This window comes from Rhodococcus sp. GXMU-t2271, from assembly GCF_041414735.1.
Lineage (GTDB): Bacteria > Actinomycetota > Actinomycetes > Mycobacteriales > Mycobacteriaceae > Rhodococcus > Rhodococcus indonesiensis.
Genome location: NZ_JAUIZP010000009.1, coordinates 1 through 57,671 on the forward strand (window position 1 = coordinate 1; position 57,671 = coordinate 57,671).

Sequence of the window (57,671 nt, forward strand, 5' to 3'; positions counted from 1 at the left end):
GTGCGGCCCCGGCGCGATCTCGCGTCGGGGCCGCACTGCTGTCCGGTGGGTGCGGGTAGCGTGAGATCGATCCCAGTCCTCCGCTGAAAGGCCCAGCCACGTGACCATCGCCGTGACCGGTTCCATCGCCACCGACCACCTCATGCGTTTCCCCGGACGCTTCGCCGAGCAGCTCGTCGCAGACCAGCTCAGCCACATCTCGCTCAGCTTCCTGGTCGACGACCTGGTGGTCCGCCGTGGCGGTGTGGGCGGCAACATCGCCTACGCGATGGGCGTGCTCGGCGGGGCGCCGGTGCTCGTCGGAGCGGTGGGCGCCGACTTCGCCGAGTACCGCGCGTGGCTCGAGGGCAACGGCGTCGACTGCAGCCCCGTGCACGTGTCGCAGACCGCGCACACCGCGCGCTTCGTGTGCACGACCGACGAGGCGATGGCCCAGATCGCGTCGTTTTACCCCGGCGCGATGTCCGAGGCCCGGGACATCTCCCTCGCCGAGGTGACCGGGACACACGGTGTCGACCTGGTCCTGATCGGCGCCAACGATCCGGAGGCGATGGCCCGGCACACCGACGAGTGCCGGCAGCTCGGTGTGCCGTTCGCGGCCGACCCGTCTCAGCAGCTCGCCCGTCTCAGCGGTGAGGAGTCTGCCCGGCTGATCGACGGCGCCGCCTACCTGTTCACCAACGAATACGAGTGGGGACTCCTGCAGCAGAAGACCGGCCTGACCGAGGCGCAGATCCGCGCCATGGTCGGATTGCGGGTCACCACGCTCGGCGGTAACGGTGTCGAGATCGTCGAACGGGACGGCCGCCGGACTCACGTGGGCGTCGTGCCCGAGCGGGCCAAGGTGGACCCCACCGGCGTCGGCGACGCGTTCCGGGCGGGATTCCTGCTGGGGCACCGGGCGGGCCTCTCCCTCGAGCGTGCCGCTCAGCTCGGCTCGCTCGTCGCGGTTCTGGTGCTCGAGACGACCGGCACCCAGGAATGGACCTTCGACCGCCCCGACGCGGTCAAGCGGCTGACGGTCGCGTACGGCCAGGACGCCGCGGACGAGATCGCCGCGATCCTCCCGTGACCGCCGGTGTGTCCTTTGGGCGGTGGGAGCCGCCCAAAGGACACACCGGCCGCGTAGCGGCCCTTACACCTCGACGGGGTACGCCGGCTCCTGGATCTCCGGCACGATGCGCTGCTCGACGAAGATGCCGTGCCAGATCATGAACACCAGCACCGTCCACAGCCGCCGGCTGTGATCGGTCCGGCCCTCGCGGTGTTCGTCGAGCATCCGGGCGACGGCCGCCTTGTCCAGCAGGTGCTCGGTGCCCGACTCGGCGATCACGTTGCGTGCCCAGTCGAACAGTTCGGTTCCGCGCAGCCAGTGCCGCAGCGGCACCGGGAAGCCGAGCTTCGCCCGGTGCAGCACGTGCGGCGGGACGATGCCCTCGAGGGCTCGACGCAGCGCGTACTTGGTGGTGTTCTTCGTGATCTTCTGATCCAGCGGTACCTGTGAGGCGACGCGGAAGACCTCCGGGTCGAGGAACGGCACTCGCAGTTCCAGCGAATTCGCCATCGTCATCTTGTCTGCCTTGACGAGGATGTCGCCGCGCAGCCAGGTGAACAGGTCGAGATGCTGCATCCGCGCGACAGGATCCCACCCGGCGGAGCGGGCGTAGATCGGCGCGGTGACGTCCTGGTGCGTCCACTCCGGACGGAAGTCGCGCAGCACGGCCCGCAGCTGTGCGTCGTTGAAGCTGCGGGCGTTGCCGTAGTACCGCTCCTCGAGCGTCATCGACCCGCGATGGAGCAGGCTCTTTCCGCGGGTGCCCTCGGGGATGCGCTCCGACAGCTTCCCGGCCGCACGCCGCATCGACTTCGGCAGGTACTCGAACGGCTTCAGCGACAGCGGCTCGCGGTAGATGGTGTAGCCGCCGAACAACTCGTCGGCGCCTTCCCCGGAGAGCACCACCTTCACGTGCTTGCGAGCTTCCTTGGCGACGAACCACAGGGGCACCAGCGCGGGATCGGCGACGGGGTCGTCCAGGTACCACACGATCTCGGGGATCGCGGCAGCGAACTCGGCAGGGGAGACGACCTTGACGACGTGGCGCGCGCCGATCGCGGCGGCGGATTCGGCGGCCACGTCGACCTCCGAGTAGCCCTCGCGCTCGAACCCGGTGGTGAACGTGATCAGGTTCGGGTTGTGCCGCATCGCGAGGGCCGCGACGGCCGTGGAGTCGATACCGCCGGACAGGAACGATCCCACCGTCACGTCGGCGCGCATGTGCTTGGCGACGGAGTCCTCGAGCGCCTCCGCGATCTCCCGGTAACGGTCGTCCTCCCGACCCGCGGCGAAGGGACGGACGGGGAACGTCGGCTCGAAGTACCGGGTGATCTCGGGGCGGCCGCCCGGCCGCACGCGGGCGAAGCACCCGGACTCGAGCCGCCGGATCTCCGCGTGCAGGGTTTCCGGTTCGGGCACGTACTGCAACACCGTGTAGTGCTCGACGGCCCGGGGATCGAGTCCGGTGCCGATCCCGATCACGTCGGCCAGCTCGAGCAGGCTTTTCTTCTCGCTGCCGAACGCGGTACCGCCGGTGCCCGTGGCGAGGAACAGCGGCTTGATGCCGAAGGGATCGCGGGCGAGGAACAACTCGCGCGTCTCGGTGTCCCAGACTGCGAACGCGAACATGCCGCGAAGCCGTCGCACCGCGTCGGCACCCCAGTGGTGGTACGCGGCGACGATGGCCTCGCTGTCGCCCTCGGTGGCGAACTGGGTCCCGTACTTCTCGGTCAGCTCGGCACGCAGCTCCAGATAGTTGTAGATCTCCCCGTTGAAAGTCAGGGCGTAGCGCTCCGGAGACTCCGGGGGTCCCCAGCGCAGCGGCTGGTGCGAGTGCGCGATGTCGATGATCGACAGCCGATTGAAGCCGTAGACCAGGTCACCGTCGTGCCAGGTGCCGTGCTCGTCGGGACCACGGTGGCGCAGGCAGTGCATCGCGGAGTCGACCTTGGCGACGGCGTCGTCGCTGGTGCCGTCAGTGGTCAGTAACCCGAGCAGTCCGCACACGGCGTCCGATACCTCATTCCGGTTGGGATGGATTCGGCCCCCGGGAATGTTGCCGCGGCAGGGACCGACGGTCTGCATGGCAGTATGCCGCAGCCCGGGGGTCGCGGCAGCCGGCGGCCGGGGTCGACCCGGTCGTGAGCAGCGGGCACGCGACGACGCGACACGTTGTGTGCGCCCCGGGGATGGATAGCAGCCGGGTTTGGTCTACGCTGCGTAGTAATTGGGTCTGCCCTCCGGGTGTGCCCTAGTGGAATTGCGGCGATCAGGAAGGCGTGAACGTGGCGCAAGGTCGGATCCTTCGGCGGTTCGGGCTGGCAGCATCTCTCGGTATTGCAGCCCTGCTGCTGACGGGATGCAGCAGCGAGGAAGTCCTGCGTTTCGGCTGGCCGGAGGGGATTACCCCGCAGGCCGAGCGTATGCGTGAGCTGTGGACGTGGTCGGTCGTCGCCGCCCTCGTCATGGGTGTGCTGGTATGGGGCCTGACCTTCTGGGTGGTCATCTTCCACCGCAAGAAGAAGGACTCGCCGGAGTTCCCGCGGCAGACGGCCTACAACGTGCCGCTCGAGCTGCTGTACACGGCTGTGCCGTTCGTCATCATCGCGGTGCTGTTCTACTTCACCGTGGTGGTGCAGAACTACGTCCTCGACAAGGAGGACAACCCGAACGTCGTCGTCGACGTCACGGCGTTCCAGTGGAACTGGAAGTTCGGCTACCGCACGATCGATCTCGGTGAGGGCACCGCGCGGTACGAGGGCACGGACGAGATCGCCCAGGCCGCGGTCGCGGGCGACGACGAGGAGCACGCCGGCGGCGAGCACGAGATCCCGGCCCCGATCCACGGTCAGGAGACCGAGGACCTGTCGTACCTGCACTACAACAAGATCGAGACGGTCGGCACCAGCAACGAGATCCCGGTCCTGGTCCTGCCGACCGACCGCCGGATCGAGTTCGTGCTCGCCTCCTCCGACGTGATCCACTCCTTCTGGGTGCCGGAATTCCTGTTCAAGCGGGACGTCAACCCGAACCCGCTGAACAACAGCTCCGATCCTGTCTTCCAGATCTCCGAGATCCAGGAGGAAGGCGCGTTCGTCGGCCGCTGCGCCGAGATGTGCGGCACCTACCACGCGATGATGAACTTCGAGGTCCGCGCGGTGAGCCCGGAGCGGTTCGCGGAGTACATCGAGCTCCGCAAGCCCGTCGAGGACGGTGGCCAGGGCCTGACCAACGCGCAGGCGCTCGAGCGTATCGGCGAGTCCCCGGTCGCGACGTCCACCACCCCGTTCAAGACCGATCGCACCGACCGGGCGGCCAGCGGCGTCGTCACCGCGGGCAACTGACCGGTAACCCTCCGACCAAGGACAAGCTGATATGAAGATCGAAGCCAAGCTCTTCGAAGTCGTGACGGTGTTCTTCGTGCTCGTCGCGATCGTCTACGGAGTGTTCACCGGACTGTCCCGCACGGGCATCGAGTGGGCCGGCCTCACGGCGATCGTGCTCTCGGCGGGCCTGACCCTCATCGTCGGCACGTACTTCCGGTTCGTGGCCCGTCGCCTCGACACCCGGCCGGAGGACTACGAGGAGGCCGAGATCAGCGACGGCGCCGGCGACCTGGGCTTCTTCAGCGCGGGCAGCTACTGGCCGATCCTGCTGGCCGGGGCGGCCGCCTTCGCCGCCATCTCGCTGGCCTTCTTCCAGCCGTGGCTGATCGTCCTCGCCGTGGTGCTCATCCTCGCTGCCGCGGCCGGCCTGGTGTTCGAGTACCACGTCGGACCCGAGAAGCACTGACCCACACGTAGACGCACGACACCGCGGGGCGGCCTCACGAGGAGGTCGCCCCGCGGTTTCTGTATTTCCGGGAGCGTCGTGCCGCGGACGACGGTCCGCTGCGGGAGGGGCATCGTGGCGACCGGCCCATGGCCCGGCCGCGGGGCACGGGACCGACACCGGCAGTGTCGCGGCGTGCAGCTGTCCCGGGTCGCGGCCCCGGCGCGCGCTGCCAGGGCGTCCGCGACGAACTCCGGTGACGAAGGCGTACACGGCCTTGTGCAGGACGTCGACCACGAGTTCCGAGCGTGGCCACGTCTGCGGCGGGGCACCGACCCCGGTGGCGTTCTCCAGGATCTGATCGTTGGTCAGCCGCAGGACCGTGAACTTCGCGGATGCCCACGGCCCTCGCAACCCCACCTCCGACATCACCGACCGCACGACTCCCAGCACGGCGCCCTGCCCGTAGTGCATGGCCCCAGTTCAGCAGCAGCGGCTGTCGCGTGGGAGCCTCCGGCAGCCCGGTGAGCCGTTCGAGGACGCGGGCCGGCACGTAGGAGTCGGGGCGCCCCGTCACCTGCCGCTCGGTCTTCTCGCCCAGTGTCATCACCGTCGCGCCGACTGCTCCGGCAACGAGACCTTCCGATACGACGTTTCTCGACATGACCGGTCGGGTACCCCAGTTTTCATCGCAAAACGGCCGAGCGTCCCGTCCCCGAGCGGGGCCTGAGCCCGGAGACGACGAAGCCATGACCAATCGGCCCCGACCGGCAGGCGCCGTCGAGCGTGACGACCGGACCGTAGCTCCTGCGCCCGTTCTCGTCCGACGGTCCGCTGTCAGTGGCGTCCTGCTCGGAGTGGCGTTCATGGCGGCGGTAGACGAGATCGTGTTCCACCAGATCCTCGGGTGGCACCACTTCTTCGACCGGTCCACGCCGGCGGTGGGCCTGCTCGCCGACGGGCTCCTCCACACCGCGGAACTGCTGTTGCTGGTGGCCGGGTTCGTGCTGTTCGCCGATCTACGCCGGCAGAACGCACTGGCGGTTCGTCGTTTCCGCGCGGCCGTGTTCCTCGGCGCGGGCGGCTTTAAGCTGTTCGACGGCATCGTCGACCACAAGGTGCTCCGTACCCATCAGATCCGCTACGACGTCGAGCTGCTGCCGTACGACCTCGCCTGGAACGGTTTCGCCCTGGTGCTCCTCGTCGTGGGCGCGGTCCTGATGATCCGGGCAGTCCGTGCGGACAGTCGACGGCGGTATGCGGTCACGGTATGCACGACCATTCGATGCTCGCTCCGGGTAGTCCGGGGCCTCTGCAACTGCTCGTGGTCGTCGCCGCCGTGACGATTGCCGGTGCCTACCTCGCCGCGTCGAGCCGGCTGCGGCGGCGCGGCGACCTCTGGTCGCGGACACGGGATGCGTCCTTCGTCGCCGGGTCTGCGATTGTCGCTGCCGCGACCGCGCCTCTGCCGGTGCCGGCCTTCACCGGCCACATGGGTGTCCACCTGGGTGCCGGGATGGTGGCCCCGGTGCTGCTCGTGCTCGCACGCCCCGTCACGCTCGCCTTGCGAACACTGCAGCCGGGTCCCGCGCGACGGGCGCTGGTGGCGGTAGCCCACTCGTCGCCCGTCGCGGTGCTCACAGCTCCGCCGGTGGCGGCCGTTCTCGATCTGGGCGGTCTGTGGCTGCTGTACCGCACCAGCCTGTTCGCGGTCATGCACCGCGATCCGCGGCTCCTCCCGGGGACCGGTGCCGACGCGACGCCGAGCGGGCGCCGGCGTGCCGGCACGTCCGGACGGTAGCCACCGGTTACCCCCGCACCCCGGACGTTCGCCGAGGCGGGGGAGCGGCCGGGGCTCCGATCCGCGCACACGCTCGGACGCTCGCGGGCTGTACGGGGACGCGTGCGAACGGCAGCGGTCCCGAACGGTAGAGGCCCCGAACGGCAGCGGCCCCGAACGGCAGCGGTCCCGAACGGCAGCGGTCCCGAACGGCAGAGGCCCCGAACCGCGTGCGGTTCGGGGCCTCAGCTTCGGACGGACGACGTCAGTGCGCCCGGCCGTCACCGTCCGTCGGCGTGCCGTGGACGCGCTCCTGGTACTCGCTCAGGATGGCGCGCTGCTCGACCTCCGCCTCGTGGTGCGCGGCCTCGAGGGCGGTCGCCTCCTCGGCCGGGTCCGCGCTCCACCAGCTGCCCGCGCCGGGCTTGCCGGCGGTGCCGAGCTTGTTCATGCGCTTGGGCACCGGAGCACCCTGGTACTCGAGCGGGATCGGATGTCCGTGCTCGTCCACCGGGCCGAGCGGCTGGTGGATCTCGATGTACTCGCCGTGCGGCAGGCGACGGACGATGCCCGTCTCGATGCCGTGCTCGAGCACCTGACGGTCGCTGCGCTGCAGGCCCAGGCAGAACCGGTAGGTCAGGTAGTAGGCGAGCGGCGGGCCGAGCAGGATGCCGATGCGGCCGATCCACGTCATCGCGTTCAACGAGATGTCGAACTTGTAGGCGATGATGTCGTTGATGCACATGATGGTCGCGATGGCGTAGAAGGTCAGGGCCATCGCGCCGATCGCGGTCCGGACCGGGACGTCCCGCGGACGCTGCAGCAGGTTGTGGTGCGCGTCGTCCTTGGTGAACTTCTTCTCGATCCACGGGTAGGCGATCAGCACCGCGAAGACCAGGCCCATGATCACCGCGATCCAGAACACCGCGGGGATCGTGTACCGGCCGAACAGGTAGATCTCCCAGGCCGGCCAGATCCGGGCCAGGCCGTCCGTCCACATCATGTAGATGTCCGGCTGCGAGCCGGCCGACACCTGCGACGGGTTGTACGGGCCGATGTTCCAGACCGGGTTGATCTGGAGCAGACCGCTCATCAGGGCCAGCACCGCGAAGGTGATGGCGAAGAACGCGCCGGACTTGACGGCGAACACCGGCAGAATCCGGACACCGACGACGTTCTGCTCGGTACGGCCGGGGCCGGGGAACTGCGTGTGCTTCTGGTACCAGACGAGCGCCAGGTGGGCTGCGATCAGGGCGAGGATGATGCCCGGAAGCAGCAGGACGTGCGCAACGTACAGGCGCGGGATGATGAGCATGCCCGGGAAGTCGCCGCCGAAGATCAGCCAGTGCATCCACGTGCCGATCACCGGGATGCTGATGGTGATACCGGACAGTGCGGCGCGAAGGCCGGTGCCGGAGAGCAGGTCGTCGGGCAGCGAGTAGCCGAAGAAGCCCTCGAACATCGCGAGGATCAGCAACAGCGAGCCGATCACCCAGTTCGCCTCGCGCGGACGGCGGAACGCGCCGGTGAAGAACACGCGCAGCAGGTGCACGATGATCGACGCGGCGAACATCAGCGCAGCCCAGTGGTGGATCTGCCGGACGAACAGACCGCCGCGCACCTCGAACGAGATGTCCAGGGTCGTCTCGTACGCGCGCGACATGGTGACGCCGCGCAGCGGGGTGTAAGCGCCGTCGTAGACGACGTGCGCGAGGGACGGATCGAAGAACAGCGTCAGGTACACGCCCGAGATCAGCAGGATCACGAAGCTGTACAGGGCGATCTCACCCAGGAGGAAGGACCAGTGGGTGGGGAACACCTTGTTGATCTGACGCCGCAGCCCGGCCGCCGGGTGATAGCGCGAGTCGATGTTCTCCGCCGCGTGGGCGGCGCGGGACGGTGTTGCAGTACTCACGGGCGACGCTCCCAAAATGCCGGACCGAGAGCCTCGATGAAGTCGCCGTTGGCGACGAGGAAGCCCTCTTCGTTCACTGTAATAGGCAGCTGCGGCAAAGCGCGAGCAGCAGGACCGAACAGGGGCTTGCCGTACTCCAGAGCATTGAACTGCGACTGGTGGCAGGGGCACAGGATGCGGTTGGTCTGCTGTTCGTACAGCGAGGTCGGGCAGCCCAGGTGGGTGCAGATCTTCGAGTAGGCGAAGTAGTCGCCGTAGTTGAAGCTCTCCTGGCCCTTGCGCTTGATCGCCTTCGCGGTGTCCTCGGTGCGCAGGCGGATCAGCATGACGGCATTGCGGATGCCGCGCAGGCCCTCGAGGAGGGCGTGCTCGTCACCGCGATCGGACTCGCGGAAGGGGAACACGGTCTCCATGCCGCCGGCGTCGAGGTCCTCCGGGCGGACCAGGACGATGTCGTTCACGCGGCCGGTGTCGCGGCGCAGGTAGATCGTCTCGCCCGGGTACCGGGGCGTCCAGCCCGAGACCCACAGCGGGGAGTCGTCACCTTCGGCCCAAGGGTTCTTGATCAGGCCGCCGAGCGGCATGATCAGGCCGAGGCCGAGGGCGCCGCCACCGAACAGCGCGGTGCGCTTGATCAGCTTGCGACGCGGCAGCGTGGAAGTGTCCAGCGAGTCCGAGAGCTCCGCGACGATCGTGCGCCGATCGACCTCCGAGGAGACGCCGTCGTGCCGATCCTGGATCGACACCTCTTCCGGGATGAACTTCTTGGTGAACTGCACCGCGCCGACGCCGACGCCGAGGATGGCCAGACCCAGGGTCAGGCCCAGCAGCGGCGTGTACAGGTTGTACAGCGAGTAGTTGTCCTCCCCGGGACCCTGGTACTCCCACGGCCAGAAGATGAACACCGCGATGAACGCGAGAGCCGACACACCCGCCAGCCCGAACCAGAAGGCGACGTTGCGTTCCGCGCGCTTCTCGGCGCGGGTACCCCCGACGGGCCAGCGGTCCTTGCGGAACGCCACGTCCACGCCGTCGAGGTTGGTGCCGAGCGCGACGAGATCGTCGCGGCTCATCTGATCGAGATTCTCGACCGTGTGCTTGTTCGGCGTTTCGCCGCCACTCATGACCTTGCTCCGATCCACAGTGCCGCACCCACGACGGCGACGATCCCGACCACCCACATCGTCGGGCCCTCGGATGCGGGGCCGAAGCCGCCCAGGCCGTATCCGCCGGGGCTCTGCGTCTCGCTGGACGCCTTGACGTAGGCGATGATGTCCTGCTTCTCCTCCAGCGTGAGCTGACGATCGGAGAACTTGGGCATGTTCTGCGGACCGGTCAGCATCGCGGTGTAGATCTGCTGCTCGTTCGCCGGGTCGAGGACGGGCGCGAACTTGCCGGACGACAGTGCGCCACCCCGGCCGGTGAAGTTGTGGCACGAGGCGCAGTTCTGGCGGAACAGTTCGCTGCCGCGCGCGATGTCGTCGCCGCGCAGCGAGGACTGCGCGATCTCACCGTTCTCGTCGCGGATGAGCGTGGGGCCGCCACCGTTGGCCTGGATGTAGGCGCCGAGGGCGTCCGTCTGGGCCGCGTCGAACTTCGGCGTCTTGCGCAGGGCCTGGGCCTCGTTGCGCATCATCGGCATGCGGCCGGTGGAGACCTGGAAGTACACGGCTGCCTCGCCGACACCGATCAGGCTCGGTCCGCGGTCCTGCACACCCTGCAGGTTGGCGCCGTGGCACGTGACGCAGGAGGTCTCGTAGAGCTGCTTGCCTTCGCGGATCAGTGCCGACTGGTCCTCGTTCGCCGTCGCCACCTGCGGCGCGGGGGTCAGCGCGGAGGCGAGGAAGCCCGCGCTGAGCAGGCCGAGGGCGAGCACCAGCGCACCGGTGACGCGGCGGCGCAGCTTGCGCTGACGGCGGGACTTGGCGGACGCGGCCGCGGACTGACCGGGCATGTCACCCTCGGAAGCGAGAGGTGGGGATGAACTCATCTGTATCCCTTTGGTATGTCGGGACGGACTGGACGTCAGGGGGCTGCCTGGGCGTTCAGCTGGCTAACGGATGAAATAAATCGTGGCAAACAGCGCAATCCACACGATGTCGACGAAGTGCCAGTAGTAGGAGACGACGATCGCTGCGGTGGCCTGCGCCGGCGTGAACTTGCTGACCCTCGTGCGTACGAGGAGGAACACGAAGGCGATGAGACCGCCGATGACGTGGAGGCCGTGGAATCCGGTCGTGATGTAGAAGACCGACCCCCAGACCATGCTCGAGATCGTCACGCCTTCCGCGACCAGCTGGCTGTACTCGAAGCCCTGGCCGAGCACGAAGAACGTGCCCATGAGCAGGGTGATGATGTACCACCGGCGGAGGCCGAACACGTCGCCGCGTTCGGCGGCGAACACACCCATCTGGCAGGTGAAGGAGGAGGCGATCAGCACGAGGGTGACCGGCACCGCCAGCGCCAGATTGAGATGCACAGGCTCCGGCGGCCAGTTGCCGTCGGCCTGCGCCCGGGCCACGAAGTACATGGCGAAGAGCCCTGCGAAAAACATGAGCTCACTGGACAACCACACGATGGTGCCGACGCTGACCAGATTGGGCCGGTTCAGCGAGTGCACGCGCTGGGTGATTGCAGTTCCTGAAGTCCCTACTGCGCTCGTCACGTTCGCAAGTATGACTGTTCGTAGTAACTCTTGGACACTCGGGGCTGAAATCGGCGCGTCTTTGCTGGTGACCGGCCTGTGAGTCCCCGTTTCGGGGGGTCGTCGCGCCCCGTCGCCGAGCATGGGATCGTGGTGCGATGAGCAGTGGTGCAGGGGTCTGGAGCCGAGTCCTCCGGGTGTTCTCACGCAAGCGTCCGGAGCCGCTCGATCCGGCGCGGCCGGACCTGGTGGTGGTGGTCTCGTCCTTCGACGACGTCGAGGCCTGTTCGACCGCCCTCGAGCGGGGCTCGGCGGCGGAACCGGGGTGGTCCCCGGAGGCGGAGGCCGTGCTGCGCCATCACCTCGAACTGCCGGCGGATTCGGTGGAGCAGGCGATCGCCCTGTGTGCACAGGACGGGTACGCCCCCGCCCAGCCCGCGCACCCGGCCGGGACCGGCCTCGAGGCCGTCCTGCTGCAGCGGGTGCAGGTCCTCGATGCGCTGCACTGTTCGCAGGAACGGTCACGGATGGCCTCTCTCGCCCAGCGCCTCGGCGGCACCGCGCTGGGGTGGGACGCCCTGCAGCCGGCGACGGGCGCTGACTAAGCTCCTCCGTGCGCCGCCGACGACGGCGTCGGACACAAGGAGCGAGATGCGGCGAGGGCAGGTGCGATGAACGCTGGACTACAGGCGGATGCGGTGGCCCGGAGCTGGCCGGCGGTCCTCGGTGCGCTCACCGCCGGACGCGACCTCGCCCGGGCGGAGGCCCAGTGGGCGATGGACGAGATCATGTCCGACAACGCCACGGCCGCGCAGATCGCCGCCTTCGGCGTCGCGCTGAAGATGAAGGGGGAGACCCCCGAGGAACTGCTCGGCCTCGCCGACTCGATGCTCGCCCATGCGCGCCTGGTGCCGGTGGACGACGACGTCGTCGACATCGTGGGCACCGGAGGGGACCGGGCGAACACGGTCAACATCTCCACCATGGCGTCGCTGGTGGTGGCTGCGTGCGGGATCCGGGTCGTCAAGCACGGCAACCGGGCGGCGTCGTCGAAGAGCGGCGGCGCGGACGTGCTCGAAGCGCTGGGCGTGCACATCGATCTCGGTCCCGAGGCCGTCGCGGCGTCGGTCGCCGAGGCCGGTATCGGGTTCTGTTTCGCACCCGTCTACCACCCCGCGCTCCGGTTCGCGGCCGCCCCGCGCAAGCAGATCGGAATTCCCACGGTGTTCAACGTGCTCGGGCCGTTGACCAACCCGGCCCGGCCCCGCGCCGGGCTGATCGGATGCGCGTTCCCGGAGCTGATCGGCACCGTCGCCGGGGTCCTCGCCGAGCGGGGCAACTCGGCTCTCGTCGTGCGGGGGGACGACGGCCTGGACGAACTGACCACGTCCACGACGTCGACGGTGTACGTCGTCCGGGACGGCAACGTGAGCACCGTGAGCCTCGACCCCACCGACCTGGGCGTCGCCCGGGTGCCGCTCGAAGCGCTGCGCGGCGGCGACGCCGCCGACAATGCCGCGATCGCGCGGGCGGTCCTCGCCGGCGAGCACGGGCCGGTGCGCGACGCGGTCCTGCTCAACGCCGCCGGGGCGATCGCCGCCTTCCGGGGGTTCGAAGGGTCGCTCGCCAGTGCCCTGGCAGCGGGGATGCAGACGGCCGCCGAGGCGCTGGACTCGGGCGCTGCGGCGGCGGTCCTTGCCCGCTGGGCCGAAGTGACCACCCGGCTCGCCGCCGGATCGCGGTGACCACCCGGCTCGCCGGCGCGAGGTGAACGCGGGACGGGCGGGGCTCCGTCCTATTCGCCGATCGAGAACCCGGCCTCGACATCGGCGCTCGAGTACGACTGGAAGGCGATGTGCGTCGCCGTCTTGGCCACGCCCTCGAGCTTGTTGATCCCGCGGGTGACGACCTCGGCGATCTCCTCGTGGTCCCGCACCCGCAGCAACGCGATCAGGTCGATGTCACCGGCGCACGAGTACACCTTGTCGACACCGGCCAGATCGGCGACCGCCTGAGCGGTCTCCGGAATCCGGTGGGCGTCGGCGTGGATCAGGACGATGGCGTGGATCATGGGCTCTCCTCGACTGCCGGGAACGGACGTGCGGGCGAGCACTCAGCGTAGGGGGTGCGCGACGGGGACCGGTTCGGCCCCGGCACGTGCCGTCCGGGCGCGTTCGCCCCATTGCGCCCAGGCGCCGGCGCCGCGGAGCGGCTCCGACCAGCCCTGGGTGGTTCGGACGATGCGGACGCCGTCGTCGTGGAGCCAGCGGACCAGTAGTCCGAGTTCCTCGACGAGTGCACCCCGCAGCGGGGCGGTCGTCGGTCGCACCGTCTCGGCTGCCGCGACGATCGCGTCGACCACGGGCATCGGCGGGACGCCGCGTGGAGCGACTCCCGCCCCCGCGAGCCGGCCCGCCCGGATCACCGCGAACTCCCAGCCGCCCTCTGCCCGCCGGCGGGCAGCGATCAGCTCGTCCACCGCCGCGAGAGCGGCCAGGCGCTGCGTCCGGCGCAGTGCGAGCACGGCGTCGGCCGTGCGGTCGCGCAACCTGGCCGCGCTCTCGAACAGTTCGGCGGCGCCGAGGTGTTCGATGCCTCGGCGCATCCGATGCAGCGGCTCGTCGTCCTCTCCGCGGAGCAGGGCGCGGGCGAGGTCCACTTGCCGTGCGTACTCGGCGGGGGTCTGCAGTCCGGCGGCTGCCGCGGCGCAGGCTCCGACGGCGTCCGGCGGGCAGTGCTCGCCGTGTCGCTTCGTGCGGGGTATGCGGCGGGTGCAGGTCCGCAGGTGGCAGAACTCGGCGACGGTCGTGGCCACGGCGACGGCGTCGGCCCGCGAGGAGAACGGACCGACGGCGTCGACCGTGGGGCCGCCGACCGGATGCGGTGGAGCCGCGGCGGGCGTCCGCACGACGGACAGCCGGGGGAACGCCTCGTCGGTGAGGGTGATCCACCAGCCCCGCGCGGGGAACTTGGAGCGGCGGTTGTAGGGCGGAGCGTGCGCGGCCAGCAGTCTCAGCTCCCGCACCCCGGCCTCGAGTGCATGAGCGCATTCGACGTGGTCGATCCGGGTGGTGAGCGCCACCATCTCCTTCAACCGGGGCCGGGTCTCGGAACCCGTGAAGTAGTTGCGCACGCGGCGGCGCAGGTCCACGGCCGTACCGATGTACAGCACCTCGTCGGAGGGCCCGCGGAACAGGTACACGCCGGGCCGTCGCGGCAGGTGTGCCGCGAGGGCCCGCTTGGCGCGTTGCTCCGCGGTGACCGCCGGCAGGTAGTCCCGCAGTTCGGTGAGGCTGTGGACACCCTGGTTCCCGACGCGCTCGATGAGCGCGTGCAGGACGTCGACGGTGGCCCGGGCGTCGTCGAGCGCGCGGTGCGTGGGCGTGGTGGACACGCGGAACAACTCGGCGAGGGCGGACAGTCGCACGGACGGGGCCTCGTCCCGGCCGAGCACGCGGCGCGCGAGCTTGACCGTGCACAGCACCGTGAACCGTGGCCACGCGACTTCGGTGCGGGACGCCGCGGCCCGCAGGAAGCCGACGTCGAAGCCCGCGTTGTGCGCGACGAGCACGGCCCCTGCGGCGAACTCGAGGAACGACGGCAGGACCTGCTCGATCCGGGGCGCGGAACACACCATGGCGGTGGTGATGCCGGTGAGCTGGACGATGTTCGGCGGGATCGACCGGCCCGGGTCGACGAGCGTGGCGAACTCACCGAGTACTTCACCGCCGCGGATCTTGACCGCGCCGATCTCCGTGATGGCGTCGTCCGTGGAGCTGCCGCCGGTGGTCTCGAGGTCGACGACGACGAACAGCGTCTCCCGCAACGGCGTGTCCAGTTCGTCGAACCCGAGCTGCACCCCGACGGCAGGGTCGGGTCGTCGGGGCACGGTCACGTCGTCAGGGTAGGAGCCGGGTCCGACACCGCGGGGAGTGGGATCCGGCACCAACCGGAGGGAAAAAGAGGGTCGGAGGCCCGGACCCGGCTCGACGAGACGAGGATCACATCGTCGATCACCCGTGTGGGTGTGGGCGCCGCCCCGACGGGGTAGCGACCCGGGTGGCACGGTGGGGCGTGTCGCCGCGACGGGCGGTGTCGCAGGCGTCCTCGCCGCGGAGATCGCCCGCGGGACCTGCGACGACGTGTCAGCGGGCCGGTGGCGGGCCCCGGGGCGTGCCGGCCACCGCCGCCGGGGCCGCCGCCCTCGAACCGACCGTTACGTTTCCGTGATCGCGCGGCCGGGGTCGTGCGGCCCGAATCGGGCATATCTGTCAATCTGCGGCCCATGAAGCGTCGAAGCTCGACATCCTCCGATGCGATTTCGTAATCTTTTCGAGACCAAGCGGTGAGGATGTCGAACCACCAGAGGGGAGACGCCGCTCGGTCACCGCCTAATCGGCGCATCCACAGCGGGTGCCCGAGCCGGGGACCCACGTTGTCCTCTGGGGTGAATCCCCTCCGACCGTCACCGCGGAACGAGGGGTAGGGCTGATCTTCCCAGCCCGAACCCGTCAGCTAACTCGGTCGGCGGACGAACGGAAGAAATGGAGCAAACCCCTCGTGGCGTCTCAGATTTCCAAGCGCACCGTCCGGCGCGCTGTCGTTGCCGGTGCCCTCGCTCTCGGTGCGGTCACCGTCTCGGCCGGTCCCGCCCTCGCGGAGCCGATCACCATTCCCGGCGTCGGCTCGTTCGACCTGCCGGCCGGCGTGACCCTTCCGCCGGAGGTCACCAACCTCGTCCCGCCGGCCCCGCAGGGTGCCGCACCGGCTCCGGCCGCGCCCTTCAGCGCGCCGGTGACCTCGGTTGCCCAGCGCGCCGTGGACGCAGCCCACAGCAAGCTCGGCGCCCCCTACGTCTACGGCGCCGCCGGTCCTGATGCCTTCGACTGCTCCGGACTGGTGCAGTGGGCCTACAAGCAGGCCGGTCTGAACCTGCCGCGCACCAGTTACGACCAGGCCTCCGCCGGCCGGGCCGTGGACGTCTCCGCCCTGCAGCCCGGCGACGTCGTGTCGTTCTACGGCGGTGGCCACTCCGGCATCTACATCGGCAACGGCAACGTCATCCACGCGTCGACCTCGGGTCAGCCCGTGAAGATCGCTCCGATGAACTCGATGCCGGTCGACGGGGCCCGCCGCTACTGAGCGACGACTCCACGACTGTCACGCAGTGCAGCGGGGGCGGACCGGTCGACGCCGGTCCGCCCCCGCTGGCGCTCCGGGGCCGCACTGCCCGGCGCAGCCGGAGCTACCGGCGGGTAGACACGACCCGGAGCCCTTCCGTAACCTGATCGAGATTTTTCGGGTAACGGGTGCGCAACGTCGAACGAAAGGACCTGGTCCCGTGGTGGTGGACTGGACGAAACCGTCGCTTCGGGCGCTGGTGATCGGGGTGCTCCTCGCGGTGTTCTCGGTGGCCGCCCCGGCCGGCGCCGACCCGGTGGGGGAGAGCCCCACCGCCGCACTGGAGCGGCTGGCCGAGCTGTCACGCAAGTCCGAGCAGACCACCGAGGCGCTGCACAACGCCGGAATCGACCTCGACGCGAAGGTCGAGGCCCAGCGCGCCGCCGACGCGGCTCTGACGCGCGACCGGGAGGTGCTGGCCGCCGCGGAAGCGGAACTCGCCGTCTTCCGGCCCACGGTGGACAAGCTCGCCGTCGCCAACTATCGCGGCGCCCGCACCAACCGGTTGTTCGCTCTGATGGTCAGCGAGTCGCCCCAGCAGCTGCTCGACCAGATGGCGGCGCTCGACGTCATCGCCCACCAGACCGCCGACCAGGTCGCGGGATTCCGCACCGCGTCGGCCGCGGCCGCGGAGGCTGCGCTGGCCTCCCAGCGCTCGGCCGACCAGGCGCGCGCCGCCGCCGAGCAGGCCCAGGTCGTGCGGGACGAACTGCAGCGGCAGCAGAGCGAACTCGAGGCCCGGATCGACGAGGTGCTCGCCGCGTTCGCCGACCTGAGCGCCGAGGAGAAGGCCACCCTCGCCGGCACCCCGTTCCCCCCGGGATTCGATGCCGAGAAGATCCTGTCGAGCCTGGCCCCCGGCAGCGGCAGCGGTGCCCTGCAAGCCGGCATGACCCGGATCGGCAGCCCGTACAGCTGGGGTGCCGCCGGTCCCTCCGAGTTCGACTGCTCCGGTCTGGTGGTGTGGGCCTACAAGCAGATCGGCAAGGACCTGCCGCGGTCGAGTCAGGCCCAGGCGCAGGGGGGCACCCCCGTCCCGCGCGATCAGCTCCGACCCGGCGACGTCGTGACCTTCTACGACGACGCCTCGCACGTGGGGCTGTACGCGGGTAACGGCAACGTCCTGCACGCCTCCACCTACGGAGTGCCGGTCAAGGTCGCCCCGATGGACCGGATGCCGTTCCACAACGCCCGCCGGTACTGACGTCCGCCGCGCCGCCCCCGCGGCGCCGTCGTGGGCGCGACCTACACTGGCCGCCGTGCCCGCGCCCGATTCGTCGCCCCGCCCCCCTGGCAGCCGCCGGTGGGAGCGGCTCGGCGTCGCCGGACTGGTCGTCGCGGTCCTGGCCGTCGGCCTCTCGCTCGCGTTCACGCCCGACGACGGCCCGGCGGAACCGGGCTCGCACCGGGCCGTGCAGGAACTGCTCGACACATGGTCCCGGGCCGTGCGCACCGCCGACCCGGCGGTACTCGCCACCGTCGTGGATCCCCGCGCCCGCCCGGGACTGCTCGACGCGGAGGTCCGCCGCGCGGAGGCCCTCGCCGCGTTGCCGCTGGCGGACTTCGCCTACGAGCTCGGTCCGGACCTCGGCACCGACGTCCCCGACGACCTGGCGGCCCGGCTCGGCGCCGACGAGGCCCGTGCCCTCACCGTCCTGCTGCGCTACGCCGTCGAAGGGATCGACGACGAACCGACGCGCAAGCCCGTGACGGTGGTCCTCGCCCGCCGGGGGGAGCAGTGGCACCTCGTCGACGACCGCCCGCTGCCGGGCGCGGAAACCACCACCTGGCGGGGGCCGTGGGACTACGGCCCACTCGAGGTCCGGGCCGTGGACACCGGAGCCGGGAGCCGGTCCCTCGTCGTGGGCCATCCCGGGCACTCGTCCCTCGTCGCCGACATCGCCGCCGAACTCGCCGCCGCCGTCGAGGCCGTGGACGCCGTGTGGGGAACCGGATGGCCCCGCCGCGCCCTCGTGCTCGTCACCGCCTCGCACGACGAGTTCACCGCCCAGGTCGGCAGCCGCTACAACGGCGCGGACATCGCTGCCGTCGCGGTGTCCGACGCCGTCGATCACGAGCGGGGCGAGACCACCGGTCAGCGCATCGTCTTCAGTCCCGCCGCGGAGCAGCGGCTGGACCGGGCGGGCCTGCGGGCGATCCTGCGTCACGAACTCACCCACGTCGCGGCGCGCACCGACACCGTCGACGGGTCTCCGCTGTGGATCCTCGAAGGCTATGCCGACTACGTCGGCTACCGCGGCACCGGCGGCGATCTCGCCGCGATCGCGCCCACCCTCGCCGCCGTGGTCGCCGAGCGCGGGGCGCCGACCACGCTGCCCGCGGACGCCGACTTCGCCGGCGACGGCGCGCGCCTGGCGTACGAGAGCGCATGGTCGATCGCGGCGTTCGTCGCCGAGGAGTTCGGCAGCGAGCGGCTCACCGCGCTGTACCGGCGGCTGGCCGCCGGGCCTGCCGACCCCCGGGAACTCGACGCCGCCGTCGGCGACGTGCTCGGTGTGGACGTGGAGCAGCTCGTCGACCGATGGCGGGGCCGGCTCGAAACGCAGGTGCCGGCACCCGTCGGCTGACCCGCCGCCGGGGCCGCCCGCAGCACCGCCTACGGTGAGCGCATGCCCCGAACGCTGCTGGTCACCAACGACTTTCCGCCCCGGCCCGGGGGGATCCAGTCCTATCTGCAAGCGTTCGCGGCCCAGGTGCCGCCGGACGACCTCGTCGTCTACGCTCCGCGATGGCGCGGGGACAGTCACGTGAAGTTCGACGCCCGGCAACCCTTCGAGGTCGTCCGCCACCCCACGACCCTGATGTTGCCGACCCCCGCCGTGGCGCGGCGGGCGGCCCAGCTCATGACCGACCGCGGCTGCGAGACCGTGTGGTTCGGCGCTGCGGCCCCGTTGGCCCTGCTCGCCCCCGGGTTGCGCCGCGCCGGCGCCCGCCGGATCGTGGCCAGCACCCACGGGCACGAGGTCGGGTGGTCGATGGTGCCCGCCGGACGGCAGGCGCTGCGCCGCATCGGCGACACCACCGACGCCGTCACCTACGTCAGCCGGTACACCCGCGGTCGATTCGCCTCGGCGTTCGGTCCCGGCGCCGGTCTCGAGCACCTGCCGTCCGGCGTGGACACCGAAGTGTTCCGGCCGGATCCCGCAGCTCGCGCGGAACTGCGCGCCCGGTACCGCCTCGGGGACCGCCCCACCGCGCTGTGCCTGTCCCGGCTCGTGCCGCGCAAGGGCCAGGACATGCTCATCCGTGCGCTGCCCGAGATCCGGCGCCGCGTCGACGGGGCGGTGCTCGTGATCGTCGGCGGGGGCCCGTACCACGATCGCCTCCGCAGACTGGCCCGCACCGTCGGGGTCGAGGACCACGTCGTGATCACCGGAGGAGTGCCGGCCGCCGAACTCGCCGCCCACCACACCATCGCGGACGTGTTCGCGATGCCGTGCCGTACGCGCGGCGCCGGCCTCGACGTCGAAGGTCTCGGAATCGTCTATCTCGAGGCCTCCGCCACCGGGGTGCCCGTGGTGGCGGGCCGCTCCGGCGGCGCGCCGGAGACCGTGCGGGAAGGAGAGACCGGTGTCGTCGTGGACGGCACCTCGGTCGCGGCGGTGGCAGCCGCCGTCGCCGACCTCCTCGCCGACCGCGACCGCGCGGCGGCGATGGGCGCAGCCGGCCGTGCCTGGGTGGGCGCCGAATGGCGGTGGGACGTACTCGGAGAGAAGCTGCGGCGGCTGCTGGCCTGACGTACCGGCCGTCCGGCCGCGGCCCGCGCAACCCCCTGGAAGAGCCGGGACCGGGCGTGTGTGAAGCTGTCCCCGTGAGCAGCATTCAGGTGGCCGATCAGGCCTTCATCGCCGCGGCGCCGAGCCGGATCGCGGCCGAGATCGCCGAGCCCCGCCGCTGGCGGTCGTGGTGGCCCGACCTGGACCTGACGGTCCGAGAGGACCGAGCCGAGAAGGGCATCCGGTGGTCGGTCGGCGGCGCGCTGACCGGCACGATGGAGGTCTGGCTCGAGCCGATGCTCGACGGCGCGATCGTGCACTACTTCCTGCACTGCGAACCGGCCGGGATGCCGCCGGAGAAGGCGGGGGAGTGGGACCTCGCCGCCATGAATCATCGGCGCCGCGTCGCCGGCAAGGTCATGACGTTCGACGTCAAGCGGCGGCTCGACGCCGGGCGCGCCGCCGGCGAACCTCCACAGGACCCCCACCCCTGATCGACGGACCGTATGTGCAGGCGACGAGCCCGCACCGGAACTACTACGGTGTGATAGACAGCGGTTTCCGCGTGTGCCGATCCGGTAGACGACGGGGACAGACGGAAAGGAAGCGTTCGTCGCATGGCCGAGAAGACCAAACGGTCGATCACCATCGATGCTCCGTCCGATCGGGTGATGGCCGTGATCGCCGATTTCGACGCGTACCCGACCTGGGTCTCGGCAGCGAAATCCGTGGAAGTGCTCGCCGTCGAGTCCGGAGGACGCGCCGAGCGGGTCCGGTTCGTGCTCGACGCAGGCGTGGTGCGCGACACGTACGAGCTGGTCTACCAGTGGGCTCCGGACGGCCGGTCGGTCAGCTGGGAACTCGTCGCGGGGGAGATCCAGAAGGCCCAGTTCGGTTCCTACATCCTCACCGAAGCGCCGGAGGGCGGCACCACCGTGTACTACGAGCTGACGGTGGACCTGACCATCCCGATGATCGGACTGTTCAAACGGAAAGCCGAGAAGGTGATCACCGACACCGCACTGAAGGAACTCAAGAAGCGGGTGGAAGGCTGAGCGGGCACGCCGGGCGGCCCGGTCCCGCCGCCGTGCGGTTGTTCGTCGGCAAGGGCGGCGCCGGGAAGACGACCCTCGCGGCGGCCACCGCCCTCGCGGCTGCTCGCTCCGGACTTCCCACCCTCGTCGTCTCGCTCGATCAGGCGCACTCGCTGACGGACGTCCTCACGGTCGATCCGGCGTCGGCGGGGTCCGTCGACGCCCGCATCGTGCCGGTCGCCGACGGTCTCGACGCCCTGGAAATCGATTCGCTCGCGCTGCTCGAGCAGCGCTTCGCGCTCCTGACCGCTCTCGCCGCCGCGGGCGGTGCCCACGGGCACGGTGACCGGTTCGGGATCCCCGCGGCCGAGGAACTCACCGGCCTGCCCGGCGCACAGGAGATCCTCGCCCTCGGCGAGGTGGCCCGCCTGGCCGACTCGGGACGCTGGGGTGAGGTGCTCGTCGATCTGCCCGCGTCCGCGGACGCCTTCCGCATGCTCGCCGCGCCGGCGACGGTCTCGGAGTACATCGAGCGGATCTGGCCCCGGCACAGCCGGATCGTCGCGGCGACCGGGGCCGACCCGCGCCTCGCCCTGGTCGTGGCACTCGTCGACCGCGTCGTCGAACACGTCACGACCGTGCAGGATCTGCTCGCCGACCACACGCGCACCCGAGTCGACCTCGTCGCCACCGCCGATCGGCTCGGCATCGCCGAAGCGCAACGTCTCCGGTCCTGGACGGCCCTGGCCGGGCTGCGGCTGGAACGCGTGATCCTCAACCGGATCGTCCCGGACCTGCCGGCAGACGAGTCCGGACCCGCCGCGGCCTGGCTCGCCGAGCAGCGCGAAGGACAGCGCCGGATCGTGGCCGAGCTCGCGGCGACCCTCGGCGACGTCACCGTGGTCGAGTGCGAACAGCGGTGTGCCGAACCGGTAGGGTTGGCCTCTCTGGCGGCGCTCGCGGAGTCGCTGTACCCGGACGGTGCAGCACCGCTCGCGCGGGAGGATGCCGGTCTCGGGCCGGTGCGGGTCCAGCGTGAATCGGGGACAGGGGTGGATGCGGTGTACACGATGCGGATGCATCTGCCGCTGGCAGATGCGGCATCGCTGACGCTCGGCCGGGTCGACGACGACCTGGTGATCGGTGCCGACGGCATGCGCCGCCGGGTGCGGCTCGCGTCCGGTCTGCGGCGCTGCACGGTCGCCGGCGCCGAGTTCGAGGGATCGGACCTGCTGGTGCGGTTCCGTCCCGATCCCGCGGTGTGGCCGCAATGAGCGCCGACCACGACGTCCTCGTCACCGAACTGCGGGCGCTGGCCGACGCCGTCCTCGACCGGCTCGAGCAGACGGTGCAGCGATTCGCCGAGCCGGAGTCGTCCCCCCGGCCGCCGGAGCCCGACGCGGCGTCCCGGCCGGTGTCGCCCGACGCGGCGACCGGGCACGCGACGGACGCGTCCGCCTCGGCGGCGAGTGCGTGCAGCTGGTGCCCGCTGTGCGCCGTGGCGGCCGCCGTCCGAGGTGAGCCGCACGAGCTCCTCACCCGGCTCGCGACCCAGATCGCGGCCCTGATCGCGCTGTTGCGGGACCTGCTCGCCCGGTACCTTCCGCCCCGAGGCCCCGCCCCCGACGCACCCGGTCCGCAGGACCCGCCCCCGGCCGGCCGCAACGGCACGTTCGTGCCGATCTCGGTCACGATCCGACGCTGATCGGACCCGCGCCGTGAGCACGGATCGACTCACGATCGGAATCGACGTGGGCGGCACCAGCATCCGCGCGGCCGTCGTCGACGGTACCGGCACCGTCGTCGACACCGTCCGGGCGCCGACCCCGCATTCGGGCCGTGCCCTCGACGACGCCCTCGACCGCACCGTCGCCCTCCTGGCGGGCCGCAACGAAGTCACCGCCGTCGGTCTCGCCGTCGCCGGGTTCCTCACCGCCGACCGTCGCGTCGTCCGCTACGCCCCGCATCTGCCGTGGGCGGACGTGCCCGTGGCGGAGCGGATGAGTGCTCGGATCGGCCTGCCGGTGGTTCTCGAGCACGACGCCAACGCGGCCGCGTGGGCCGAGTACCGGTTCGGTGCCGCTGCGGGTGTCGGGACGACGGTGCTGGTCGCCGTCGGCACCGGCATCGGCGCCGCCCTGCTGCTGGACGGTGTGCTGTTCCGGGGCGCGCACGGCATTGCTCCCGAACTCGGGCACCTACAGGTGGTTCCCGACGGACGGCCCTGCGCGTGCGGAAAGCGCGGCTGCTGGGAGCGGTACTGCAGTGGCACCGCGCTCGTGGACACCGCGATCGAGTTGCTCGCCGCAGGCCCGGATCGGGCCTCCCAGCTCACCCGCGACGTCGCGGCGGACCCCGGCGCGCTGACCGGACGACGGATCGCCGGAGCCGCGCAGGACGGCGACCCGCTCGCCGTCGCGGCGATGGCCGAGTTCGCCCGCTGGCTCGGACTCGGCCTGGCCATGGTCGCCGACGTCTTCGACCCGGAACTGGTCGTGGTCGCCGGCGGGGTGTCGGGATCGGCGTCCCTGTTCCTCGACGACGCCCGAGGGCACTACGCGGCGGCCCTGACCGGCCGGGGCCACCGGCCGCTCGCACGGGTCCGGGCCGCACACCTCGGCGACGCCGCCGGCCTGGTGGGCGCAGCCGACCTCGCCCGGCACCGGTCCGGACGAAACGGACCGAATGATTGAGATGCTCGTCACGTCCCCCCCGTGTGAGCCGGGACCGCGGCGTGCCACGGTGTGCACGGCAACACCCCGCCGTCGTAGAGTCGACCGGCAGGCACGGTCTGCCTGCGCGTTTCGAAGACGGGGAAGGACGCCATGTGGTATTGGCTTTTCAAGTACGTCCTGCTGGGGCCGCTGCTCTGGCTCATGGGGCGGCCGAAAATCGAAGGCGCGGAGAACATCCCGGCCGACGGCCCCGCGATCCTCGCCAGTAACCACAAAGCCGTCCTCGACTCCTTCTTCCTTCCCCTCGTCGTACGGCGCCGCATCACCTTCCTCGCCAAGAGCGAGTACTTCACCGGCACCGGGTTCAAAGGCCGGTTCCAACGCTGGTTCTTCTCCGCGGTCGGCCAGGTCCCGATCGACCGCACCGGCGCCGACGCGGCGCAGGACGCCCTCAACGCCGGTGTCCGCGTCCTCTCCCAGGGCAAGCTGCTCGGCATCTACCCGGAGGGCACCCGGTCGCCGGACGGGCGCCTCTACAAGGGCAAGACCGGCATCGCAAGGCTCGCCCTGCAGACCGGCGTCAAAGTGATTCCCGTGGCGATGATCGGCACCGACGAGATGAACCCCATCGGGTCGAAGATGTGGAAGCCGGCCAAGGTGACGGTGCGGATCGGCGAACCGATCGACTTCTCCCGCTTCGAGGGCATGAGCGGCAACCGATTCGTCGAGCGCACCGTCACCGACGAGGTGATGTACGCGCTGATGCGCCTGTCGGACCAGCAGTACGTCGACATCTACGCGGCCACCCTGAAGAACCGGCCCGCCGAGGAGGACGCGGCCGCCGCAGCAGCCGACGCGGACCGCCTGCCCGACACGCAGGCCGGCTGACGCCGGGCGCCGGCGGCACCAGCCCGGCCGGGGCCGGGCGCCGGCGACACCAGCCCGGCCGGGGCCGGGCATAATGTGCGCACGTGCGTTACTTCTACGACTGCGAGTTCATCGAGGATGGTCGCACCATCGAGCTCGTGTCGATCGGTGTCGCCTGCGAGGACGGGCGCGAATTCTATGCGGTGTCGACCGAGTTCGATCCCGAGCGGGCCGGGCCGTGGGTGCGCCGGAACGTGCTGCCGAAGCTGCCGCCCCCCGCGCACCCCGCCTGGAAGTCCCGGAGCCGCATCCGCGACGAACTGCTGTCCTTCCTGATCCCACGGCCCGGCATCCAGCCCGAACTGTGGGCCTGGCTCGGGGCCTACGATCACGTCGCGCTCGTCCAGCTCTGGGGCACGATGCCGGAACTACCCGACGCGCTGCCCAAGTTCACCCGCGAACTGCGCCAGCACTGGGAGCAGTACGGCAGGCCGCCGCTGCCGGCCGCACCCGACGACAATCACGACGCCCTCGCCGACGCGCGTCACAATCTCGCCAAGTTCGAGGCCATCGAGGCCGCGCGGCGGTACCGCTGAGGCCCCGCGCCGGGGTCGGCGCGGGGGGTGTGGCGTCGACCTACCCGGGGGTGCGTATCCGTCGTCACGCCGGGGCCATATCCTGATGGTGTGAACTGGACTGTCGATGTGCCGATCGACCGCTTGCCGACCCTTCCGCCGCTCCCTGCCGAGCTGCGCGAACGGCTGGACGCGGCCCTGGCCAAGCCCGCCCTGCAGCAGCCGAGCTGGCCCGAGGACCAGGCGTCGGCGATGCGCACCGTGCTCGAGAGCGTGCCGCCGATCACCGTGGCCCGCGAGGTCGAGGAGCTGCAGAACCACCTCGCCGCGGTCGCGCGCGGCGAAGCCTTCCTGCTCCAGGGCGGCGACTGCGCCGAGACCTTCGCCGACAACACCGAGCCGCACATCAAGGCCAACATCCGCACGCTGCTGCAGATGGCCGTCGTGCTGACCTATGGTGCGTCGCTGCCGGTCGTGAAGGTCGCGCGGATCGCCGGGCAGTACGCCAAACCGCGCTCCTCGGACATCGATGCGCTCGGGCTGCAGTCGTACCGGGGCGACATGATCAACTCCCTCGTCGCCGACGCCGCCGTGCGCGCACACGATCCGTCCCGGCTCATCCGCGCCTACGCCAACGCCAGCGCCGCGATGAACCTGGTCCGGGCCATCACCGCCGCCGGCGAGGCGGACCTGCACCGAGTCCACGATTGGAACCGGGAGTTCGTCGCCTCGTCCCCGGCCGGGGCGCGGTACGAGGCCCTCGCCTCCGAGATCGACCGCGGTCTGCGTTTCATGGACGCGTGCGGCGTCGTGGACCCCAATCTGAAGGCCGCCACCATCTACGCCAGCCACGAGGCGCTGGTCCTCGACTACGAGCGGGCAATGCTGCGGCTCGACAACACCGACGGGCACCCCCGGCTGTACGACCTGTCGGCGCACTTCCTGTGGATCGGTGACCGCACCCGTCAGCTCGACGGCGCCCACATCGCCTTCGCCGAGCTGCTGGCCAACCCGATCGGCCTGAAGATCGGTCCCAGCACCACGCCCGAGATGGCGGCGGAGTACGTCGAGCGGCTCGATCCCACCAACAAGCCGGGCCGGCTGACCCTCATTTCCCGGATGGGGCACGCGAAGGTGCGCGATCTGCTGCCCGCGATCATCGCGAAGGTGGAGGCGACCGGACACCAGGTCATCTGGCAGTGCGACCCGATGCACGGCAACACGCACGAGGCGTCCACGGGCTACAAGACGCGGCACTTCGACCGGATCGTCGACGAGGTGCAGGGCTTCTTCGAGGTGCACAATGCACTCGGCACGCACCCGGGCGGCATCCACATCGAACTCACCGGTGAGGACGTCACCGAATGCCTCGGCGGCGCGCAGGACATCTCCGACATCGACCTGCACGGACGCTACGAGACGGCGTGCGACCCCCGTCTGAACACCCAGCAGTCCCTCGAGCTGGCGTTCCTGGTCGCGGAGATGCTCCGCGGCTGACCGGGGCGCGGCGGCCGGGTCTCAGGGCAGGGCAGTGAGCGTCACCGTGCCGCCCGGCTCGACCCGGTCGCCCGCACCCGGGCTCTGACCGATCACCACCGACCGGTCGGAGCCTGCGAACTGCCGCACCTCGACGTCCAGACCGAGCCGGCCGAGTTCGTCGCGCGCCGCCGCGACCGTGCGACCCAGCAGTGAGGGCACCTTCACCGCATTCGACACCATCAGCGTGACGCTGCCGCCGGCGTTGACCCGGTTCCCGATCGCCGGGTCGGTGCCGACGACCCGTCCCGCATCGACGTCCGCATCGAACACCTCCCGCGTCTCGCGCACCGTGAGTCCCACCGTGTCCAGGGCCCGCCGGGCCTCGTCGACAGTGCGGCCCGCGACGTCGGGCACATCCACCGGCGGCGACCCCTTGCTGATGATCACCGCGACTTCCGCCCCCACCGGAAGGACCGTGCCCGGTGCCGGGTCGAGCGCAGCGACCCCGCCCTCCTCGACGGCCGTGCTGTAGGCGGAGCCACCGTCCACCGGAACGAAGGTCCGGTTGCGCAACTCCTGTTCCACGACGTCGCGGTCACCGTCACCGACGATCGTGGGCACGGTCGGCCGGCCCAGCGAGACGAGCAGCACGACATCGTCACCCCGGGCGACGCGGCTGCCGGCCTCCGGGTCGGTACCGAGCACGGTGTCGACGGAGGCGTCGTCGGAGTACTCCCCTCGTACCTCGGGGTTCACGTCTGCGGCCTGCAGGGCCGTGAGGGCGGTGTCCCGATCGACCCCGAGGACGCTCGGGACGGTGGTCATCCGCCCGGATCCGAGCCACCATCCGCCGAAACCGACGGCCAGCGCCAGGAGCAGGATCGCCAGCAGCCACAGCAGCGTCGTCCGCCGGTTCCGTCGGTGCTCGGCGGCGAAATCAGCAGGCTCGGCCCGGAGTCCCGACGTCTCGGCACGCGGGTGTTGCTGGGTGACGACCTTGGTGTGCTGCGGGCCGGCGGGGGAGACCTGGGCAGCGAGTCCCGGCGCCGTCGGCGGTGGCAGCGGTCGCGACGGCGGTGCCGCGGCGCGCACGGCCACCGTCGGCGGCGCGGGGTTCACCGCGGCCGTCACCGGTTCCGCGGCCGCCGAACGATGCTGCGCGGACCGCTGCGGAGCGGGCACCCGGTAGCGGGGCAACGCCAGGGCATCGCAGACCTCGCTCAGCGCGGCGGCCATCGCCCCCGCATCCGGGAACCGTTCACCGGGCTCCCGTTCGGTGGCGTGCCGGACGAGCTCGTCGAACTGCTCCGGGACGCCGTCGATGAGGGCACCGGGATCCGGGACGTCCCGATCGACCCGTTGGTAGGCCACCGAGAGCGACGTGTCGCCGGTGAACGGGGTGCGGCCGGTCAGCATCTCGAACAGCAGGATCCCGGTCGCGTACACGTCGCTGCGTGCGTCCGCGGTGCCCGTGGTCACCTGTTCCGGCGACAGATATGCGGCGGTACCCAGGATGACACTGCGCGACGTCGTCGTCGCCGCGGCGACCGCCCGCACCAGGCCGAAATCGGCGATCTTCACCTCCCCGGCATCGGAGATCAGCACATTCTCCGGTTTGACGTCACGGTGCACCAGGCCGGCGCGGTGCGCCACCGCGAGCGCTCCCAGCACCGGCGCCGCGACGGCCGCCGCCGCATGCGGCGGCATCGGACCCCGCTCGCGCAGCAGTTCGCGCAGCGTGCCGCCCTCGACCAGCTCCATCACCAGGAAGACGTGATCCCCGTCCTGCCCCTGGTCGTACACCGCGACCAGGCCCGGATGGGTCAACCGCGCCACCGAGCGCGCCTCGAACTCGAACCGAGCGAGGAACTGGGGATCGGCCGCGAACTGCGGATCCATGACCTTCACCGCCACCGGACGGTCGAGTCGCAGGTCCGTACCTCGGTACACGATGGACATGCCACCGCGGGCGATCGGTGCCTCGATGCGGTAGCGCCGTTCGAGCACCGCGCCGATCAGGCGGTCGCCTCCAGAGCTCACCCGGTGTACCCCCGTGTCCGTGCCGTCGTCTTGCTGCGTCAGGTGCGGCGCACGACGGGAATGCCGCCGGGTTCGCCTCTGTCGATCGTAGCCAGCGCACGAACCGCCCGGTGCCCGCCCGTAGCTCGCCGCGGTGACAGAGGCGCGGCTCGCCGCGGTGACAGGGGCGCGGCTCGCCGCGGTGACAGGGGCGCGGCTCGCCGCGGTGACACGGGCGCGGCTCGCCGCGGTGACACCTGCGCGGCCGTCGACGGCCCGCCGCCACGGACCCGATAACGTTGACCGTGTGAGTGCTATCCCTTACAGCGAAGACGTCCTCGACCGCTCCGTACCCGTGCTTCAGCTGGTCGACGTGGCGAAGCAGCTCGGTCTGGTGATCACCCGGGTCCACCAGCTGCTGCGCGACCGCCAACTCCTGGCGATCAAGCGGGACGGCGTGCTGGCGGTGCCCGCGGCATTCTTCGACGAGGACGGTCGGATACTCGCGGGCATCCCCGGTCTCATCGCGGTACTGCACGACGGAGGATTCCGGGACGACGAGATCCTGAACTGGATGTTCCGGGAGGACGACACGCTCACGGGCGGCTCCCCGGCCGCGGCGATGCACACCCACGCGAGGCGGGAGGTCATGCGCCGGGCGCAGGCACTCGGCTTCTGACTCCGGTTCCGGCTCCGGCCGCTCAGCGCAGGCGGACCAGCTGGGTCAGCGCAACCCGCGCACGGCGCCGGCCGGGGACCACGGCGCGCTCGTCGAGGACGCGGTAGCCGCTGCGCTCGACCTCGTCGAGGATTCCGCCGTAGAGCGCGAAGGCGGTGCGGATGCCGGGCCGGATCCGATCCGGCAGCAGCGCCAGACCCGGCTCGGCTCGCCGGTACTCCGCCCGCGTGAGCGCCACGAAATGGGCCAGTGCCCGGCGCACCCGCGGATCCGGGGTCCCGCCGGTGCGCCGGCCGTGCTCGAGCAGCGCGACATCGACCCCGAAAGCGGCCCACGTGTCGGCCGGCAGGTAGGTGCGCCCCCGGTCGAGGTCCTCGCCCACATCCCGGATGAAGTTCGTGAGCTGGAAGGCTTCTCCGAGCGCCGCTGCATAGGGTGCGGCCGCGTCGATGTCGGCGACCTCGAACACGGGCAGCAACTGCAGTCCGATGACCGCCGCCGAACCGTACATGTACTCCCGCAGCTGCGGCATGTCGTCGTAGCGCGCGCGGAACTCGGGGGTGCCGGGAATGTCCATCCGCATCGACCGGACGAACGCCTCGAAGTACTCCAGGGGCAGCTCGTAGCGCCGGATGGTCTCGGCCAGCGCCCCCACGACCAACCCGGTCGCATCCGCCGGCCCGGGGTCGCCCGCAAGTGCGGCGTGCAGCCGGCGCTCCGTTTCGGTCACCTGCCGGGCGGCGCCGGCCGGGTCGTCGACGGCGGTCACGTCGACGATGTCGTCGACGAGACGAGCGAACCCGTAGAGGGCGTGGACCGCCGACCGTCGTGGCCGGGGCAGGAGACGGGTGGCGAGATAGTACGTCCGGCCGTGCGTGGCCGCCAGCTCCTCGCAGTAGCGGAATCCTGCGTCGGTCTCGGACACGGTCACCTCGGATCGGGGTGGACGGCGGGGACGGGTGGTTCCCGTCGTGCGCGCAGCCGAAGCGGGTCGACGGTACGCAGCGACGCGGCGGCGATCACCGAGGCGACCACAGCCAGGAGCACATGGGCGATGTTGTACATGCCGATCGAGCCGTCGGGGTTGAAGATCAGCATCAGCCAGGTCGACAGGCCCACGAGCACCGCCAACGTGGTCGTCGACAGGGTGAAGCCCGCCGCCACCGCGAGCGGCCACGAGTAGTACCACGGCAGGGCGGCCGGCGAAAGCACCGTGATCGCGGTCAGCGTGATCACGATGCCGAGTACGGCATCGCGCTCGGTGCGCCGGAACCGCCACCACGTCACCACCATGATCACCAGCAACGCCACGGCGCAGAGCATCCGGGTGACGTCCAGGATCGACCCCAGCTGCCACGGCGTGAACCATGTGACGGCGTGCGCCATGATCGTCGGCAACGACAGCCAGTTGATGATCTTCGACGAGCCGGACAAGGCCGTCAGCCAGCCGATACCGACGCCCGCGAGCGCCGAAGCCGCCCCGAATACGGCCGCGAACACCAGCAGCCCCGCGCCCGCGGTCTTCCCGAACAGCACGATCGGCGACGCCGGTTCGCGGCCCTGCGCCCGCGCCCGGTCCCGTTCGTGCAGCATCCAGATCCACACCAGGAAGGGCAGCGCGATTCCCGCCGACGCCTTGACCGCGGCACCGACGGACACGAGTGCGATGCCGCCGACGTGCCGGCCCTCGAGCACGAGCACGATGCCGGCGATCATGAACCCGACCATCAGCATCTCGTTGTGCACACCGCCGATGAGGTGGATCAGGATCAGCGGGTTGAGCACCGCCAGCCACAGGGCGATGCGGGGGTTGCCGCCGAGCCGGCGCGCGAGCTTCGGCACGGCCCACGCGGTGAGCACCAGACCCGGCAGCATCGTCAGCCGCAGCAACCAGGTACCGGTGACGACGTCGTCACCGGTGAGCGACGTGATGCCCGCGCCGAGCAGCAGGTGCACCGGACCGTACGGGGTGGTGGTCGTCTTCCACACGTTGCTCACGTTGTCGAGCAGCACACCCGGGTTGACTACCGGGCCGTCGAGGTACGGGTCGAAGCCGTCGCGCAGCATCGCCCCCTGGGCGAGGTAGGAGTAGGCGTCGCGGCTGAACATCGGCGGGGCCATCAGCAACGGTGCCACCCACATGGGCAGCACCGTCCACAGCTCGCGCAGCGTCACGTGCCCGGAGAGGGTGCTGCGGCCCAGCCGCACCCAGGCCGCGATCATCAGCAGGACACCGGCCCAGATCAGGATCGTCGAGAGCAGCAGGCCGTGCCCGAACCGCAACCAGGACAGGTACAGCTCCTCGAGCAGCGGGTCCTGCCGCCGGACGCTTCCGGCCCCGAATCCGCCGAACGTGACGAAGGCGGCGCCGAGGGTGCCCAGCATGCCCGCATTGCCGGCCGGGCTCCGGAGGAAATCGCCGGGTCTGCTCCGTGCGGGCTTCGAGCCGGCAGGCTGTGCTTCCGGCGGGCGCTGTGCTTCCGGCGGGCGCTGTGCTTCCGGCGGACGTTGCGATTCCGGCGGGCGCTGCGGTCCCGACGGATGCTGTGGAGCAGCGTCGGAAGGGGCAGGGGACGACATGGTTGCGAGTTCCTCCCCCGGGAAGTCGTGGACGGTGCGGGGCCCGGGCGCGGCGCGGGCGGACAGGTGAACGAGGTGACAGTTTAGTTCAGCCGCAACCGTCCGCGGTCCACCACTCACCGCGCGGTGCGGACACCGAGCCGCTCGGCCGCGAGCCGGCCCGACAACACGACCGTCGGCACGCCCACCCCCGGCACGGTCCCGGAGCCCGCGAGCACGACGTTGGGATGGCGTGGATCCAGGTTCCGCCGCCGGAACGGTCCGGTCTGCCGGAAGACGTGCGCCCCGGAGAACGGGCTGCCCGCCAGCATGCCCCGGGCCTGCCAGGTGGCCGGGGTGTCGATGTGGTCGATGCGGAACTCGTCGGCGACGCCGTCGTATCCGCGCCGGCCGAGGACGGCGAGCAGTTCGGCGGCGTACGGGTCGGCCAGCGCGGACCAGTCGTACGGGGCGCTGTCCAGGTTGGGGCACGGCGCGAGCACCGACAGCGGCTCGTGCCGCACGCCGTCGCGGACGAAGCCCTGACCCGGGTCGCTCAACGCGGGCCGGGTGATCAGCAGCGAAGGGTCGCTCATGAGCCGGCCGCGGCCGCGTCCCGCGCTGATCTCGGCGAACGTCTCCTCCCACGACGCACCGAAGTCGATGGTGTGGTGGTGGGTCGCAGGCCAACGCGCGGCAACGGTGGACGGCACGCTCCCGTGCAGCACCACCGCCGACGGTGACGCGAGCACACGGCGCCGCCGGCGTGGCGGCAGCAGCCTGTCCACGACCGGCAGGTCCGGGCTCAGCACCACGGCGTCGCACGGCACGCGTTCCCCCGAGGCGGTGCGGACGGCGGTGGCCGTGCGGCCGTCGAAGTCCAGACCCGTGACCTCGGTGCCGAGGCGCAGTTCCCCGCCGGCAGTGACGATCGCGTCGGCCATCGCGCGGGCCAGCACCCGCATGCCACCCTCCACCGAGTACACGCCGAGGGACGTGTCCATGTGGGCGATGGCGCCGTACACCGCCAGCGCCCGGGCGGGTGCGACACCCGCGTACAACGCCTGGAAAGTGAACACGCGGCGCAACCGCGGGTCGGTGATCCGGCGGTTCACCTGGGCCCCCAACCGGCCGAACCCGCCCAGACGGAGCAGCGTCGCCAGGTCGCGCGCCGCCGCGGGGGAAGCGACCAGGTCGAGGGGGGAGTCGAAGTTCCCGGCCATGAACCGGTCGAACTCGGCGTCGAAGATCTCCGCGAGCCAGGAGCGCAGCCGAAGATAGCGCCGCGCCTCGTCGGCTCCGCACACCCGGGTGATCTCGGCGACCATCGCGTCCGGATCGGTGTGCACGTCCAGGGTCGTGCCGTCGGCGAACCGTGCGTGGTACGCCGGGGCGAGCCGACTCAGCCGTACCGCCGGGGTGACGGACTCGAAGTCGGCGCCGACGGCCGCCAACGCGTCCGCGATGAGTTCCGGCATGGTGAGCACGGTGGCGCCGTTGTCGATCTCGTAACCGGGTCCTGCGTGCACTCCCACCCGGCCGCCGACGGTCGTCTCGCGTTCGAGGACGGTCACCTTGCGCCCGGCGCCGAGCAGATACAGCGCGGTCGAGAGCCCGGCGAGCCCGGCCCCCACGACGACGACGCGCTCGGCGTCCTTCACGGTGCGCATCAGGCGGCCCGCCGCGTCGCGTCGAGCGCCGCCGCCCGCAGACGGGCCTTGCCCTCGTCCGTCGCGCTCGAGCCGTCCAGCGTCGCCAGCGCTGCGTCGGTGAGCGCGGCGATGCGCCGCTCCACCCGGTCCACGGCCCCGAGGTCGGTGATGACCATCCGCAATTTCTCGACGTCCGCGTCGGACAGGTCCGAGCCGATGCTCTCGCGCAGCAACCGGGCGGCCTCGGGGTCACGGGCGTCGGCGGATTCCAGGGCCAGCGCGTACAGCACGGTTCGTTTGCCCGACCGCAGGTCGTCGCCGGACGGTTTGCCGGTGACCTCCGGATCTCCGAACACGCCGAGGAGGTCGTCGCGGAGCTGGAAGGCGAGCCCGACGTCGGTGCCGAACTCCCGGTAGGCGGCGATCAGGGCGTCGTCGGCACCGGCGAGCGCGGCGCCGAGATGCAACGGCCGTTCGATCGTGTACGCGGCGGTCTTGAACCGGTTGACCCGCATCGCCGCGGGCACGGATTCGTCGGCCGACACCTCGCCTGCGATGTCGAGGAACTGCCCGCCGAGGACCTCGGTGCGCATCGCCGACCACACCGGTGCGATCCGCGCGGTCGTGGCCGAATCCAGTCCGGCTTCCCGAACCATGTCGTCGGCCCAGGCCAGAGCGAGGTCACCGAGGAGGATGGCCACGGCGGTGCCGAACTGCTCGGGCCGGCCCCGCCAGCCCGATGCGCGGTGCCGGTCGGCGAACTCGACGTGCACGGTCGGGAAGCCGCGGCGGGTGGTGGATTCATCGATGATGTCGTCGTGCACCAGAGCGCAGGCCTGGATCAGTTCGAGTGCCGAACAGGCTCGCAGCACCGCGGGCGCGTCGAGACCGGAGGGGTCACCGCCGGCGCCGATCCAGCCGTTCCACGCGAACGCCGGACGCACCCGCTTGCCGCCGCGAAGCACGAAGGATTCGAGTGCCGTGACGGCCTCGGGGTAGCCGCCGCCGATCGGTTCGACGAGTTCGATCCGCGAGACGAAGAAGTCGCGCAGGGCGCCCTCCACGAGATCGGGAAACAAGGCGGCGGGCACGGGTTCGGATCCGGTGAACAGGGCGTCCTCCTGGTCGTGTGTGGACGGGCCCGTCGGGCGACGGCGGGTGCGGCCCGATCGCGCAACGAAACGCGCCGAGTGCACCCGCGCCCACCCTATCCGGCGGCCGGGGGCCTCGCCCCCGTTCGGCCCGCTCCGACGTGCCCCTATGCTGGTCGGGTGACATTCGATTCCGACAGCGGGCCGGTCGGCGGTGGAGAATCCCGTACGCCGTCGGTGGTGGACCGTCTCCGTGCGCCCCGCGGCGCGCGAATCCCGTTCTCGGTGGAGTTCTCCCCGCCGCGCGACGCCGACGCCGAGGCGCGCCTGTGGCGTGCCGTGCGCGAGTTCGAACGCCTCGGCCCGGCCTTCGTGTCGATGACGTACGGAGCCGGTGGTTCCACCCGGGACCGCACCGTGCGGGTCACCGGTGAGCTGGCGGAGGAAACCACGCTCCTGCCGGTGGCGCATCTGACCGCCGTCGGGCACAGCGTCGACGAACTTCGTGCCATGGTCGGTGCCTACGCCGATCGTGGCATCACCAACATCCTGGCGTTGCGAGGTGACCCGCCGGGAAATCCGCTGGGCGAATGGACCCGGCACCCGCAGGGGCTCGAGTACGCGGAGGAACTCGTCCGATTGGTCCGCGACCTCGGTGACTTTCACGTCGGAGTGGCGTCGTTCCCCGAGGCGCACCACCGCTCCCCGGACCTCGAGCACGACACGCGGTATCTCGTCCACAAGCTGCGCGCGGGCGCCGAGTACTCGATCACCCAGATGTTCTTCGACGTCGAGGACTACCTGCGGCTGCGGGACCGAGTCGTGGCCTACGACCCGGAACAGGGAGCCAAGCCGATCATCCCGGAGATCATGCCGATCACGTCGTTGCGCACGGCGCGGCGCAGCCTGGAGCTGTCCGGGTCGAAGCTGCCGGCCACCCTCGAGGAGCGCCTCGTCCGGGCCGCCGGGAACGGCCCGGAGGAGGACCGTGCCGCCGTGCGCGAAGTGGGCATCGACGTCGCCACCGAGATGGCGGAGCGACTCATCGCCGAGGGCGCGCCCTGCCTGCACTTCATCACCCTGAACTTCGCGCGGGCTACCCGCGAGGTGCTCGCCCGCCTCGGCATCGCGGTGCCCACGGCGGTCTGACCCGGGCGCTCTGGGCGGGGCGCTCAGGCCGGACGACTCAGGACAGACGACTCAGGGCAGGGGCCGGTCCTTCCAGCCGAGCCGGCCGGTGCGCCGCGCGCGGAGCGAGTCGATCGTCAGCGCCGCGAACCCGCCCACCGCGAAGGGGTGGGTGCAGGCGGCCGCCAGATCGGACGGGTCGAGGCCGCCGCGTTCGGTCGCGCGGGCCACGGTCCGGGAAACGACCGCCGCGGCGGTGCCCACGACCCCCCAGCGCCGGGCCGGGCCGCGGCCGAGCACCGCTGCCACGGGCGGCAGCACGTAGGTCACCGCGGCAGCGACGAGCACCGCCCCAGATCCGGCGGGGGAACCGAACGCCGACCACAGCCAGCGCGTGTACCCGGCCCGCAAGGGCGCAGCGCCCTCGTACATCCGGCAGGACACGACGTTGCCGGCCGCGGCCACCATCGTGCGCCGCCCGGCCCGGCGCAGGGCCCGGGCGAGGTCGAGGTCCTCGGTGGGACTGGACGCCACCGCGACGTGCCCGCCGACCGCGGCGTACGCCTGTGCGTCGAACACGAGGAACTGTCCGCACGAGACCGCGGTGGACGGCCGGTTCGAGCGGTGGGACACCGCGATCGGCAGCGTCGCGAACCAGGACCAGAACAGCAGCGGCTGCACGAGCTGCTCGGCGGTGGAGCCGGCCTGCTGGAAGGGCCACGGGGTGAGCAGGTCGGCCCCGCGGTCCCTCAGCACAGTCACCGCGGACGCCACCGCGTCCGGGGCCAACCGCACGTCCGCGTCGACGAAGGCGACCACGCCGGACGGATCGGTGGCGGTGTAGGCACGTGCGCATGCCGCGGCCTTGCCCGTCCACCCGGGTGGTGGCGACGCGGTCGAACGCATCACCGTGACGTGGGGATCCTCCCCGGCTGCCAGCCGGGCCGCCTCGGCCGTGCCGTCGACCGAGTCGTCGTCGAAGATCACCACCCGCAGTCGGCGCAGACCGCGCTGGGCGCGCAGATCCGCGACGAGACGAGGTAGGCGACGGGCTTCGTTGCGGGCGGGGACGATCACCGTCACCGGTTCGTCGACGACATCGCCGGGGGCGAGCCGGGGCAGGGTGAGGCGATTGGCGACGGCGACGGCGGCTCCCAGGGTCGCGGCGACGGCCCCGGCGCGGACGACGCCGACCAGCGCCCGCATCGCCTACGACGCCGTCGCGTCGTCGCGGCTGCGTCGCGCGGGCGCGGGGTTGCGGTTCATCCAGGCGAGTACTCCGATGATCGCCGCGACACCGATCGTGACGCCGGCGACGATGCCCGCCCAGCCGGCGAACCCCCTGGTGTTCGGATCGGCGTAGCGGACCTCGGCGCGCAACGTACTCACCTCACCGGCCGGCAGCTTCCACGTGACGATCGAGTCGGATTCACGGTTGCCGTTGGTCGTCGCGACCCGGGCCGGGAACGCGATCGTGATCTGCACGTCGGTGCCCTGGACCGGCACCGACTCGAGGTCGACCTTGCCGTTGACGCTCACCAGGTCACCGGCGCGCTGCAGCGCGAGCTGGAAGGTGCCCGAGGTCTGGTCCGACATCGACCCCAGCTGTTGCACGTCCCCGAAGCTCAGATCACTGAAGAACACCTGGCTACCGACGTACCCGTCCTGGTCGTACTCCTGCACGCGGACCTTGCCGGCGAGAGAGCCGGGAGCCGTCAGTTGCGGTCCCTTGTCGTTCTCGTCGGCGGGGATCGTCGCGGCCACGATCTGCCCGGAGACACGGTCGTCGGCCGAGACCCCCATCGTCGCCTGCACCCGCAGGCAGCCGGCGAGGGCGGGGACGAGCAGGAGCAGGAGCGCCGCCGCCGCGAGGGACCGTCGGCGGGAGCGGGGCGAGGTGGGCGGCTGCACAGCGACATCGTGCCAGGAGCGGGGTGACGTGTCAGACGCGAGCCCCGGTCCCGGCGCGTCGCCGCAGGGACCACAGCAGCGGGATGCCGAGCACGCTCATGACCGCCGACCCGTAGAGAGCCGAGTACTTCAGCTCCGGCGCGCCCAGGAAGACGCTGTGGGCGAGCGCCGACCCGAGCCACGTCCACACGAACAGCACCAGGGGGACGGTGTCGGTGCCCGGCTGTACCGGTCCGGTCCGGTCGAGCAGGTCCAATCCCACGGCCATCAGCGTGGCGACGACGATCCAGCCGAGGTAGTTGGTGAGCGGGATCTGCTCGAGACCGGGCAGACCGCCGCCGTTGCACCAGCTCCATTGGCCGTCGGAGACCATCTGCGGGTCGAGGTACAGGTCCCAGCCGACCATGCCCACCGTGGTGAGCGCGATGCGAGTCACCCGCTCGCGGTTCCCGTCCGGCCGCGAGATCCCGCTGCGCGCGGCGAGCAGCGACGCCACGTACCAGACCGGGTACATCCCCGCGGTCCAGGCGAGCGGCACCACGAGAGGCACGTCGAACAGCGGGGGACCGAGCCGGTCGGCGGCGTACGCATAGCAACCGTACGGGTACCCGGTCGCCGTGCCCACCACCTCGGATGCGAACCCGATCCCTGCCGTGATCGCGAAGAACCCGGCGGTCCAGACCGCGCCGCGTCGCGCAGCCGCGTGCGCGAGCCCGGCGGCCGCCAGAAGGGTGACCACGGCGACGGTGACGAGATCGCGGGCCTGGCCGGAGGTCAGCGGGTACGCGATCTGCGCGGCGATCGCACAACCGGCGAGAACGACGGGCAGCCGATTCATCGACGCCACCGCCCCAGCGCGCGGCGCACAGGGCCACCCGCGGAATCGGCGAGCGCCAGTTGCGCGGCGGCGCGCCCGCTCGCGCCGGAGACCCCGCCCCCGGGATGGGTGGACGCGCCGGTCAGATAGACACCGTCGGCGCCCGGGACCCGGTGCCCGGACAGCTCCGGCAGCGGCCGCCACATGAACATCTGGTCCAGCGACATCTCCACATGCATGACATTGCCGCCGATCAGACCCAGTTCGCGTTCGATCTCGTGCGGGGTCTGGATGTGCCGGTGCCGGACGGAGCCGGCGAAGCCGGGCGCGAACCGCTCCATCTCGGCGACGATCCGGTCCGTCTCCGGCTCGGCCAGCGCGGACCACTGCCGGTCGCCGGAGAGCCGGTACGGGTGCCACTGCGACCACAGGGTCACCTGGTGTTCGCCGGGCGGGGCGATCGACGGATCGAGCGCCGTGAAACTCATGGCCAGCACGGCCGGCCGCGGCGGCAGTTCCCCCGCCAGGGCGGCGCCGTGCGCGAGCCGGAGCCGGGCCCGGTCCTCGACGAGCAGTTGCAGGCCGCGCACGGCCTCGGCGGCATCGGCGGGCCCGCTCGGATACCGGGGCAGCGCGTCGGTCGCCAGGCGTACCACCATGCCGATGCCCGGGCCGACGCGGATCCGGCGCCGCCACGCGTCGAGGCGGGCGCGGTCGAATCCGCCGCGTTCGAGCAGATCGAACGTGGTCAGCACGTGACAGCCGGCGATCACGGTGCGTGCGGTGACGACACGTCCGGAGTCGGTGCGCACCGCCCAGCCGTCCCCGGCGCGGCGGATCTCGGTGACGGCGTCGCCGAGGGTGACGGCCCCACCGTCGGACCCGAGGCGGGCGGCCAGGGCCCGGGTCAGCGCGCCGCTCCCGCCGACCGCCCGGCCGGGCGGCAGAGTGTGCATCAATGCCGCGAAGCCGACCATGGGCGCAGTGCCGGGCTCGGACATCGGGGGACCGGACTGGGCACCGAACCAGGCGAGGGCGGCCTTGAGCGGCTCGTCGTCGAAGTACTCGTCGAGGAGGGCGTCGCCGGTGCCGAGGAACTGGCGGGAGAGGTCACTGCCGCCGCTGCCGGTGTCCAGACCCCAGAAGGACGAGAGCAGGTGCCGGCCGGTCGGTGGCACCGAGAACGAGCGCATCACCCGGGCGCTGCGCGGACCCCACACCGTCACGAAGCGGCGGTAGGCGTCGGCCTCGCGTGGACCGCACGCCGCCTCGACGGATCGGCAGGTGCGGTCGAGATCGCGATGGAAGACGATCCCCGGGCGGTCGCTGCCCGCCGGGGCCGGGGCGAACGCCCACGGGTCGCAGTCGACATAGCGCAGGCCGTGCGCGGCCAGATCGAGTTCCTCGACGATGCCGGTGTGCCGGATCATGACGTGGGCCGACGAGCCGCGGTCGACCGCGTGGCCCGGGAAGCGTTCCACGGTCGACACGGCGCCACCGAGCACGGTGTCCCGCTCGAGCACCTCCACGGACCGGCCCGCGCGGGCCAGGTAGCACGCGCTCACCAGGGCGTTGTGCCCGGAACCCACTACGACGGCATCGATCACCCCGTCCACGCTACGGACCTTCGAGCGGAAGGTCCCGGCCCAGGACGGCGAAGGGACGGGCGTCCCCGGTGAACCGGAAGTTGCGGACGACGTCGCGGAACCCGAATCGCCGGTACAGCCGCCAGGCCCGGTTGTCCTCGCCGGGCGTCTCGGGAGTCGACAGCAGCACCGTGCGCTCGGGGCGGCCGCTCAGGAGCCGGCGCAGGAGCGCCTCGCCGATACGGTGCCCCTGGGCGTCCGGCCGCACGTGCAGCTCGGTCAGTTCGAAGTAGTCGCCGAGGACGGCGTCGATCGTCTCCGGCGGGTAGCCGGCATGGCGCATCCCGGTCCGCACCTGCTGGTTCCACCACTGATGCGGTGACCCGCAATAGCCGTAGGCGATCGCGACGAGCGTCGACGGTTCCTCCGGTAGAGCCGCCGCGACGGCCTTCCATCCCGGGCGGGCGGAGTGCTCGGACCACATGGGCGCGCGGTGGTACTCGGTGCCGCGCGGGTATCGCATCGCGGCCACGTAGATGGGCAGCACCTCGGGCAGCCGCGCGCGGAACTCGGCGGCGGAGAGATCGACGACGATCGGTGCCGCGCCCCGCGGGCTCGCATCCGTACTCATGACGGGGAGTGGACCGCCTTCCCTTGACTGTGTGTCGGTAGGTGCAGCTATATTGAATACGTCGAACGGATGTTCGATACCGGGGATCCGGCGATGTTCGAGGGAAGCGAACATCGCCGGATCGCCGGGGCCGTGACCCGGCCGGTGCCCGGCGGGGTGCAGGGAGGTGTTCGGAGTGATGATCGCGGCACGAACCACACAGTCGGCTGCTGCACCGTCGGGCGCGACCGGTCCGCGGGCCGTCGGCCGTCCGGACTGCGCCGCCCGCCCGGTGTCCTCGCGCGCCGCAACCTTGCTCGACCGCGCGGACGAGCTGCTCTCGGCCGCCGCCGGCACCCCGGAACCGTCCGAGCGGTTCCATCTGGCGTATCTCGCCGCGCTGCGCGGGGCCGGGGCCGTACTCGCCGGGGCCGAGCTGCGGGCGGTCCGACCGGTGCGTCGTCCCCGCACCCGCAACGCGTGGGTGCTCATGGCGCGCGCGGAGCCGGGGTTCGCGGTCTGGGCCGACTTCTTCGCCGATCGTTCCGACACCCGCGCGGCGATCGAGGCGGGGGTCACCCGCTCCGTGCCTGCCGACGAGGCGAGCCGCTTCTACGACGAGGTGGGCCGTTTCCTCCACGAGGTCGAGGACTACCTGACCGGCGCGGACGGCCGGTCGGGGGGCGCAGACCCGGGGTCGGGAGCCGGCCGCCGCACCGCCTGATCGGTGCGGGACGCAGCCCGGGTCGTTCGACGGCCCGGGCCGGGTCCGTCGGCCCCTCGTACGCAGGTCCTTCGGAACCGTGATCGAACTCGAATCCGCAGTTTGTGGTCCCCGCCGGGATGTACTCGTATTATTGAGCCAGGCGGCCGTCAAAGTCGGCCCCCCGTCGATCTGGACCGCAGATCCGGCGGCCACCGTTTAGTGCCGGGGGAGGTACCGTGCCACTCTCCGAGCACGAGCAGCGCATGCTCGAACAGATCGAGAGCGCGCTCTATGCTGAGGATCCCAAGTTCGCCTCTACCGTCCGGGGAAGCCGGATGGGGATGGCGTCCAGTCGGCGTCGGCTCCAGGCCGGCGCGTTGTTCGCACTGGGTTTGGCGTTGCTGATCGCAGGCGTCGCCCTCCCGGTGAAGCCGGGCGGGTTCCCGATCATCAGTCTCGTCGGATTCATCGTCATGTTCGGCGCGGGGGTCCTGCTCCTCCTCGGAGGCAAGCGCGGTCCAGGCGCCGGCGACGGTCCCCGCGGAACAGGTCGCGGTTCCGCGGAAGGTAGACCCCGCGGCGGCCGCAAGTCCGGCGGAGGGTTCAGCAAGAGGATGGAGGACCGCTTCCGCCGGCGTTTCGAGCAGGAGTAGCGCGCAGTACTTCACGCGAGTTCTCAGGAACGGCGCGTCCCGGTTGCCGGGGCGCGCCGTTCGGCTTTTCCCGGCGCGCGGCACACCGGGCCCCACCGCCCCCCACCGTCGTGCCCCACCGCCCCCCACCGTCGTGCCCCACCGCCCCCCACCGTCGTGCCCCACCACGACCCACCGTCGTGCCCTGATCCGGTGAGGCGCCGGTCGAGGCGAGGCGACCAGGGTGTTCTCCCGGGCCCGAGTTCGTCGTCGCGCGACGGGGACCCGTCTTCCGCGGCACGGCGGCACTGCCTCCCGCGGCACGGCGGCACTGCCTCCCGCGGCACGGCGGCACTGCCTCGTCGCCCTCGCCCACTCTGCCCCACCCGCCCTGAACTGCGGACAGTCGAAAAACGGCGCCGCGCGGCGGCGCGTAAGCGGTTGAACGTGGGGGAAAGTGGGGTAGTGTGGGTCGCGGCGGAGGGGTTCCTCCGTCGAGCAAAGGACAGGGTCCGGCCGGGGCGTGGCGGGGGGTGTCGAGTGTTCCTCGGTACCCACACGCCCAAGCTGGACGACAAGGGGCGGCTCACGCTGCCTGCCAAGTACCGAGACGAACTGGCGGGAGGGCTGATGATCACGAAGGGTCAGGACCACAGCCTTTCCGTCTTCCCTCGCGACGAGTTCGCCGCCCTCGCCGAGCGTGCCGCCGCGGCTTCGCGGAGCAATCCGCAGGCCCGGGCGTTCCTCCGGAGCCTGGCGGCGGGAACCGACGAGCAACGTCCCGATGCGCAGGGCCGGATCACCCTGTCCGCGGCCCACCGCAGGTACGCGGGACTCACGAAGGACTGCGTCGTGATCGGTGCCGTCAAGCACCTGGAGATCTGGGACGCGGCGGCGTGGGAGCAGTACCTCGCCGAGCACGAGGAAGAATTTTCGGAAGCGAGAGACGAGGCCCTGCACGACATTCTGTGACCGGAACCGCAGCAACGACCGTAGCGCCACCGCGGCGAGTGCCGCGAGGCCTCTGCCCGACAGCGACCCTGACACACTTCCCCAGTGCCAGGTTCGTGAAACGGAACCCTGACGTACTTCCCCAACGCCAGGTTTCCAGTTCGGACAGAGACCTCGATGCATTCGCCGCGGTCGTCTCCGGACCCAGCCGCGACGCCCCGACCGAAGCCACGATCCGATCGCCCACGAACCGAGCAGGACAACCGGAGGAAGAATGGCGGAGGGGCAGGACGCGGCGGCAGTCCCGGAGGCCGCGAGTCCGGAGAGCTTCGGTCATATCCCGGTTCTGCTCGACCGAGCCGACGAGTTGCTCGGCCCCGCCCTCGAAGCCGCCGGTGCAGGCGCGATCTACGTGGACGCCACCCTCGGTCTCGGCGGACACTCCGAGCACTTCCTGCGTACCTATCCGGGCGCGCACCTGATCGGACTCGATCGCGATCCCGACGCGCTCGCCGTCGCCCGCCGGCGGCTCGCGCCGTACGCCGGCCGTACGCAGTTCGTGCACACCCGCTACGACGGCATCGCCGACGCCCTCGCGTCCTGCGGACTGGATCGGGTCGGATCCGTCCATGCGATCCTGTTCGACCTCGGCGTGTCCTCGATGCAACTCGACGAGGCCGAGCGGGGCTTCGCCTACTCCCGCGACGCCCCGCTGGACATGCGCATGGACCCCACCACGGGAATCACCGCGGCCGACGTCCTCAACACCTACAGCCACGGCGACCTCGCCCGCATCCTCAGCACCTACGGGGAGGAGCGGTTCGCCGGGAAGATCGCCTCGGAGATCGTTCGGCAGCGGGCGAAGGCGCCGTTGCGCACGAGCGGGGAGCTGGTGGAGTTGCTCTACCGGACCATCCCGGCCGCGTCCCGCCGTACCGGCGGGCATCCCGCCAAGCGCACTTTCCAGGCGCTGCGCGTCGAGGTCAACGGCGAACTCGACTCGCTGCGCGCCGCGATCCCGGACGCCCTGGAGGCGCTCGCCGTCGGGGGACGGGTGGTGTTCATGTCGTACCAGTCCCTCGAGGATCGCGTGGTCAAGCAGATTCTCACGCCGCTGACGAAGTCGAAGAGTCCCGAGGGGCTCCCGGTGGAACTCCCGGGTACCGGGCCGGAGTTGTGGATGCTCACCCGCGGGGCGGAACGGGCGACGGAGCAGGAGATCGAGGCAAATCCGCGTTCGGCGCCGGTGCGCCTGCGTGCTGCGGAACGAATCGCCAGGAGGTACCGATGACCGTACAGGTGGCAGCACCTGCTCGCCGGCCGGCGCGATCGACGGCTGCGCAGCGCGCCTATCAGCGGCGCAGCCGACGTACGGCGCATCTGGGCGCGGAGCCGGCGACTCCCGCCCCGGCACGCCGCGGCGCTCGGGTGGCGGCGCGAATTCCGTTCGTGGCCACCATCATCGCTCTCCTCGGGATCGGCATGGCCGTGACCCTGCTGTTGACCACGCGCGCCGCGGAGGACTCCTACCAGCTCAGTGCCGCACGCGACTACAACCAGCGCCTCGTCCAGGAGCGCGCCGTCCTGCAACGCGACGTCCAGGCCGGTAATTCGGCGCCGGTGCTGGCGATGCAGGCCGCGAAGCTCGGCATGATCCCCACCGGCGAGGTCGCACGCCTCGTCGTCGGGGACGACGGCGGGGTACAGGTGGTGGGAACGCCCGCACCCGCGGAGGGGGCTCCGGCCGCGCCGCTGACCCCGCCGTCCCCCGGTGACCGGGCCCGGGCGCAGCTTCCGCCCCTCGCGGGTAGCGCGGGCAGCGAGAATCCGCGACCGGTGACCCCGTCGTCCGGCGCCGATCGGTCCGCCGCGCCCTCGGGTGCCGCCACCGGCGAGGCTCCTACCGCGACGACATCCCCACTCACTCCGCCGCCCGCCGAATCTGCCCCGGCACCCGAGAACGCCACTCCGCCGCCCGCCGAATCTGCCCCGGCACCCGAGAACGCCACGCCGTCGCCCGGCAATGCCGGGGCCGCGCCCGGTCAGCCGGAACAATTGGTGCCCGTGACCCCTGCGACGCAAGCCGAGGACGGGCGCCGGTGAGGCGAGGGACCCCACCGTCTTCCCGGCCGGTCCGCGGCCGCCCCGCTCCCTCCCGCCGGCCGGTGCCCGTCCGGCGGGCTCGCTCCCGCCCGGGCTCCGGCGGGGCCGACACCACCGGTTTCCGGTTCCGCTACCGGTACGGCCGCGCGGTGATGTTCCTGGCGCTCGGGGTGGCGGCCGCACAACTGCTGTGGGTTCAGGTCGTGCAGGCTCCGCAGCTGACCGCCGAATCGGCCAGTCAGCGCACGACGCGGCTCGTCGAGCCCGCTACCCGCGGCACCATCGCCGACCGCAACGGCAGTCCGTTGGCCTACACGTTGGAGGCGAAGGCACTCACGTTCCAGCCCGTGCGTGTGCGACGGGAACTCGACGAGGCGCGTGCCGAGGACCCGACACGGCCCGAGACCGACACATATCTGGAAGGCGTCGCCGCCGCGATCCACGAGGCGCTGGGGGCGGCCGCCCCCGAGGACGAGATCCTCGACAAGCTGCGCAGCGACGAGACATTCGTCTATCTGGCGCGCGGCGTCGACCCGGCGGTTGCCACCGCGATCGTCGACGAGTACGACCGGGTGGGTCTCGAGCGTCAGGACATCCGGCTGTATCCCGGCGGTTCGCTCGCCGCCAATCTCGTCGGTGCGACCGGCTGGGACGGGCACGGCCTCCTCGGCCTCGAGGACGCCATGGACTCCGTGCTCGCCGGCACCGACGGTTCGTCGACGTACGATCGGGGCTCCGACGGCGCGGTGATCCCCGGAAGCTGGCGCGATCAGCAGCCCGCCGTCGACGGTTCCGCGGTGGAGCTGACCATCGATTCCGACGTCCAGTACTACGTGCAGCAGCAGGTTCAGCGGGCCAAGGACCTCTCCGGGGCGAAGAACGCCTCCGCCGTCGTACTCGACGCCCGGACCGGCGAGGTCGTCGCCATGGCCAACGACGGTACGTTCGACCCCTCGATCGGGGTCGGCAACAACCCGAAGGACGCCGAACTCGGTAATCCCGCCGTCAGCACCCCCTTCGAGCCGGGGTCGGTGAACAAGATCGTCACGGCGGCCGCCGCGATCGAGGACGGGCTCACCACCCCGGACGAGGTGCTGCAGGTACCCGGCACGATCCGGATGGCCGGCGTCACCGTCAAGGACGCATGGGACCACGGCGTCGTGCCCTACACCGCGACCGGCGTGTTCGGGAAATCCTCCAACGTGGGGACTCTGATGCTCGCGGAACGGGTCGGTGAGGACCGGTTCGCGCAGATGCTGGACCTGTTCGGTCTCGGACAGCGCACCGACGTGGGCCTGCCCGGCGAGTCCGCCGGCAGCGTGCCCAGTCGCGAGCAGTGGTCCGGTGGCACGTTCGCCAACCTGCCGATCGGGCAGGGTCTGTCCATGACGCTGCTCCAGATGGCCGGGATCTACCAGGCCATCGCCAACGACGGCGAGCGGATCCCGCCGCGCGTCGTCCGGGCCGTCGTGGCCCCGGACGGCACCCGCACCGACACACCCCGGCCGGATCCGGTGCGGGTGGTCAGCCCGCAGACGGCCGCCACGGTGCGCGACATGTTCCGGGCCGTGGTGCAGGACGACACCGGCAATCAGCGCGGCACCGGTACCCCGGCCGCGATCGAGGGCTACCAGGTCTCCGGCAAGACCGGCACCGCGCAGCAGGTCGACCCGGCGTGCAAGTGCTACTCGAACTCGAACTACTGGATCACCTTCGCCGGGATCGCACCCGCCGACCGTCCTCGCTATGTGATCGGCATCATGCTCGACGCGCCCACCCGCAGCGCCGACGGCAGCGGCGGCCAGTCCGCCGCACCGCTGTTCCACACGATCGCCTCGTGGTTGCTGCAGCGCGAGGGCGTGCCGCTGTCGGCCGACCCGGGCAGCAAGCTGATCCTGCAGGTGGACTGAGCCGCGCGGGTGCGGTCGATCGCCGAGCACCTGTCGGCGCCGCCGCCGCCCGTCGGTAACCTGACACGTCGGTACCGTGACACCGCGGTCGAGCCCGGGCACATCGTGGCCGCGGGAGTACGAAGAACGGCAGAGACACTGCCGCGGAGCGAGAGGAGCCTGGTGCCTGTGCCGTCGAGTCCGGACCCGTCCCCGCCGGGAGGCGGCCTGAGACCCGAGCATCCACCGGTGACGCCACTCCGCGACCTTGCTGCTGCCGTGGGCGCGACCGTCGGCACCGTCGAACCGGGCGCAGCGGCCGCCCCGACCGCCGCCGGCGCTCCCGTGTCCGTGACCGGCGTCGACCTCCGCGCCCAGGGCGTGCGGCCCGGTGACCTGTTCGCCGCCCTGCCGGGCGCCCGCGCGCACGGCGCCGAGTACGCGGGGGAGGCGCTGGCGCGCGGTGCTGTCGCCGTCCTCACCGACGCCGCCGGATGCGAACACCTCGCCGCCGTCGTCACCCGTCCCGTGCCGGTGCTGGTTCATCCGGATCCGCGGTCGGTCCTCGGCCTCGTCTCCGCTGCCGTCTACGGCGAACCGTCGCAGCACATCCAGGTCGTCGGCATCACCGGCACCTCCGGCAAGACCACCAGCTCCTATCTGATCGAGGCGGGACTCGCCGCCGCGGGTCGGGTGACCGGCCTGGTCGGCACCATCGAGACCCGGCTCGCCGGCCGGCGGGTGCCCAGCGCGCTGACCACCCCCGAGGCTCCGCAGCTGCACGCCCTGTTCGCGGCCATGCGCGAGCAGGGCATCGACACCGTGGTGATGGAGGTCTCGAGCCACGCCCTGTCCCTCGGCCGGGTCGCCGGGGTCCGTTTCGCGGTCGGGGCCTTCACGAACCTGTCCCAGGACCACCTCGACTTCCATCGTGACCTCGACGACTACTTCGGGGCGAAGGCCCGGTTGTTCGCGGCGGACTCGCCCGTCCGGGCGCACCGGGCCGTCGTGTGCGTCGACGACGAGTGGGGCGTGCGGATGGCGCAGATCGCCCGGGCCGCCCACCCCGCCGAGCCCGACGCGGTGCGCACCGTCGCCACCACCGGCACGGCCGACTGGACCGCCACGGCGGTGTGCACCGAGCCGTCCGGCTCCCAGACGTTCACTCTCACCGGCCCCGACGCCGTCGAGCGGCGCGTGGCGGTGCGCCTGCCCGGGCACTTCAACGTCGCCAACGCCGCCCTCGCCGTCGCGGTGTGCGCGGCCGCCGGGGTCGACGTCGACGCCGCGGCCGCGGGCATCGCCGACGTCGACGTACCGGGACGGGTGGAGCGGGTCGACCGCGGACAGGAATTCCTCGCCGTCGTCGACTACGCACACAAGCCGGCTGCGCTCGAGGCCGTCGTCGCGACGCTGCGCGCGCGGGCGGCCGGTGGCCGGCTCGCCGTCGTCGTCGGGGCAGGCGGCGACCGGGACCACGGCAAGCGGCCCCTGATGGGGGAGGTCGGAGCTCGGGGAGCGGACCTGCTCGTCGTCACCGACGACAACCCCCGCACCGAGGACCCGGAGGTCATCCGGGCCGCGGTGCTCGCCGGTGCCCGCGCCGTCCCCGAACACCAGCGGGGACAGGTCCGCGAGATCGGCGACCGGGCAGCGGCCATCGAAGCCGCCGTGCGTTGGGCACGTCCTGGCGACATCGTCCTCGTGGCCGGCAAGGGCCACGAGACCGGTCAGGAGATCCACGGGGTCAAGCACCCCTTCGACGACCGCGAGGTGCTCGCCGCGGCCATCGACCGGTTCGCCGGCGCAGGTAGCGAGCAGTACGGAGGCACCCCATGATCCCGATGACACTCGCCCGCATCGCGGAGGTGGTCGGCGGGACACTGCACGACGTCGACGACCCGGCCGTCGAGGTGACGGGCACCGTCGAATTCGACTCCCGCAAGGTCACCCCGCACGGGCTGTTCCTCGCCCTGCCGGGAGCCCGCTCCGACGGGCACGATCACGCCGCCGAGGCGATCGCCGCCGGGGCCGCCGCGGTGCTCGCCGCCCGGCCGGTGGGTGTGCCCGCCGTCGTGGTGCCGCCGGTGCCGCCGGTCGAGACCAACTCGCTGGCCTTCGAGCACGACGCCGACGGCTCCGGCGCCGCGGTGCTCGCCGCGCTGGGTGCCCTCGCCCGCGCCGCGGTCGACGAGCTCACCGCGGCCGGACTGACCGTCGTCGGCGTCACCGGATCCGCGGGCAAGACCTCCACGAAGGACCTGCTCGCGGCGGTGCTCGCGCCGCTCGGTCCCGTCGTCGCACCGCCCGGCTCGTTCAACAACGAACTCGGACACCCCTGGACGGCGCTGCGCGCGACCACCGACACCCGATTCCTCGTCCTGGAGATGTCGGCGCGCGGACCCGGGCACATCGCGGCCCTCGCCACCATCGCTCCGCCCCGGATCGGAGCGGTGCTCAACGTCGGCACCGCCCACCTGGGGGAGTTCGGATCCCAGGAGGTCATCGCGCAGACGAAGGGAGAACTGGTCGAAGCCCTGCCGCCCGCCGCGGAGGGCGGCGTGGCGATCCTCAACGCCGACGATCCGCTGGTCGCCGCGATGGCGTCCCGCACCCGTGCCCGTGTCGTGTTCGTCGGCAGCGACCCGGCCGCGCACGTCCGGGCGACCGACATCCACCTCGACGAGCACGCCCGCCCCACCTTCACCCTGGTCGTGCGCGACGGCGGCACCGAGCGTCGCGCCGCGGTCACTCTCGCGGTGCATGGTGAGCACCACATCGGCAACGCTCTCGCGGCCGCGGCCGTCGCCCTCGAGTGCGGCGCCACGCTCGAGCAGGTCGCGACCGCGCTCGGCGGCGCCGGCGCGGTATCGGCACATCGCATGGACGTGCGCACCCGCGCCGACGGCGTCACCGTCGTCGACGACGCCTACAACGCCAACCCCGACTCGATGCGCGCGGCGCTCAAGGCGCTGGTGACGATGGCCCGCGCGGGTGAGAGCCCGCGCCGGACCTGGGCGGTCCTGGGGGAGATGGGCGAACTCGGGGACGAGTCGGTCGTCGAACACGACGCGATCGGCCGGCTCGCGGTGCGCCTGGACGTCACCCGCATCGTCGCGGTCGGCGCGACGCGCCCGGTCCGCGGTCTCTACCAGGGTGCGGTGATGGAAGGATCCTGGGGCGACGAGGCGACCCACGTCCCCGACGCCGACGCGGCGATCGCGCTCCTCGAGCGCGAACTGCAGCCCGGCGACCTGGTGCTGGTCAAGGCCTCGCAGTCCGTCCGGCTGTGGACGGTGGCGGAGGCGATCCTCGCAGGGTCGGTGGGCACGGCAGGAACGGAAACGGAGGCCGCACGGTGAGACAGATCCTCTTCGCCGCGGGAATCGCACTGGCGGTGTCGATCCTGCTGACGCCGGTGCTGATCAAGGCGTTCTCGCGGCAGGGATTCGGCCAGGAGATCCGCGTCGAAGGGCCACAGAGTCATCAGTCCAAGCGCGGCACCCCGACGATGGGCGGCGTGGCGATCCTCGCCGGCCTGTGGGCCGGCTACTTCGGTGCGCACGCCATCGGCCTGGCCTACGAGGGGGCCGAGGGACCGTCGGCCTCGGGTCTGCTCGTGCTGGGTCTGACCACCGCCCTCGGCGGCGTCGGTTTCCTCGACGATTTCATCAAGATCCGCAAGCAGCGCAACCTGGGTCTGAACAAGACCGCCAAGCTGGTCGGCCAGCTCGTCGCCGCCGTCGCGTTCGGCATCCTCGCCCTGCAGTTCCGCAACGGTGACGGGCTCACCCCCGGCAGCACGCACCTGTCCTACGTGCGCGACATCGCCACGGTCTCGATGGGTGCGGTGGTGTTCATCCTCTTCGTGTACCTGCTCGTCAGCGCCTGGTCCAACGCCGTCAATCTCACCGACGGCCTCGACGGCCTCGCCGCCGGGTCGATGAGCCTGGTGCTCGGCGCCTACGTGATCATCACGTTCTGGCAGTACCGCAACTCGTGCGTCGCCGACCCCGGCAAGGGCTGCTACGACGTGCGGGACCCGCTCGACCTGGCGCTGCTGTGCGCCGCCGGCGCCGCCGCGTGCATCGGCTTCCTGTGGTGGAATGCCGCCCCCGCGAAGATCTTCATGGGGGACACCGGCTCGCTCGCCCTCGGCGGCATGCTCGCGGGTCTGTCCGTCACCACGCGCACCGAGCTGCTCATGGTCGTCATCGGTGCCCTGTTCGTCGCCGAGGCCGCATCCGTGGTCATCCAGGTGGCGGTGTTCCGGTCCAGCCGGCGTCGCGTGTTCCGCATGGCGCCGTTCCATCACCACTTCGAACTCGGCGGCTGGGCCGAGACGACGGTGATCATCCGGTTCTGGTTGCTCGCCGCCATCGCCTCAGCCATCGGCATGGCCCTGTTCTACAGCGAATACCTAGCGGCGATCGGGGATTGACACCGTGACTGACGAACTGCGCCGCCAAGGTCTCGACCGGCTCCGCGGCGCCCGCGTGCTCGTCGCCGGGGGCGGGATGTCCGGCCGCGCCACCCTCGGGCCCCTCGCCGACCTCGGGGCGGTGGTGACCGTGGCCGACCGCGACCCGCAGGCCCTCGCGCGCTGCCGCGAACTCGGTGCCGACACCGTCGATCTCGACGACCTCGTCGCGGACGCGTCGTCGCTGCATGCCTACGCCCTGGTCGTGACGAGCCCCGGGTTCGCACCGGACGCACCGCTGCTCTCGCATGCCGCGGGGGCCGCCGTGCCGATCTGGGGGGACATCGAACTGTCCTGGCGTATCGACCGGGCCGAGATCTACGGCCCGCCGCGGCGCTGGCTCGTCGTTACCGGCACCAACGGCAAGACCACGACGACGACGATGCTGCAGTCGATTCTCGAAGCCGCCGGGCTCGCGTCCGTGGCGTGCGGCAACATCGGCCTGCCCGTCCTCGACGCACTGCGCCGGACCGAGCCGCGCGCCGACGTCCTCGCCGTGGAACTGTCGTCGTTCCAGCTGCACTGGGCGCCGTCCGTGCGACCCGAGGCCGGCGTGATCCTCAACATCGCCGAGGACCACCTGGACTGGCACGGCGGGATGGCGGGCTACATCGACGCCAAGGCGCGGGCGCTGACCGGCACCGTCGGCGTGCTCGGCCTCGACGATCCGATCGCCGGAAGCCTGCGCGACCGGTCGCGGGCCGTCGTGACGGTCGGCTTCACCCTCGGCTACCCGCAGGCCGGTGAGCTCGGCATCAGCGGCGACGTCCTGGTCGACCGCGCGTTCGCCGACTCCGCCGTGCTCGCCGCGGTCGCCGACGTGACCCCGGCCGGGCCGGCCGGCCTGTCCGACGCGCTCGCCGCCGCGGCACTGGCCCGCGCGATCGACGTCCCCGCCTCCGCCGTGCACGACGGCCTGCGCCGGCACCGCGTCGGTCCGCACCGCGCCGCCCCCGTCGGCACCGTCGACGGCGTGACGTACATCGACGATTCGAAGGCCACCAATCCGCACGCGGCGCGCACGTCGCTGCTCGCCCACGACCGGGTGGTGTGGGTGGCAGGCGGCCTGCTCAAAGGCGCGCACGTCGACGACCTGGTGGCGGAGGTCGCCCCCCGTCTCGCGGGGGTGGTGCTGCTCGGCCGGGACGCCGGCCGCATCGCCGACGCGCTCGCGCGACACGCCCCCGACGTCCCCGTCGTCGTCCTCGACACGCGCGACGATGGACAGATGAGCACGAGCGAACCGGGGACGGTCCCGGGTACCGCACGCCGGGTGGCGCTCGCGGGGGTGGACGGGCCCGAGGCCATGCGGACCGCGGTGCGCGAGGCGGCGTCGCTGGCGACGGCAGGGGACACCGTGCTGCTGGCGCCGGCCGCGGCGTCGCTGGACATGTTCGCCGACTACGCGCAGCGTGGTCGCGCGTTCGCTGCCGCGGTCGAGCAACTGCGCGGGGGCGGGACGCGGCGGTGAACACCCCGCAGCCCGCCGACGGGGCGGCGCGGAACCGGGTCGGGCTGTGGCTGGCCCGGCCGCTGGCCTCGTTCCACCTGGTCGTCACGATCGCGGTGCTGCTCACCGTGCTGGGCCTGGTGATGGTCCTGTCGTCGTCGAGTGTCGAAGCCGTCGCCACGAACGGTTCGGCCTACGGCCTGTTCACCTCGCAGGCGATCTTCGCGGCCCTCGGCATGGTCATCTTCTACCTCGCCTTGATCGTGCCGGTGCGGGTGCTGCGCCGGTTCTCGTTCCCGGCGTTCGCGGTCACCGTCGTGCTGCTGGTCCTGGTGCTCATCCCCGGCATCGGCACGCTGTCCCAGGGCACCCGCGGGTGGTTCGTCGTCGCCGGCGTGTCGTTGCAGCCCTCCGAGCTGGCCAAGATCGCCATCGCCGTCTGGGGTGCGCACCTGCTCGCGTCGCGTCGCGCAGAGCGCTCCAGTACCCGCGAGATGATGATTCCGCTGGTCCCGGCCACCCTGGTGGTCACCCTGCTGATCATCCTCCAGCCCGACCTGGGTACCACCGTCTCGCTCGCGATCATCGTCCTGGCGCTGCTCTGGTTCGCAGGTCTGCGGCTGCGGGTGTTCCTGACGATCGTCGGTACCGCCGCCGGGCTCGCGGTGCTTCTCGCCTTGACCGCCGGGTACCGGTCCGCACGCGTGCGTGCCTTCTTCAATCCCGGCGCGGACCCCCAGGGCATCGGGTACCAGGCACGCCAGGCGAAGTTCTCCCTGGCCGACGGCGGATTCTGGGGCCGCGGTCTCGGGCAGAGCCGCGCCAAGTGGAGCTACCTGCCCAACGCCCACAACGACTTCATCTTCGCCATCATCGGTGAAGAGCTCGGATTCCTCGGCGGCCTGGCAGTCATCGGCCTGTTCGGTCTGTTCGCGTACGCCGGTCTGCGGATCTCGCTGCGCTCGGTCGATCCGTTCCTGCGGTTGCTCACTGCCACCGCCACCACGTGGATCATCGGACAGGCATTCATCAACATCGGCTACGTCGTCGGGCTGCTGCCCGTGACCGGACTGCAGCTTCCGCTGGTCTCGGCCGGCGGCACGTCCACTGCGACGACGCTGCTGATGTTCGGTCTGATCGCCAACGCGGCGCGGCACGAACCGGAGGCCGTCGCCGCCCTGCACGCCGGGCAGGACGGCCGCTTCGGACGGCTGCTGCGGCTGCCGAAACCGGAGCAGTACACCCCGTCACGCGGCGAAGCCGTGCGGCTCGACCGGCGTGCCGATCCCGGCCGCGCCGCGCCGCGCCGGGCCGGTGCCGAGCGGGGCAGCGGCACGGCGGTCCGTGAGCGGCCGGCACCGCGGGGACGCGCACCACAGGAGCGTGCGCGCGGGCGCACGACACAGCCCGCCGCACCGCAGGACCAGGCCCCGCGCCGGGCGAGACGCCCGGCGCGCACGACCGACAGCAGAGACGGACGAACCGGAGAGCGAGGAAATCGTAGGTGAGCGGCGAGCAGTCTGCCCTGTCCGTGGTGGTGGCCGGGGGCGGCACCGCCGGGCACATCGAGCCGGCCCTCGCGGTCGCCGACGCGCTCCGCGAGTTGGTGCCGACGGCGACGATCACCGCGCTGGGCACCGAACGGGGTCTCGAGACCACCCTCGTGCCGCAGCGCGGCTATCCCCTCGAACTGATCCCCCCGGTGCCACTGCCCCGCAAGCTCACCGCCGATCTGGCCCGGCTGCCGGCGCGGGTCCTCGCCTCGGTTCGCCGGACCCGCGAGGTGCTCGACCACGCGCACGCCGACGTCGTCGTCGGATTCGGCGGCTACGTGGCGCTGCCCGCCTACCTGGCCGCCGGTGCCGGGCCGCTGCGCCGCCGGCGCCGCATCCCCGTCGTCGTCCACGAAGCCAACGCCCGCGCCGGTATCGCCAACAAGATCGGGGCCCTGCGCGCGGCACGCGTCCTGGCCGCGGTCCCGGGATCGGGCATCGTGCGCCGCGGCGAGGCCGAGATCGTCGGCATCCCCGTCCGGTCGTCCATCACCGGGCTGGACCGCGCGGCACTGCGCGCCCAGGCCCGGGCCCACTTCGGGCTCCCCCCGGACGGGCCGGTGCTCCTGGTGTTCGGAGGTTCGCAGGGCGCCCGCTCCCTCAACGAGGCCGTCTCCGGCGCTGCCGGACAGCTCGCCGCCGCGGGCATCGCCGTGCTGCACGCCCACGGCCCCAAGAACACCGTCGACGTGCCCACACGTCCCGAGCACGACCGTTGTCCCTACGTCGCCGTGCCCTACCTGACGCGAATGGACCTGGCCTACTCCGCCGCCGACGCGGTGATCTGCCGCTCCGGTGCGATGACCGTCGCCGAGGTGTCCGCGGTGGGGCTGCCGGCGGTGTATGTGCCGTTGCCGCACGGCAACGGAGAGCAGGAACTCAACGCCCGGCCGGTGGTGGCGGCCGGAGGTGGAATGATCGTGGCGGACGAGGAACTGACACCGGCGTTCGTGGCCGACACGGTGATCCCGCTGTTGCGTGACGCCACCCGTCTGGCCGAGATGGGACGGCGGGCGGCAGGAGCGGGCCACCGCAGCGCCGCCGCCGAGGTGGCGCGGATCGTGCTGGACGTCGCAGGTGTAAAAGCGAACAGGAGTGATCGATGAGCGAGCAGCTGCCCCCGGAGCTCGAGCGGGTGCACATGGTAGGCATCGGCGGGGCCGGGATGTCCGGCATCGCCCGGATCCTGCTCGCTCGCGGGGGGAAGGTCTCCGGATCGGACGCGAAGGAGAGCCGCGGCGTGCTGGCGCTGCGTGCGCGCGGCGCCTCGGTGCGCATCGGACACGACGCGAACGCGCTCGACCTGCTCGAGGGCGGCCCCACCGCGGTGGTGACGACGCACGCCGCGATCCCCCAGGACAACCCCGAGCTCGTCGCCGCCCGCGACCGCGGTGTCCCCGTCCTGTTCCGCCCGGCGGTGCTGGCCGCCCTGATGCGCGGGCACCGCACCTTCCTGGTCGCCGGCACGCACGGCAAGACGTCGACGACCTCGATGCTGGTGGTGACACTGCAGCACTGTGGCTTCGACCCGTCCTTCGCCGTGGGCGGCGAACTCAACGAGTCGGGCACCAACGCGCACCACGGTAGCGGTGACGTGTTCGTCGCCGAGGCCGACGAGAGCGACGGTTCCCTGCTCCAGTACGACCCCGACGTGGTGATCGTGACCAACATCGAGGCCGACCACCTCGACTTCTTCGGCACGGAAGAGGCGTACGTGCAGGTGTTCGACGACTTCGTCGACCGCATCGCCCCCGGCGGACTGCTCGTGGCCTGCCTCGACGACCCCGGCTCGGCCGCCCTGGCGCGACGCGCGACGGCCCGTCGCCCGGACGATCTGCGGGTCACCGGATACGGCACGGCGGCGGCGATCGGTGACGGTGCCGAGGTGGACGGGGTGCCGGTGGGGGTGCGTCTGCTCAACTGGGAGGCCAAGGACGTCGGGGGAGTGGCCGAATTCCACCTGGCCGACGAGGCGGCACCACGCACGGTGCGGCTGTCCGTTCCCGGCCGGCACATGGCGCTCAACGCGCTCGCCGCGCTGCTCGCCTCCCTCGAGGCGGGCGCCCCGGTCGAGGAAGCGGTCGAGGGTCTGGCCGGTTTCGGCGGGGTGCACCGCCGCTTCCAGTACAGCGGCCGCGAACACGGCGTGCGGGTGTTCGACGACTACGCCCACCATCCCACCGAGGTCCGTGCGGTGCTGGCCGCGGCCGCGGAGCTGGTCGCCGGCGAGCCGGTTCGCTACACCGAGACGGGCACCGAACGTCCCCGCGTGATCGTCGTCTTCCAGCCGCACCTGTACTCGCGCACCGAGACCTTCGCGACGGAGTTCGGCGCGGCCCTCGACCTCGCCGACGAGGTCGTGGTCCTGGACGTCTACGGTGCGCGCGAGAAGCCGCGACCGGGCGTGAGCGGTGCCCTCGTCGCGCAGTCGGTGTCCAAGCCCGTGCACTACCAGCCGGATCTGTCTCTCGTGCCACGCCAGGTCGCGCGGCTGAGCCGTCCGGGCGACGTCGTGATCACCATGGGTGCGGGGGACGTGACCATGCTCGGGCGCCAGATTCTCGATGCCCTGCGCAGCAAGCCGGGCCGGCTGCGGCCGGGAGCTGCTGCCGGTCCGGGGCCGGTCGGTCCGTGACGCCCGCCGCCACCACCCGTATCCGCCCCCGCGGGGCGGCACGGCCCGCGCGCCGGCCCTCGGGCCGCTCCGTGCGGGTGCGGACGGTGCTGATCGGTGCGGCGGTGGTGGCGGCGGTGCTCGGGCTGATCGCCGTCGCGTGGCTGTCGCCGTTGCTGTCGGTCCGGACCGTCGAGGTCGTGGGGGCGACGGCGATCCCGCAGGAGGACGTGCTGGCCCGTCTCGACCTCGCGGAGGGCACGCCGCTGCTGCAGGTCGACACGGCGGCGGCGGCGCAGCGGGTCGCGACGCTGCCGCGGGCGGCGTCCGTACGGGTCCAGCGCGTCTACCCCTCCACCGTGCGGGTCACGGTGACCGAGCGGGAGGCAGTGGTGTTCGTCGACGCGCCCGACGGCACACACTCGCTCGACGCCGACGGGGTGGACTTCGCGGTCGAGCCGCCGCCCATGCTGACCCCGCGTCTGGTCACCCCCGCCGCCGGTCCCGGCGACCCGGCGACGGCAGCGGC

Annotated in this window: 52 protein-coding genes and 1 riboswitch (1 of these 53 running past the window's edge); of the genes, 35 read left to right on the forward strand and 17 right to left on the reverse strand. The window is 71.6% G+C overall.

Translation table 11 applies throughout. The features are described from left to right. The first annotated feature begins 100 nt into the window (after nucleotides 1-100). Nucleotides 101-1,072 carry a carbohydrate kinase family protein gene (locus tag QYS60_RS04235; protein WP_289380583.1) on the forward strand — a complete coding sequence of 324 codons (972 nt, stop codon included), beginning with the start codon at nucleotides 101-103 and terminating at the stop codon, nucleotides 1,070-1,072. Nucleotides 1,073-1,135: 63 nt separating this feature from the next. On the opposite strand, the gene asnB is transcribed toward QYS60_RS04235, so the two are convergent. After that, the gene (gene asnB / locus QYS60_RS04240; protein WP_371382516.1) at nucleotides 1,136-3,061 is read right to left on the reverse strand and encodes an asparagine synthase (glutamine-hydrolyzing); all 1,926 of its coding nucleotides are present in this window, start codon (nucleotides 3,059-3,061) and stop codon (nucleotides 1,136-1,138) included. Between the two features lie 272 nt (nucleotides 3,062-3,333). Between asnB and QYS60_RS04245 the strand changes: the two genes are divergently transcribed. From QYS60_RS04245 to QYS60_RS04260, 4 genes are all read left to right on the forward strand, one after another. Continuing rightward, nucleotides 3,334-4,398 carry a cytochrome c oxidase subunit II gene (locus tag QYS60_RS04245; protein ID WP_152975473.1) on the forward strand — a complete coding sequence of 355 codons (1,065 nt, stop codon included), beginning with the start codon at nucleotides 3,334-3,336 and terminating at the stop codon, nucleotides 4,396-4,398. Nucleotides 4,399-4,429: 31 nt separating this feature from the next. Further along, nucleotides 4,430-4,846, forward strand: a complete 417-nt coding sequence (locus QYS60_RS04250) for a cytochrome c oxidase subunit 4 (RefSeq protein WP_003934113.1) — start codon at nucleotides 4,430-4,432, stop codon at nucleotides 4,844-4,846. A 728-nt stretch (nucleotides 4,847-5,574) separates the two neighbouring features. Beyond that, on the forward strand, nucleotides 5,575-6,168 hold the full coding sequence (locus QYS60_RS04255) for a DUF2243 domain-containing protein (RefSeq protein WP_371382517.1): 594 nt from the start codon (nucleotides 5,575-5,577) through the stop codon (nucleotides 6,166-6,168). After that, nucleotides 6,096-6,626 (forward strand): cytochrome c oxidase assembly protein, encoded by a 531-nt coding sequence (locus tag QYS60_RS04260; RefSeq protein ID WP_371382518.1) that lies wholly within the window; start codon nucleotides 6,096-6,098, stop codon nucleotides 6,624-6,626. Before QYS60_RS04255 ends, QYS60_RS04260 begins: the two co-directional genes overlap by 73 nt. Nucleotides 6,627-6,870: 244 nt before the next feature. Here QYS60_RS04260 and QYS60_RS04265 read toward each other — a convergent pair whose 3' ends face one another. The 4 genes from QYS60_RS04265 to QYS60_RS04280 all read right to left on the reverse strand — a co-directional run bounded on the left by QYS60_RS04265 (nucleotide 6,871) and on the right by QYS60_RS04280 (nucleotide 11,185). Continuing rightward, nucleotides 6,871-8,520, reverse strand: coding sequence for a cytochrome bc complex cytochrome b subunit (locus tag QYS60_RS04265; RefSeq protein WP_040780775.1), 1,650 nt, complete (start codon nucleotides 8,518-8,520; stop codon nucleotides 6,871-6,873). Further along, nucleotides 8,517-9,644 carry a ubiquinol-cytochrome c reductase iron-sulfur subunit gene (locus tag QYS60_RS04270; RefSeq protein ID WP_003934118.1) on the reverse strand — a complete coding sequence of 376 codons (1,128 nt, stop codon included), beginning with the start codon at nucleotides 9,642-9,644 and terminating at the stop codon, nucleotides 8,517-8,519. Before QYS60_RS04270 ends, QYS60_RS04265 begins: the two co-directional genes overlap by 4 nt. Continuing rightward, a complete protein-coding gene (locus QYS60_RS04275; RefSeq protein ID WP_040780777.1) occupies nucleotides 9,641-10,510 on the reverse strand; it encodes a c-type cytochrome in 870 nt (289 codons plus the stop codon). Before QYS60_RS04275 ends, QYS60_RS04270 begins: the two co-directional genes overlap by 4 nt. Nucleotides 10,511-10,573: 63 nt before the next feature. Next, nucleotides 10,574-11,185 (reverse strand): heme-copper oxidase subunit III, encoded by a 612-nt coding sequence (locus tag QYS60_RS04280; protein ID WP_003934121.1) that lies wholly within the window; start codon nucleotides 11,183-11,185, stop codon nucleotides 10,574-10,576. 137 nt (nucleotides 11,186-11,322) lie between these two features. On the opposite strand from QYS60_RS04280, the gene QYS60_RS04285 reads away from it, so the two are divergent. After that, the gene (locus QYS60_RS04285; protein ID WP_052033882.1) at nucleotides 11,323-11,769 is read left to right on the forward strand and encodes a hypothetical protein; all 447 of its coding nucleotides are present in this window, start codon (nucleotides 11,323-11,325) and stop codon (nucleotides 11,767-11,769) included. 66 nt (nucleotides 11,770-11,835) lie between these two features. Next, nucleotides 11,836-12,909 (forward strand): anthranilate phosphoribosyltransferase, encoded by a 1,074-nt coding sequence (trpD, locus tag QYS60_RS04290; protein ID WP_200863096.1) that lies wholly within the window; start codon nucleotides 11,836-11,838, stop codon nucleotides 12,907-12,909. A 50-nt stretch (nucleotides 12,910-12,959) separates the two neighbouring features. Here the strand turns inward: trpD and QYS60_RS04295 are convergent, their stop codons facing one another. Next, nucleotides 12,960-13,235 (reverse strand): Lrp/AsnC family transcriptional regulator, encoded by a 276-nt coding sequence (locus tag QYS60_RS04295; RefSeq protein WP_003934124.1) that lies wholly within the window; start codon nucleotides 13,233-13,235, stop codon nucleotides 12,960-12,962. Between the two features lie 42 nt (nucleotides 13,236-13,277). Then, on the reverse strand, nucleotides 13,278-15,053 hold the full coding sequence (locus QYS60_RS04300) for a DEDD exonuclease domain-containing protein (protein ID WP_371382567.1): 1,776 nt from the start codon (nucleotides 15,051-15,053) through the stop codon (nucleotides 13,278-13,280). A gap of 489 nt (nucleotides 15,054-15,542) precedes the next feature. Continuing rightward, a riboswitch (cyclic di-AMP (ydaO/yuaA leader) is annotated at nucleotides 15,543-15,710 on the forward strand. Nucleotides 15,711-15,724: 14 nt separating this feature from the next. On the opposite strand from QYS60_RS04300, the gene QYS60_RS04305 reads away from it, so the two are divergent. The 12 genes from QYS60_RS04305 to QYS60_RS04360 all read left to right on the forward strand — a co-directional run bounded on the left by QYS60_RS04305 (nucleotide 15,725) and on the right by QYS60_RS04360 (nucleotide 26,730). Further along, nucleotides 15,725-16,306, forward strand: coding sequence for a C40 family peptidase (locus QYS60_RS04305; protein ID WP_003934126.1), 582 nt, complete (start codon nucleotides 15,725-15,727; stop codon nucleotides 16,304-16,306). A 199-nt stretch (nucleotides 16,307-16,505) separates the two neighbouring features. Beyond that, nucleotides 16,506-17,549, forward strand: a complete 1,044-nt coding sequence (locus QYS60_RS04310; RefSeq protein ID WP_371382519.1) for an NlpC/P60 family protein — start codon at nucleotides 16,506-16,508, stop codon at nucleotides 17,547-17,549. A gap of 55 nt (nucleotides 17,550-17,604) precedes the next feature. Further along, a complete protein-coding gene (locus QYS60_RS04315; RefSeq protein WP_371382520.1) occupies nucleotides 17,605-18,933 on the forward strand; it encodes a hypothetical protein in 1,329 nt (442 codons plus the stop codon). A gap of 42 nt (nucleotides 18,934-18,975) precedes the next feature. Then, nucleotides 18,976-20,103 carry a glycosyltransferase family 4 protein gene (locus QYS60_RS04320; protein WP_371382521.1) on the forward strand — a complete coding sequence of 376 codons (1,128 nt, stop codon included), beginning with the start codon at nucleotides 18,976-18,978 and terminating at the stop codon, nucleotides 20,101-20,103. A 74-nt stretch (nucleotides 20,104-20,177) separates the two neighbouring features. After that, complete coding sequence (locus tag QYS60_RS04325; protein ID WP_054373700.1) at nucleotides 20,178-20,576, forward strand: hypothetical protein; 399 nt, start codon at nucleotides 20,178-20,180, stop codon at nucleotides 20,574-20,576. 123 nt (nucleotides 20,577-20,699) lie between these two features. After that, nucleotides 20,700-21,137, forward strand: coding sequence for an SRPBCC family protein (locus QYS60_RS04330; RefSeq protein WP_003934131.1), 438 nt, complete (start codon nucleotides 20,700-20,702; stop codon nucleotides 21,135-21,137). A 32-nt stretch (nucleotides 21,138-21,169) separates the two neighbouring features. Beyond that, a complete protein-coding gene (locus tag QYS60_RS04335; protein WP_371382522.1) occupies nucleotides 21,170-22,390 on the forward strand; it encodes an ArsA family ATPase in 1,221 nt (406 codons plus the stop codon). Continuing rightward, on the forward strand, nucleotides 22,387-22,821 hold the full coding sequence (locus QYS60_RS04340; protein WP_371382523.1) for a hypothetical protein: 435 nt from the start codon (nucleotides 22,387-22,389) through the stop codon (nucleotides 22,819-22,821). The genes QYS60_RS04335 and QYS60_RS04340 overlap by 4 nt, the downstream gene beginning before the upstream one ends. A gap of 13 nt (nucleotides 22,822-22,834) precedes the next feature. Then, complete coding sequence (locus QYS60_RS04345; protein ID WP_003934134.1) at nucleotides 22,835-23,809, forward strand: ROK family protein; 975 nt, start codon at nucleotides 22,835-22,837, stop codon at nucleotides 23,807-23,809. Between the two features lie 132 nt (nucleotides 23,810-23,941). After that, on the forward strand, nucleotides 23,942-24,679 hold the full coding sequence (locus QYS60_RS04350; RefSeq protein WP_003934135.1) for a 1-acyl-sn-glycerol-3-phosphate acyltransferase: 738 nt from the start codon (nucleotides 23,942-23,944) through the stop codon (nucleotides 24,677-24,679). A gap of 83 nt (nucleotides 24,680-24,762) precedes the next feature. Beyond that, on the forward strand, nucleotides 24,763-25,254 hold the full coding sequence (locus QYS60_RS04355; RefSeq protein WP_003934136.1) for a polyadenylate-specific 3'-exoribonuclease AS: 492 nt from the start codon (nucleotides 24,763-24,765) through the stop codon (nucleotides 25,252-25,254). 90 nt (nucleotides 25,255-25,344) lie between these two features. Then, nucleotides 25,345-26,730, forward strand: a complete 1,386-nt coding sequence (locus QYS60_RS04360; protein WP_003934137.1) for a class II 3-deoxy-7-phosphoheptulonate synthase — start codon at nucleotides 25,345-25,347, stop codon at nucleotides 26,728-26,730. Nucleotides 26,731-26,751: 21 nt separating this feature from the next. Here QYS60_RS04360 and pknB read toward each other — a convergent pair whose 3' ends face one another. Beyond that, nucleotides 26,752-28,752, reverse strand: coding sequence for a Stk1 family PASTA domain-containing Ser/Thr kinase (gene pknB, locus QYS60_RS04365; protein ID WP_289381059.1), 2,001 nt, complete (start codon nucleotides 28,750-28,752; stop codon nucleotides 26,752-26,754). 286 nt (nucleotides 28,753-29,038) lie between these two features. Here pknB and QYS60_RS04370 point away from each other — a divergent pair, with 286 nt between their 5' ends. Beyond that, the gene (locus QYS60_RS04370; protein WP_371382524.1) at nucleotides 29,039-29,410 is read left to right on the forward strand and encodes an Rv2175c family DNA-binding protein; all 372 of its coding nucleotides are present in this window, start codon (nucleotides 29,039-29,041) and stop codon (nucleotides 29,408-29,410) included. 22 nt (nucleotides 29,411-29,432) lie between these two features. Here QYS60_RS04370 and QYS60_RS04375 read toward each other — a convergent pair whose 3' ends face one another. The 4 genes from QYS60_RS04375 to QYS60_RS04390 form a co-directional block, all read right to left on the reverse strand. Further along, nucleotides 29,433-30,341, reverse strand: coding sequence for a phytoene/squalene synthase family protein (locus tag QYS60_RS04375; RefSeq protein WP_371382525.1), 909 nt, complete (start codon nucleotides 30,339-30,341; stop codon nucleotides 29,433-29,435). Beyond that, on the reverse strand, nucleotides 30,338-31,990 hold the full coding sequence (locus QYS60_RS04380) for an alpha-(1->6)-mannopyranosyltransferase A (RefSeq protein ID WP_371382526.1): 1,653 nt from the start codon (nucleotides 31,988-31,990) through the stop codon (nucleotides 30,338-30,340). Before QYS60_RS04380 ends, QYS60_RS04375 begins: the two co-directional genes overlap by 4 nt. A 116-nt stretch (nucleotides 31,991-32,106) precedes the next feature. After that, nucleotides 32,107-33,639, reverse strand: a complete 1,533-nt coding sequence (crtI, locus tag QYS60_RS04385) for a phytoene desaturase family protein (protein ID WP_003934142.1) — start codon at nucleotides 33,637-33,639, stop codon at nucleotides 32,107-32,109. Further along, on the reverse strand, nucleotides 33,639-34,685 hold the full coding sequence (locus QYS60_RS04390; protein WP_371382568.1) for a polyprenyl synthetase family protein: 1,047 nt from the start codon (nucleotides 34,683-34,685) through the stop codon (nucleotides 33,639-33,641). The genes crtI and QYS60_RS04390 overlap by 1 nt, the downstream gene beginning before the upstream one ends. 207 nt (nucleotides 34,686-34,892) lie before the next feature. On the opposite strand from QYS60_RS04390, the gene metF reads away from it, so the two are divergent. Then, the gene (metF, locus tag QYS60_RS04395; protein WP_193788786.1) at nucleotides 34,893-35,861 is read left to right on the forward strand and encodes a methylenetetrahydrofolate reductase [NAD(P)H]; all 969 of its coding nucleotides are present in this window, start codon (nucleotides 34,893-34,895) and stop codon (nucleotides 35,859-35,861) included. 51 nt (nucleotides 35,862-35,912) lie between these two features. Here the strand turns inward: metF and QYS60_RS04400 are convergent, their stop codons facing one another. Genes QYS60_RS04400 through QYS60_RS04420 form a run of 5 tightly spaced genes read right to left on the reverse strand, consistent with a single transcriptional unit; the run spans nucleotide 35,913 to nucleotide 40,785 of the window. Then, nucleotides 35,913-37,046, reverse strand: coding sequence for a glycosyltransferase family 2 protein (locus QYS60_RS04400; protein WP_371382527.1), 1,134 nt, complete (start codon nucleotides 37,044-37,046; stop codon nucleotides 35,913-35,915). Nucleotides 37,047-37,049: 3 nt separating this feature from the next. Next, nucleotides 37,050-37,751: a hypothetical protein gene (locus QYS60_RS04405; RefSeq protein ID WP_003934146.1), complete on the reverse strand. Its 702-nt coding sequence runs from the start codon at nucleotides 37,749-37,751 to the stop codon at nucleotides 37,050-37,052. Nucleotides 37,752-37,782: 31 nt separating this feature from the next. Further along, a complete protein-coding gene (locus tag QYS60_RS04410) occupies nucleotides 37,783-38,589 on the reverse strand; it encodes a carotenoid biosynthesis protein (protein ID WP_371382528.1) in 807 nt (268 codons plus the stop codon). Beyond that, complete coding sequence (locus QYS60_RS04415) at nucleotides 38,586-40,175, reverse strand: NAD(P)/FAD-dependent oxidoreductase (RefSeq protein ID WP_289381066.1); 1,590 nt, start codon at nucleotides 40,173-40,175, stop codon at nucleotides 38,586-38,588. Before QYS60_RS04415 ends, QYS60_RS04410 begins: the two co-directional genes overlap by 4 nt. A 10-nt stretch (nucleotides 40,176-40,185) precedes the next feature. After that, entirely contained in the window at nucleotides 40,186-40,785 is a 600-nt protein-coding gene (locus QYS60_RS04420; protein ID WP_003934149.1) for an N-acetyltransferase, read from the reverse strand. A 178-nt stretch (nucleotides 40,786-40,963) separates the two neighbouring features. Here QYS60_RS04420 and QYS60_RS04425 point away from each other — a divergent pair, with 178 nt between their 5' ends. The 14 genes from QYS60_RS04425 to QYS60_RS04490 all read left to right on the forward strand — a co-directional run. Beyond that, nucleotides 40,964-41,488 carry an SAV_6107 family HEPN domain-containing protein gene (locus QYS60_RS04425; protein WP_371382529.1) on the forward strand — a complete coding sequence of 175 codons (525 nt, stop codon included), beginning with the start codon at nucleotides 40,964-40,966 and terminating at the stop codon, nucleotides 41,486-41,488. Nucleotides 41,489-41,706: 218 nt separating this feature from the next. Further along, on the forward strand, nucleotides 41,707-42,123 hold the full coding sequence (locus QYS60_RS04430; protein ID WP_040780784.1) for a DUF3040 domain-containing protein: 417 nt from the start codon (nucleotides 41,707-41,709) through the stop codon (nucleotides 42,121-42,123). 519 nt (nucleotides 42,124-42,642) lie between these two features. Beyond that, complete coding sequence (mraZ, locus tag QYS60_RS04435; RefSeq protein ID WP_054373681.1) at nucleotides 42,643-43,074, forward strand: division/cell wall cluster transcriptional repressor MraZ; 432 nt, start codon at nucleotides 42,643-42,645, stop codon at nucleotides 43,072-43,074. 253 nt (nucleotides 43,075-43,327) lie between these two features. Continuing rightward, on the forward strand, nucleotides 43,328-44,344 hold the full coding sequence (gene rsmH, locus QYS60_RS04440) for a 16S rRNA (cytosine(1402)-N(4))-methyltransferase RsmH (RefSeq protein ID WP_371382530.1): 1,017 nt from the start codon (nucleotides 43,328-43,330) through the stop codon (nucleotides 44,342-44,344). Next, on the forward strand, nucleotides 44,341-45,156 hold the full coding sequence (locus QYS60_RS04445) for a hypothetical protein (RefSeq protein WP_371382531.1): 816 nt from the start codon (nucleotides 44,341-44,343) through the stop codon (nucleotides 45,154-45,156). Before rsmH ends, QYS60_RS04445 begins: the two co-directional genes overlap by 4 nt. Before the next feature lie 62 nt (nucleotides 45,157-45,218). After that, a complete protein-coding gene (locus QYS60_RS04450) occupies nucleotides 45,219-47,066 on the forward strand; it encodes a peptidoglycan D,D-transpeptidase FtsI family protein (RefSeq protein ID WP_371382532.1) in 1,848 nt (615 codons plus the stop codon). 168 nt (nucleotides 47,067-47,234) lie between these two features. After that, a complete protein-coding gene (locus QYS60_RS04455) occupies nucleotides 47,235-48,884 on the forward strand; it encodes a UDP-N-acetylmuramoyl-L-alanyl-D-glutamate--2,6-diaminopimelate ligase (RefSeq protein WP_371382569.1) in 1,650 nt (549 codons plus the stop codon). After that, on the forward strand, nucleotides 48,881-50,407 hold the full coding sequence (gene murF / locus QYS60_RS04460) for a UDP-N-acetylmuramoyl-tripeptide--D-alanyl-D-alanine ligase (RefSeq protein WP_371382533.1): 1,527 nt from the start codon (nucleotides 48,881-48,883) through the stop codon (nucleotides 50,405-50,407). The genes QYS60_RS04455 and murF overlap by 4 nt, the downstream gene beginning before the upstream one ends. Then, nucleotides 50,404-51,486 carry a phospho-N-acetylmuramoyl-pentapeptide-transferase gene (gene mraY / locus QYS60_RS04465; RefSeq protein WP_003934158.1) on the forward strand — a complete coding sequence of 361 codons (1,083 nt, stop codon included), beginning with the start codon at nucleotides 50,404-50,406 and terminating at the stop codon, nucleotides 51,484-51,486. The genes murF and mraY overlap by 4 nt, the downstream gene beginning before the upstream one ends. A gap of 76 nt (nucleotides 51,487-51,562) precedes the next feature. Next, nucleotides 51,563-52,996, forward strand: a complete 1,434-nt coding sequence (murD, locus tag QYS60_RS04470) for a UDP-N-acetylmuramoyl-L-alanine--D-glutamate ligase (protein WP_371382570.1) — start codon at nucleotides 51,563-51,565, stop codon at nucleotides 52,994-52,996. Further along, complete coding sequence (gene ftsW / locus QYS60_RS04475) at nucleotides 52,993-54,483, forward strand: putative lipid II flippase FtsW (RefSeq protein WP_371382534.1); 1,491 nt, start codon at nucleotides 52,993-52,995, stop codon at nucleotides 54,481-54,483. The genes murD and ftsW overlap by 4 nt, the downstream gene beginning before the upstream one ends. Beyond that, nucleotides 54,480-55,634 carry an undecaprenyldiphospho-muramoylpentapeptide beta-N-acetylglucosaminyltransferase gene (gene murG, locus QYS60_RS04480; protein ID WP_371382535.1) on the forward strand — a complete coding sequence of 385 codons (1,155 nt, stop codon included), beginning with the start codon at nucleotides 54,480-54,482 and terminating at the stop codon, nucleotides 55,632-55,634. The genes ftsW and murG overlap by 4 nt, the downstream gene beginning before the upstream one ends. Further along, nucleotides 55,631-57,163 (forward strand): UDP-N-acetylmuramate--L-alanine ligase, encoded by a 1,533-nt coding sequence (murC, locus tag QYS60_RS04485; RefSeq protein ID WP_289380340.1) that lies wholly within the window; start codon nucleotides 55,631-55,633, stop codon nucleotides 57,161-57,163. The genes murG and murC overlap by 4 nt, the downstream gene beginning before the upstream one ends. Continuing rightward, on the forward strand, nucleotides 57,160-57,671 hold the 5' portion of the coding sequence (locus QYS60_RS04490) for a cell division protein FtsQ/DivIB (protein WP_289380338.1). It continues 223 nt past the right edge of the window; only the first 512 of its 735 coding nucleotides appear in the window; its start codon is at nucleotides 57,160-57,162; its stop codon lies off the right edge, out of view. The genes murC and QYS60_RS04490 overlap by 4 nt, the downstream gene beginning before the upstream one ends.

Bases quoted from the DNA above. Each gene is read 5' to 3' on its own strand.
- QYS60_RS04250 (WP_003934113.1), top strand. From the start codon at position 4,430: ATGAAGATCGAAGCCAAGCTCTTCGAAGTCGTGACGGTGTTCTTCGTG.
- QYS60_RS04255 (WP_371382517.1), top strand. From the start codon at position 5,575: ATGACCAATCGGCCCCGACCGGCAGGCGCCGTCGAGCGTGACGACCGG.
- QYS60_RS04260 (WP_371382518.1), top strand. From the start codon at position 6,096: ATGCACGACCATTCGATGCTCGCTCCGGGTAGTCCGGGGCCTCTGCAA.
- QYS60_RS04270 (WP_003934118.1), bottom strand. From the start codon at position 9,644: ATGAGTGGCGGCGAAACGCCGAACAAGCACACGGTCGAGAATCTCGAT.
- QYS60_RS04275 (WP_040780777.1), bottom strand. From the start codon at position 10,510: ATGAGTTCATCCCCACCTCTCGCTTCCGAGGGTGACATGCCCGGTCAG.
- QYS60_RS04285 (WP_052033882.1), top strand. From the start codon at position 11,323: ATGAGCAGTGGTGCAGGGGTCTGGAGCCGAGTCCTCCGGGTGTTCTCA.
- trpD (WP_200863096.1), top strand. From the start codon at position 11,836: ATGAACGCTGGACTACAGGCGGATGCGGTGGCCCGGAGCTGGCCGGCG.
- QYS60_RS04295 (WP_003934124.1), bottom strand. From the start codon at position 13,235: ATGATCCACGCCATCGTCCTGATCCACGCCGACGCCCACCGGATTCCG.
- QYS60_RS04320 (WP_371382521.1), top strand. From the start codon at position 18,976: ATGCCCCGAACGCTGCTGGTCACCAACGACTTTCCGCCCCGGCCCGGG.
- QYS60_RS04330 (WP_003934131.1), top strand. From the start codon at position 20,700: ATGGCCGAGAAGACCAAACGGTCGATCACCATCGATGCTCCGTCCGAT.
- QYS60_RS04340 (WP_371382523.1), top strand. From the start codon at position 22,387: ATGAGCGCCGACCACGACGTCCTCGTCACCGAACTGCGGGCGCTGGCC.
- QYS60_RS04350 (WP_003934135.1), top strand. From the start codon at position 23,942: ATGTGGTATTGGCTTTTCAAGTACGTCCTGCTGGGGCCGCTGCTCTGG.
- QYS60_RS04380 (WP_371382526.1), bottom strand. From the start codon at position 31,990: ATGTCGTCCCCTGCCCCTTCCGACGCTGCTCCACAGCATCCGTCGGGA.
- crtI (WP_003934142.1), bottom strand. From the start codon at position 33,639: ATGCGCACCGTGAAGGACGCCGAGCGCGTCGTCGTCGTGGGGGCCGGG.
- QYS60_RS04400 (WP_371382527.1), bottom strand. From the start codon at position 37,046: ATGCGGGCGCTGGTCGGCGTCGTCCGCGCCGGGGCCGTCGCCGCGACC.
- QYS60_RS04410 (WP_371382528.1), bottom strand. From the start codon at position 38,589: ATGAATCGGCTGCCCGTCGTTCTCGCCGGTTGTGCGATCGCCGCGCAG.
- QYS60_RS04420 (WP_003934149.1), bottom strand. From the start codon at position 40,785: ATGAGTACGGATGCGAGCCCGCGGGGCGCGGCACCGATCGTCGTCGAT.
- QYS60_RS04425 (WP_371382529.1), top strand. From the start codon at position 40,964: ATGATCGCGGCACGAACCACACAGTCGGCTGCTGCACCGTCGGGCGCG.
- rsmH (WP_371382530.1), top strand. From the start codon at position 43,328: ATGGCGGAGGGGCAGGACGCGGCGGCAGTCCCGGAGGCCGCGAGTCCG.
- QYS60_RS04445 (WP_371382531.1), top strand. From the start codon at position 44,341: ATGACCGTACAGGTGGCAGCACCTGCTCGCCGGCCGGCGCGATCGACG.
- murF (WP_371382533.1), top strand. From the start codon at position 48,881: ATGATCCCGATGACACTCGCCCGCATCGCGGAGGTGGTCGGCGGGACA.
- murD (WP_371382570.1), top strand. From the start codon at position 51,563: ATGTCCGGCCGCGCCACCCTCGGGCCCCTCGCCGACCTCGGGGCGGTG.
- murC (WP_289380340.1), top strand. From the start codon at position 55,631: ATGAGCGAGCAGCTGCCCCCGGAGCTCGAGCGGGTGCACATGGTAGGC.